At 45.6% G+C, this 46,748-nt stretch carries 44 protein-coding genes; 26 read left to right on the top strand and 18 right to left on the bottom strand.

Annotated features, from left to right (window positions below; genetic code table 11):
* Positions 1-73 precede the first annotated feature (73 nt).
* Positions 74-349, top strand: a complete 276-nt coding sequence (locus QUB35_RS25800; RefSeq protein WP_333144513.1) for a hypothetical protein — start codon at positions 74-76, stop codon at positions 347-349.
* A gap of 74 nt (positions 350-423) precedes the next feature.
* Here QUB35_RS25800 and nagA read toward each other — a convergent pair whose 3' ends face one another.
* On the bottom strand, positions 424-1,653 hold the full coding sequence (gene nagA, locus QUB35_RS25795; RefSeq protein WP_333144512.1) for an N-acetylglucosamine-6-phosphate deacetylase: 1,230 nt from the start codon (positions 1,651-1,653) through the stop codon (positions 424-426).
* Positions 1,654-1,887: 234 nt separating this feature from the next.
* Between nagA and purE the strand changes: the two genes are divergently transcribed.
* Positions 1,888-2,409: a 5-(carboxyamino)imidazole ribonucleotide mutase gene (gene purE, locus QUB35_RS25790; RefSeq protein ID WP_333144511.1), complete on the top strand. Its 522-nt coding sequence runs from the start codon at positions 1,888-1,890 to the stop codon at positions 2,407-2,409.
* Positions 2,410-2,492: 83 nt separating this feature from the next.
* Positions 2,493-4,094, top strand: a complete 1,602-nt coding sequence (locus QUB35_RS25785; protein WP_333144510.1) for an ammonium transporter — start codon at positions 2,493-2,495, stop codon at positions 4,092-4,094.
* A gap of 305 nt (positions 4,095-4,399) precedes the next feature.
* On the opposite strand, the gene QUB35_RS25780 is transcribed toward QUB35_RS25785, so the two are convergent.
* Entirely contained in the window at positions 4,400-5,002 is a 603-nt protein-coding gene (locus tag QUB35_RS25780) for an IS607 family transposase (RefSeq protein ID WP_333144509.1), read from the bottom strand.
* Positions 5,003-5,283: 281 nt separating this feature from the next.
* On the opposite strand from QUB35_RS25780, the gene QUB35_RS25775 reads away from it, so the two are divergent.
* Together QUB35_RS25775 and QUB35_RS25770 are read left to right on the top strand one after the other, a co-directional pair.
* Positions 5,284-6,201, top strand: coding sequence for an SGNH/GDSL hydrolase family protein (locus QUB35_RS25775; protein WP_333144508.1), 918 nt, complete (start codon positions 5,284-5,286; stop codon positions 6,199-6,201).
* A gap of 449 nt (positions 6,202-6,650) precedes the next feature.
* Positions 6,651-8,087: an ammonium transporter gene (locus tag QUB35_RS25770; RefSeq protein ID WP_333144507.1), complete on the top strand. Its 1,437-nt coding sequence runs from the start codon at positions 6,651-6,653 to the stop codon at positions 8,085-8,087.
* Between the two features lie 125 nt (positions 8,088-8,212).
* Here QUB35_RS25770 and QUB35_RS25765 read toward each other — a convergent pair whose 3' ends face one another.
* Complete coding sequence (locus QUB35_RS25765) at positions 8,213-8,647, bottom strand: GxxExxY protein (RefSeq protein WP_333144506.1); 435 nt, start codon at positions 8,645-8,647, stop codon at positions 8,213-8,215.
* A 131-nt stretch (positions 8,648-8,778) separates the two neighbouring features.
* Between QUB35_RS25765 and QUB35_RS25760 the strand changes: the two genes are divergently transcribed.
* The 7 genes from QUB35_RS25760 to QUB35_RS25730 all read left to right on the top strand — a co-directional run bounded on the left by QUB35_RS25760 (position 8,779) and on the right by QUB35_RS25730 (position 19,174).
* Positions 8,779-9,984, top strand: coding sequence for a 4-hydroxy-3-methylbut-2-enyl diphosphate reductase (locus tag QUB35_RS25760; protein ID WP_333144505.1), 1,206 nt, complete (start codon positions 8,779-8,781; stop codon positions 9,982-9,984).
* 821 nt (positions 9,985-10,805) lie between these two features.
* Positions 10,806-12,764, top strand: coding sequence for a CHASE3 domain-containing protein (locus tag QUB35_RS25755; RefSeq protein ID WP_333144504.1), 1,959 nt, complete (start codon positions 10,806-10,808; stop codon positions 12,762-12,764).
* The gene (locus QUB35_RS25750) at positions 12,727-13,188 is read left to right on the top strand and encodes a response regulator (protein ID WP_333144503.1); all 462 of its coding nucleotides are present in this window, start codon (positions 12,727-12,729) and stop codon (positions 13,186-13,188) included. The genes QUB35_RS25755 and QUB35_RS25750 overlap by 38 nt, the downstream gene beginning before the upstream one ends.
* Positions 13,189-13,364: 176 nt before the next feature.
* A complete protein-coding gene (locus QUB35_RS25745; protein ID WP_333144502.1) occupies positions 13,365-13,781 on the top strand; it encodes a response regulator in 417 nt (138 codons plus the stop codon).
* Entirely contained in the window at positions 13,700-15,013 is a 1,314-nt protein-coding gene (locus QUB35_RS25740; protein WP_333144501.1) for an ATP-binding protein, read from the top strand. The genes QUB35_RS25745 and QUB35_RS25740 overlap by 82 nt, the downstream gene beginning before the upstream one ends.
* 423 nt (positions 15,014-15,436) lie before the next feature.
* Positions 15,437-18,355 carry a PAS domain-containing protein gene (locus QUB35_RS25735; protein WP_333144500.1) on the top strand — a complete coding sequence of 973 codons (2,919 nt, stop codon included), beginning with the start codon at positions 15,437-15,439 and terminating at the stop codon, positions 18,353-18,355.
* A 321-nt stretch (positions 18,356-18,676) separates the two neighbouring features.
* Positions 18,677-19,174 (top strand): hypothetical protein, encoded by a 498-nt coding sequence (locus tag QUB35_RS25730; protein ID WP_333144499.1) that lies wholly within the window; start codon positions 18,677-18,679, stop codon positions 19,172-19,174.
* A gap of 66 nt (positions 19,175-19,240) precedes the next feature.
* Here QUB35_RS25730 and QUB35_RS25725 read toward each other — a convergent pair whose 3' ends face one another.
* Positions 19,241-19,606, bottom strand: coding sequence for a response regulator transcription factor (locus tag QUB35_RS25725; RefSeq protein ID WP_039886668.1), 366 nt, complete (start codon positions 19,604-19,606; stop codon positions 19,241-19,243).
* Positions 19,607-19,807: 201 nt separating this feature from the next.
* Between QUB35_RS25725 and QUB35_RS25720 the strand changes: the two genes are divergently transcribed.
* Positions 19,808-20,038, top strand: a complete 231-nt coding sequence (locus QUB35_RS25720; protein WP_333144498.1) for a hypothetical protein — start codon at positions 19,808-19,810, stop codon at positions 20,036-20,038.
* A 61-nt stretch (positions 20,039-20,099) separates the two neighbouring features.
* Here the strand turns inward: QUB35_RS25720 and QUB35_RS25715 are convergent, their stop codons facing one another.
* The 3 genes from QUB35_RS25715 to QUB35_RS25705 all read right to left on the bottom strand — a co-directional run bounded on the left by QUB35_RS25715 (position 20,100) and on the right by QUB35_RS25705 (position 24,047).
* Entirely contained in the window at positions 20,100-22,151 is a 2,052-nt protein-coding gene (locus QUB35_RS25715) for a polysaccharide biosynthesis tyrosine autokinase (protein ID WP_333144497.1), read from the bottom strand.
* Positions 22,152-22,238: 87 nt separating this feature from the next.
* Positions 22,239-22,439 (bottom strand): hypothetical protein, encoded by a 201-nt coding sequence (locus tag QUB35_RS25710; protein ID WP_333144496.1) that lies wholly within the window; start codon positions 22,437-22,439, stop codon positions 22,239-22,241.
* A gap of 135 nt (positions 22,440-22,574) precedes the next feature.
* Positions 22,575-24,047 (bottom strand): polysaccharide biosynthesis/export family protein, encoded by a 1,473-nt coding sequence (locus QUB35_RS25705; RefSeq protein ID WP_333144495.1) that lies wholly within the window; start codon positions 24,045-24,047, stop codon positions 22,575-22,577.
* 344 nt (positions 24,048-24,391) lie between these two features.
* Here QUB35_RS25705 and QUB35_RS25700 point away from each other — a divergent pair, with 344 nt between their 5' ends.
* The 12 genes from QUB35_RS25700 (at position 24,392) to QUB35_RS25645 (ending at position 37,512) form a co-directional block, all read left to right on the top strand.
* Entirely contained in the window at positions 24,392-24,784 is a 393-nt protein-coding gene (locus QUB35_RS25700; RefSeq protein WP_333144494.1) for a hypothetical protein, read from the top strand.
* Positions 24,785-24,817: 33 nt separating this feature from the next.
* Positions 24,818-25,675 carry an O-antigen ligase family protein gene (locus QUB35_RS25695; RefSeq protein ID WP_333144493.1) on the top strand — a complete coding sequence of 286 codons (858 nt, stop codon included), beginning with the start codon at positions 24,818-24,820 and terminating at the stop codon, positions 25,673-25,675.
* Between the two features lie 267 nt (positions 25,676-25,942).
* On the top strand, positions 25,943-27,280 hold the full coding sequence (locus QUB35_RS25690) for a flippase (RefSeq protein WP_333144492.1): 1,338 nt from the start codon (positions 25,943-25,945) through the stop codon (positions 27,278-27,280).
* Entirely contained in the window at positions 27,277-28,476 is a 1,200-nt protein-coding gene (locus QUB35_RS25685; RefSeq protein ID WP_333144491.1) for a hypothetical protein, read from the top strand. The genes QUB35_RS25690 and QUB35_RS25685 overlap by 4 nt, the downstream gene beginning before the upstream one ends.
* A 214-nt stretch (positions 28,477-28,690) precedes the next feature.
* On the top strand, positions 28,691-29,752 hold the full coding sequence (locus tag QUB35_RS25680; protein ID WP_333144490.1) for a hypothetical protein: 1,062 nt from the start codon (positions 28,691-28,693) through the stop codon (positions 29,750-29,752).
* A 111-nt stretch (positions 29,753-29,863) separates the two neighbouring features.
* Positions 29,864-30,796, top strand: coding sequence for a glycosyltransferase family 2 protein (locus tag QUB35_RS25675; protein ID WP_333144489.1), 933 nt, complete (start codon positions 29,864-29,866; stop codon positions 30,794-30,796).
* Positions 30,797-30,830: 34 nt separating this feature from the next.
* Entirely contained in the window at positions 30,831-32,084 is a 1,254-nt protein-coding gene (locus tag QUB35_RS25670; protein ID WP_333144488.1) for a glycosyltransferase family 4 protein, read from the top strand.
* 62 nt (positions 32,085-32,146) lie between these two features.
* Positions 32,147-33,055, top strand: coding sequence for a glycosyltransferase family 2 protein (locus tag QUB35_RS25665; RefSeq protein ID WP_333144487.1), 909 nt, complete (start codon positions 32,147-32,149; stop codon positions 33,053-33,055).
* Position 33,056: 1 nt separating this feature from the next.
* On the top strand, positions 33,057-34,217 hold the full coding sequence (locus QUB35_RS25660; RefSeq protein ID WP_333144486.1) for a glycosyltransferase family 4 protein: 1,161 nt from the start codon (positions 33,057-33,059) through the stop codon (positions 34,215-34,217).
* Positions 34,217-35,446: a glycosyltransferase gene (locus tag QUB35_RS25655; RefSeq protein WP_333144485.1), complete on the top strand. Its 1,230-nt coding sequence runs from the start codon at positions 34,217-34,219 to the stop codon at positions 35,444-35,446. The genes QUB35_RS25660 and QUB35_RS25655 overlap by 1 nt, the downstream gene beginning before the upstream one ends.
* Positions 35,447-35,505: 59 nt before the next feature.
* The gene (locus QUB35_RS25650) at positions 35,506-36,588 is read left to right on the top strand and encodes an NAD-dependent epimerase/dehydratase family protein (RefSeq protein ID WP_333144484.1); all 1,083 of its coding nucleotides are present in this window, start codon (positions 35,506-35,508) and stop codon (positions 36,586-36,588) included.
* A gap of 117 nt (positions 36,589-36,705) precedes the next feature.
* Positions 36,706-37,512 (top strand): WecB/TagA/CpsF family glycosyltransferase, encoded by an 807-nt coding sequence (locus QUB35_RS25645; RefSeq protein ID WP_333144483.1) that lies wholly within the window; start codon positions 36,706-36,708, stop codon positions 37,510-37,512.
* A 292-nt stretch (positions 37,513-37,804) separates the two neighbouring features.
* Here QUB35_RS25645 and QUB35_RS25640 read toward each other — a convergent pair whose 3' ends face one another.
* The 11 genes from QUB35_RS25640 to QUB35_RS25590 all read right to left on the bottom strand — a co-directional run bounded on the left by QUB35_RS25640 (position 37,805) and on the right by QUB35_RS25590 (position 46,288).
* Complete coding sequence (locus QUB35_RS25640) at positions 37,805-37,939, bottom strand: hypothetical protein (protein WP_333144482.1); 135 nt, start codon at positions 37,937-37,939, stop codon at positions 37,805-37,807.
* A 36-nt stretch (positions 37,940-37,975) separates the two neighbouring features.
* Positions 37,976-39,154: a transposase gene (locus QUB35_RS25635; protein ID WP_333144481.1), complete on the bottom strand. Its 1,179-nt coding sequence runs from the start codon at positions 39,152-39,154 to the stop codon at positions 37,976-37,978.
* A 342-nt stretch (positions 39,155-39,496) separates the two neighbouring features.
* Positions 39,497-40,492, bottom strand: a complete 996-nt coding sequence (locus QUB35_RS25630; protein ID WP_333144480.1) for a class I SAM-dependent methyltransferase — start codon at positions 40,490-40,492, stop codon at positions 39,497-39,499.
* A gap of 208 nt (positions 40,493-40,700) precedes the next feature.
* Positions 40,701-40,856 (bottom strand): hypothetical protein, encoded by a 156-nt coding sequence (locus QUB35_RS25625; RefSeq protein ID WP_333144479.1) that lies wholly within the window; start codon positions 40,854-40,856, stop codon positions 40,701-40,703.
* Between the two features lie 209 nt (positions 40,857-41,065).
* On the bottom strand, positions 41,066-42,025 hold the full coding sequence (locus QUB35_RS25620) for a DUF362 domain-containing protein (RefSeq protein WP_333144478.1): 960 nt from the start codon (positions 42,023-42,025) through the stop codon (positions 41,066-41,068).
* Between the two features lie 125 nt (positions 42,026-42,150).
* A complete protein-coding gene (locus tag QUB35_RS25615; RefSeq protein WP_333144477.1) occupies positions 42,151-42,477 on the bottom strand; it encodes a hypothetical protein in 327 nt (108 codons plus the stop codon).
* Between the two features lie 173 nt (positions 42,478-42,650).
* Positions 42,651-44,075 carry an aspartate ammonia-lyase gene (locus tag QUB35_RS25610; protein WP_333144476.1) on the bottom strand — a complete coding sequence of 475 codons (1,425 nt, stop codon included), beginning with the start codon at positions 44,073-44,075 and terminating at the stop codon, positions 42,651-42,653.
* A 605-nt stretch (positions 44,076-44,680) separates the two neighbouring features.
* Complete coding sequence (locus tag QUB35_RS25605; protein WP_333144475.1) at positions 44,681-45,325, bottom strand: peptidase M15; 645 nt, start codon at positions 45,323-45,325, stop codon at positions 44,681-44,683.
* A 190-nt stretch (positions 45,326-45,515) separates the two neighbouring features.
* Positions 45,516-45,722: a hypothetical protein gene (locus tag QUB35_RS25600; protein WP_006631417.1), complete on the bottom strand. Its 207-nt coding sequence runs from the start codon at positions 45,720-45,722 to the stop codon at positions 45,516-45,518.
* Between the two features lie 5 nt (positions 45,723-45,727).
* On the bottom strand, positions 45,728-46,147 hold the full coding sequence (locus tag QUB35_RS25595) for a GIY-YIG nuclease family protein (RefSeq protein ID WP_333144474.1): 420 nt from the start codon (positions 46,145-46,147) through the stop codon (positions 45,728-45,730).
* Between the two features lie 18 nt (positions 46,148-46,165).
* Positions 46,166-46,288 carry a hypothetical protein gene (locus QUB35_RS25590; protein WP_333144473.1) on the bottom strand — a complete coding sequence of 41 codons (123 nt, stop codon included), beginning with the start codon at positions 46,286-46,288 and terminating at the stop codon, positions 46,166-46,168.
* A gap of 122 nt (positions 46,289-46,410) precedes the next feature.
* Here QUB35_RS25590 and QUB35_RS25585 point away from each other — a divergent pair, with 122 nt between their 5' ends.
* Positions 46,411-46,674 (top strand): helix-turn-helix domain-containing protein, encoded by a 264-nt coding sequence (locus tag QUB35_RS25585; protein WP_333144472.1) that lies wholly within the window; start codon positions 46,411-46,413, stop codon positions 46,672-46,674.
* The last annotated feature ends 74 nt before the right edge of the window (positions 46,675-46,748 follow it).

Here is a 46,748-nt window from a genome sequence, read left to right as displayed (position 1 = left end):
AGGGTTGATTAGGAAACTGGAAAATCAATAAAAAGCCGTCGTAGAACGACGGGGCTTCAGACCCAGTTTTTTGGTGACGGGAAGGAAGGCAAATCTTCATAATGAATTGTTAGCCCGTCTGGCGGGAGGAAGCGCTTCGCCCTTCGACGCTGAACTCTATGCTACAGCTTATCGACCGATCGAGCGAGACGGCAACCAATGCCTCGATATTTGGCAGGAAAAACTGGCTGTGGGCTGCGAGCTCCCTGTTTTACCGCTGTGGCTGCGCGGCGAGATTTGCTTGGCTGTGGAATTAAATCATATTTACGATCGAACTTGCCGAGAACACCGAATTGCTAGCAGCGCTTAGCATCAGGGCTCTTCGTCCTCACTACGAACTCTACTGCGCGAGAAACTAATGGCATGGAAACTAAATGGAACTACTTAAAACAACCGATGCCAAGTCAATTCTTTTGTCGCAGCATTTAAATTCCAGCGCAACAATTGACTTGCCGATTTGCCAATAATTCCCGAAAGTCCGATCGCCTTTCTTGGAGATTCAGTTGCCAGGGCGATCGCACTTTCGGCATCGCAAATCCCCCACTCCACCAAATTCTGTACTCCCGCCAACAGCGGCAGAGTAGTACCTGCCAAAGTAGCACATTCCAGGGCCGAGTGATAATCTAATCTTACCCAAGCTGTACCTTTTCTGACTTCAATTTGTCGGGAATCCCAAGGATAAACACCGTCAGGCAAACCCAAAGGAGCCAAAGCATCGCTCACTAAAAAAACGCCTTTTTGATACCTACCAGCGCGTAGCAAAAAATCAATCATTGTCGGAGAAACGTGCTTCCCGTCAGCAATTAAACCGCATTTTACCCCCGGATAAACAATCGCCGCTCCCAACAAACCCGGTTCTCTGTGGTGCAAACTCGGCATCGCATTAAAAGCGTGAGTTACCATTGAAGCCCCCCGCTCAAATGCTTGCTGTGCTTGCTCTGCCGTCGCTTGGGAGTGTCCGAGACTGACGGAAATTCCCAAACTTTGCAAATAGGAAATGACTTCGCCAGTGCTGTCTAACTCCGGCGCTAAAGTAATTATTTTGACAATATCGGCACAATCTCCTAAAACTTGCTTGACATTTTCTATAGTTAGCGGTAACAAAAACTCAACTGGGTGAGCGCCTCGCTTCTGGGGGTTGAGAAAAGGGCCTTCGAGGTGAACTCCAATAATTTCCGCTGTTTTGGGTTCAATTGTTGCGCGATCGGCGGTTTGTACAGTGCGGATATAATCAGCTATAGTTGAGAGCGATCGCCTAAACTTATCCAGCGAAGTTGTCACCAAAGTCGGCAAAAAAGCATCTACTCCCTGATTCCACAAAAATTGACAAATTTTCGGCAAAATTTCAATATGCTTGCTTTCTAAATCGGGAAAAGCAAAACCCAGGGCGCCGTTAATCTGCAAGTCAACACCGCCCAGAGAAAGCCAATCGCCTGCTACATCAAGCACGTGCAAATGGGGAGGACAAATCCGTTTAAATACGGCGTCCATCGGCAAAACTTCTTGAATGATTCCCGTTTCGTCAACAGCAAGCATCTGCAAATCCTTGCAACCGGGGATGCGAACATTGAGAATATCTGTGGGGGCGGCAGTTGGGGTTGTGGCTTCAGTCATCCGATTTTAGATTTTAGATTTTAGATTTTAGATTTAATATTCGCTACGGATAAGTCCGGTGGCTGGCGATCGGGAGGGGGAGCTTTTTGCTTTTTGCTGGCTCTAGGGCTGCTCAGACGGGGGCTTGTGGCAAAATTGCTTTGAAGGGTCAGTTTTGGTACAAAATATCTAAATTTGAGTTAACGCAATCATTTAAAATTAGCATTTATCTGAAATCTCAAATCTGAAAATTTTATGAATCAAGCGACAGTTGGAATTATCATGGGTAGCGATTCGGATTTGCCAACCATGAAAGATGCGATCGCAGTTTGCGAAGAATTCAACGTTGCTTGCTCCGTAGCGATCGTCTCGGCGCACCGTACCCCCTCGCGCATGGTGGAATACGCCCAAACCGCTCACCAACGAGGCTTGAAAGTCATTATTGCAGGTGCCGGGGGAGCGGCGCACCTCCCAGGTATGGTAGCATCTTTAACCCCCTTGCCCGTAATTGGCGTGCCCGTACCGAGTCGCCACCTCCAAGGCCTAGATTCACTGTACTCGATCGTGCAAATGCCAGCCGGGATACCCGTAGCAACAGTGGGGATCGGCAACGCTAAGAATGCTGGCTTGCTGGCAGTTCAGATACTGGCAGCTCATCAGCCAGAATTGCTAGAGCGAGTTTTGCATTACCGCAAAACTTTGTCCGAATCTGTACTGAAAAAACAAAATCTTCTAGAAGAGCTAGGCTATCATAACTATCTCAATCTCAACAAATAATCCATAAACTTTTGTAGTAAGATTGGAAAGTTTTCCGAATATTGCTGAGCTTACTAGCCGTAAAGAGGGTAAAAGTGATTAAAATGACTGTCGGAAAGAAAAAGTCAAAACCCGTCAGGCGGGAGTCTTTCAATTTGTCAGCAGCTAAATTTTTTACGAAAGTCAACAGGTTGAAGAAGTTACCACGGGCGATCGCCCGCCTCACTCCAAGTTGGCAAGCCTGTATACCTTTAGCTGCAATCATCGTCTTGGTGTGGGGATATGCGGCGGTAGCCCAAACAGCTCCCGCACCAACCACCGAGGAACAATTAGCAAGCCTTAAGGTGGGCATGGATACCATGTGGGTCATGGTGGCGGCGATGCTAGTGTTCTTTATGAACGCGGGTTTCTGTATGTTGGAAACCGGTTTTTGCCGCCAAAAAAATGCCGTCAACGTGCTGTCCAAAAACTTGATTGTTTTTGCGCTTTCTACGATCGCATATTGGGCGATCGGCTTTGCCTTAATGTTCAGTGACGGCAACGGTTTTATCGGCACCAGCGGCGGATTTTTCCTGTGGAACGTAGCTGACAACAGCCCCGCCACAGGAGAGGCTTATCAAGGCATTTTCGACTCGCTTAACTGGACGGGAGTGCCTCTTAACGCTAAATTCTTTTTCCAATTAGTTTTTGCGGGAACTGCTGCGACGATCGTTTCTGGAGCCGTTGCAGAGCGAATTAAATTCCTTGAATTCTTAATTTTCAGCTTGCTGCTAGTAGGAATTGCTTACCCGATTACCGGACACTGGATTTGGGGCGGCGGCTGGCTGGCAAAAGCAGGGTTCTACGATTTTGCCGGTTCGACAGTGATTCACTCGGTAGGCGGTTGGGCTGCTTTGATGGGAGCGGCATTTTTGGGGCCGCGGATCGGCAAGTACCGCGACGGCGATACTGTGGCGATGCCGGGACACAATATGAGCATTGCCACCCTGGGCTGTTTGATTCTGTGGTTGGGTTGGTTCGGGTTCAATCCCGGTTCGACAATGGCAGTCGATCCAAATGCGATCGCCCACATTGCGCTCACCACCAACACCGCCGGTGCCTTCGGGGGAGCTGCTGCAACCATTACTGCTTGGCTGTACCTGGGCAAACCCGACCTTTCGATGATTATCAACGGCATCCTCGCCGGCTTAGTCGGCGTAACAGCGAGCTGCGCTTGGATCAACTTGCCCAACTCTGCCATAATCGGCACGATCGCCGGTATCCTGGTAGTTTTCGCAGTAACTTTCTTCGACAACTTGAAAATTGATGACCCTGTAGGAGCAACTTCAGTTCACTTAGTCTGCGGCATCTGGGGAACTTTGGCAGTTGGGCTGTTTGCGGACGGGCCTACAACTGGACTTTATACCGCAGGCCCCGCAGCCGGATTGCTTGTGGGCGGAGGTTTCGGTCAACTCTGGGCGCAGTTGGTCGGCATTATCTCTGTAGGCGGGATGACCGTGCTGCTGAGTACGATTTTTTGGCTGGCACTCAAAGCTTTGCTGGGTATCCGCGTTTCTGCTTTAGAGGAGGCTGAAGGTTTGGATATCGGCGAACACGGGATGGAAGCTTACACCGGGTTTGTGAAGGAAACGAGCTTGGATAACAGAAGTGAGAGCGGCTACGGCGTTTATGGTGGGGGTTCTGGTGGGAGGCCTAACAAAATGTAGAGCGTGCGAAGAGATCGATCAATTCAGCTTTCGTGTCCTAAATTAGCTATTTATCAGCTAATTCACCCCTTTATTCAGAAACACCCGAATCTGAAATACCCGCCAACTTATGGCTGTCTATCGTTGTGCTCGCGTTTCAATATTCGATACGAACGCGGGCATATTTTTATTGTTAGTTTACGTTTAATGGCGTACATATAGCAGTTTTCGATTGCCTGAGATGTGCGCCATTAATTGGTAATTGATAATGGGGAAATGGGAATTGAGAATCTGTAAATCACGAGCGTTGAAAACTGGTGTATTGGTTAGAGTTGATCGCCAATTGCCTTAAGTTCTTCAACGAGGCGCTTGTTCTTGACATTCCTCCTGCCATCAAGGCGGGCGGAGACAATAGCGATTATTTCTAGTATATCTTTAGCTAAATCCTCGTCACAGCTAGCATTTTCGGTTTGATTTATAATCACTACCTCTGTCCCAAAGTGTTCGCACAAATTAAAAATTAGTTCAGAACCAAGTCTCAGCAGTCTGTCTTTGTGAGTTAATACCAACCTTTCTACTTGATTGTCTGCGATCGCCCGAATTAGATGTTGTAAACCCCCCTTACTGTAATTAACCCCAGAACCTACATCCTCAATGATTTGGAATTGCCACCCCTGAGATGCACAAAACAATTCCAAAACTTGTTTTTGTCTGTCTAAATCATCTTTTTGGTTGTGGCTGCTAACCCGAGCGTAAGCTATGGTTAAAGCGCCGTTGGGTTTTAAGCCGAGAAGATGAGCTAGGTCATAGCGTCTGTGACCATTAGCGGTGCGTTCGGGTATTAGCTTGCCTTCGGCTTCCCACCTGCGTAAGGTGGAAGCGCTCACACCTTTAATTTTGGCTGCTTCAGTTATAGTTAATTTTTTCATTTTTGGATTTTAGCATCAGAAATGGGTAATTTCGGTAAGTTTTAGATATATTTATGTCCCCGTCTGCCGGTTGGACAAGTCCGATTTATGGCAAGAAAGTTTGGTAGGCAGATTTTTTATGGTAAAGTAGTGCGAAAAAGCAAAGTTCTGCATCGCCGCCCTTGCCCAACACAGCACAGTGCTTGATTATTACAAGAATTGAGGCTTTAATTGAGCGGTAAAATTTGATGCAGCAATCAGTGCAAATTATTCGGTGTGATGGCTGCAAATAGCTTGAGTTTATGGAGAAGTTTGGAGGAGGTAGCAGAAGTAGAACTCATAAATCCCTCTTAGGGATGGAAGTTAGCCGATCGAAAACTGTTCCGGTTTGGGCTTTGCTATCTTTGGTGACGAACGGGGTACTGATACTTACAGTAGCTCAACTACTGCTGCGGGGAAACAACTTGACAGAACGCTTCCAGGCGAATGATGCGGTGACGGCAGAAGTGGCCCAGGAACAAATAGACCAACCGGCAATCTCTGCAAAGGCAGTGCTAGACGTGCCCGTTCCCGGGCCGCGACATAAATGGACGTACCAGCAGTGGGTGACGCAGTTGGGTCGCGAAGCTGAGGCGGCGGCGGCGAATCGACCCTCAAGACTGAGTGTTTTGGCTGGGGATTCTCTGAGTATGTGGTTTCCGACCAAGCTGTTACCAGCCGATCGAATTTGGCTGAATCAAGGAATTTCGGGGGAGACTTCGGTGGGTTTGCTGAAGCGGTTGCAGTTGTTCGATCGAACTGCGCCGGATACAGTGTTTGTGATGATCGGGATTAACGATTTGTTGCGGGGGGCCAGCGACGAAGGGATTTTGGACAACCAGCGGCAGATTATTCGCGATTTGCGGTGGGCGCACCCCAAAGCACAAGTAGTTGTGCAGTCGATTTTGCCCCACAGCGGGGAACAAGCTACTTGGGAAAATCGCGATCGGCTGTTGGCGATTCCTAACAGTCGGATTAGGGCAATAAATCGACGGCTGAAAGAAATTGCTAGTTCGGAAAATGTTTTGTATCTGGATTTGTACCCGCTGTTTGCGGATGTTGACGGCAATTTGCCAACTGAACTCAGCACAGATGGCTTGCACCTTAACGATCAAGGTTATCTGGTTTGGCGATCGGCCCTGCAACTGTTCGATCAGATGCAGTTGAAAAATGATTCATGAGTTATTAGTCATTAGTTAGAAAGATCAAGGATAAAGTAACACTCTCCACAACTCTCCCCCTCTCCTCCTCCCACTCTCCCCAACTCAAAACTCCTGCCCTCTCCTCAACTCCCCCTCTCGGATTGCTCTGCTATCACTGGCTATGTCAAGTATCCACTGATAGATGAAGAAATATGATACTTAGCTATTTAGTATAGGGCGATACAGAATCACTGTTGGTACACATGGTGCAATCCAAAAGGCATAGACCATGAGATTGATAGTTGACGAATTTAGATGAGTCCGGCTATACGAAGTCGCGGGGTTGAGGATTGGGGAATTATCTATTGAAGATTTGTTCCGCTAAAACAGGGACTTAAAACCAAATAACTATTGCATCTAAAATCCTCACATCTAAAATCGGCTCGGTCTTCCCTGAAAATTGCTGAGTATGAAAAGGTACGACTAACGTGATCAAAAAAAGTTTAACGATCGGCATCATGGCGCTGTGGCTGTTAAGCGGGCCGCTGATGGACAATGCCTTAGCTCAAGATGCTGGTGCCGCGGCTGCGGTGGCGCCGAATCCTATCAACAGTGGCGATACGGCCTGGATGTTGGTCTCCTCAGCACTGGTATTGCTGATGACACCGGGGCTGGCGTTTTTCTACGGGGGACTGGTGCGATCGCGCAACGTCCTCAACACCATGATGATGAGCTTGGTGATGATGGGAACGATCGGCGTCACCTGGACGTTGTGGGGGTACAGTTTAGCCTTTGATGTCACCGCCAGCAACCTCAATGATAAAGGGTTTGGTCAAGGGATCGAAAGCTTCATCGGCGGTTTCGACTGGATGTTCTTGAACAACGTCACGGCGGACACCCCAGATCCGATCGGCTACGCACCGACAATACCCCACCAAGTCTTCATGGTTTACCAGATGATGTTCGCCATCATCACTCCAGCCTTGATTTCCGGGGCGATCGTCGAAAGGGTAACATTTAAAACCTATTTCTGGTTCGTGCTGCTGTGGTCTACCTTCATCTACTCTCCTTTAGCCCACTGGGTTTGGGGTAGAGGCTGGCTGGCGGCGATCGGATCTCTGGACTTTGCCGGCGGCACAGTCGTACACATTAGTTCCGGTGTTTCTGCGGTTGTCGCAGCTTGGATGATCGGACCCCGCAAAGACCACTTGAACAAGCCCCACACCCCTCACAACGTACCTTACGTCTTGCTGGGAATTGGGATGCTGTGGTTTGGCTGGTTTGGCTTCAACGGCGGTAGTGCTTTGAGTTCTGGTTCTTTAGCAACAGTGGCTTTTGTCACCACGATGATTTCTGCAGCAGCCGGCGGTTTAACTTGGACAATTGTGGAATGGGTGCTCAGAGGCAAACCGACAGCAGTGGGAATTGCTAGCGGTTTCCTCGCGGGATTGGTGGGCATCACACCTGCGGCTGGATTCGTGTTTCCAGTGGGAGCGCTTTTGATCGGATCGATTACTTCGGTTTGCTGCTTCTTTGCCGTTAGTTGGCGGGCTAAGCTGGGATTTGACGACTCTTTGGATACCTTCCCAGTTCACGGCGTAGGCGGAACTGTGGGCGCGATTCTGACTGGCTTATTTGCGACTAAAGCCGTTAACCCTCTCGGAAATGACGGGCTGTTTGCGGGGAATTCGGGGCTAATCGTGAGCCAGTTTGTAGGCGTTCTAGTTACTTACGTGTTTGCGGGTGTCGGCACTTTTGCGATCCTGAAAATTTTGGAACAGTTTATGGAACTGCGAGTGCCGTCATCTGCTGAAGACCAAGGTTTGGATATCGGCCAGCACGGGGAAGAAGCTTACGGTGAGGATTTTGCCGGCGGTTTCAGTTCGTTTGAATCGAGTTCTCCTTTTGCGCCGAAGAAGGTTTGAAGCTAATTTTCTGAATAAGTTCGATCGTGCAGAGACTCAGCAATCTTGGTCTCTGCAATTTTTTTAAGTTTTTTTTAACGAACCGCGAAGGCGCGAAGAGCGCGAAGAAGGAAGAGGAAGAAGGGTTAAGATGAGAGAATTATGCGTTTGATGCCTTCTTTGAGGATCGGAACGTTGAAGTTGATCAGAAGGCCTAGGGTGTTTTTGGTCATTTTAAGATAGGAGATAACTTGGGCTTCATGGATGGGAGCTAGCTTTTCGACAGCTTTTAATTCGACAATGAGGATATCGCCAACCAGAAAGTCTAATTGACCTTCGCCCACTGGATAACCTTTGTAAGTGATTGCTACTGGCTTTTTAGGGTGACAAGCTATCCCCCGCATCCGAAATTCAACTTCTAAGGATTCCTGATACACTGATTCTAAAAATCCTGGCCCCAAAAGCCGATGCACCTCAATAGCCGCCCCAATCACTCTATAAGCCAACTGTTCTAGCTGTTCGCCCAATTGTCTCATTCTTCTTTCTTCTTCCTTCGCGTCCTTCGCGTCTTCGCGGTTCATTCCTTCTTCCCTCTCATGTGTCGATCATATAAATAGCATATCCCCTCTTCGCTACTGAACCAATAAGCCCGATCGCACCCCAGGCATTCTAAAATCAAAGGTAATTAACCTAGATTTCTACTCGATACCGCATGGATACTAAAGCTTTTAAACGATCGCTCCAACAGTCGGAAAACTACCACCGCAAGGGTTTCGGACACGAAGCTGAGGTAGCTGGGGTAATGCAGACGGCTTATCAAAGCAGTCTGATCCAGCAAATTCGCGACAATAATTACAGGCTGGAACGCGGCGCAGTCACGATCCGACTCGCTCAGGCTTTTGGGTTTTGCTGGGGGGTGGAACGCGCTGTAGCTATTGCTTACGAGACTCGCCAGCATTTCCCCTCGGAACGGATTTGGATTACTAATGAGATTATTCATAATCCGTCTGTGAATCAGCATTTGCGCGATATGGAAGTTGGTTTTATTGCTGTTGAAAAGGGGCAGAAAGATTTTTCGGTTGTCGATAGTGGCGATGTGGTAATTTTACCTGCTTTTGGAGCGAGTGTTCAAGAAATGCAGTTGCTTAATGATAAGGGCTGCAAGATTGTTGATACTACTTGTCCTTGGGTTTCTAAGGTTTGGAATACTGTTGAAAAGCACAAAAAAAAGGATTACACTTCGATTATTCACGGTCAGTACAAGCATGAGGAAACTGTTGCTACGAGTTCTTTTGCTGATAAGTATTTGATTGTGCTCAATTGGCAAGAAGCTGAATATGTCAGCAATTATATCTTGCATGGGGGCGATCGCGAAGAGTTTCTTGCTAAATTTAGCAAGGCTTATTCTGCTGGTTTTGACCCGGATCGGGATTTGGAAAGCGTTGGGATTGCTAACCAAACTACTATGCTCAAAACTGAGACAGAGAATATTGGTAAGTTGTTTGAAAAAACGATGATGCGGAAGTTTGGGCCGGAGAATTTGAACGAGCATTTTCAGAGTTTTAATACTATCTGCGATGCGACTCAGGAACGGCAAGATGCTATGTTGAGTTTGGTTGAGGAAAAGTTGGATTTGATGCTGGTGATTGGGGGTTTTAATTCTTCTAATACTACCCATTTGCAGGAAATTGCGATCGACAAAACTGTTCCTTCTTATCACATTGATTGTGCGGAGCGCATTTTACCGGGAAATCGGATCGAACACAAGCCTTTGGGGGGAGATTTGGTCGTAACTGAAGGTTGGCTACCGGATGGTAAAATTGTAGTCGGCGTGACTTCGGGTGCTTCTACGCCTGATAAGGTTGTTGAAGATGCGATCGATCGCATTTTCGCAATGAAAGCGGCTGCGATTGTGTAATTATATTGTTGCGCCACTGCACTCGGAATCATAATTTTCTCAGTTAATTTTCTCAGTGCAGGGCGAGTGTCTCTTTGCCAGTGCGATCGAGACGCTCGCTCGTAAAAAGATATAATTCCGATGTTAAACTATAGCCTTTCTCAGAAAGATGAGGTACTCATGGGCATAGGGCATAGGGCATAGGGCATACCTCACTTTTTTGAGAACCGCTATAATTTCAACCCCATTCTCCCCAATTACCCGATCGCTCGCTTTTCTGATTTCTCATACTATTCACCCGCGTCATCGCTTCTGTGAATTTCTCCCTCGCTCCAAAAGATTATTTTTTAAATAAAATATTAAAAATTCGCCTTTTTTTTTGGGGTAAAAAGCTTGACTTTGCTAGATTGACAATGTATTATTTAATAATGGGAATAGTGACAAAATTTAAATTTATGTCACCACTCCCATTATCTAAAATATACCCCAAAAATCAACAGGAGTCAATAGGTAAAAACTCTTTTCTTTACGCCGCAATTTGAAACTGCCAAAGCAACACGAACGATACAACAATCGATGCAAAAAAAGGCGAATTAAGCTTTTCAGGCTATCCTAGATTGTGTAGCGTTTGCCTGAATCACGAGACGCAAGAGAGCGATTTATGCCATCTCAGACTTAAGGGGGATGCGAGGAGGAGCGAGGCTAAATTAGAAACAAGATCGATCGCAAATTTGAACCTTAAATTTATAGGCTTTATTCGCCGTCTGTGACAGCGCCAAAAATTCGAGTAGTCCGTATCCAGCTAAAATAAAAAAAAGCAGGACTCGCGTGCCGAGTATTCCATGAAACAATCCCTGACTCGCCAAATCACCGCAGGTATCGGAATGGCCGTGGCGCTGCTGATTTTCAATGCGGCTACATCCTACCGCAACACTCTCAAGTTAATCGAAAACGAACGCTGGGTGAGCCACACTCACCGAGTTTTAACCGAACTCGAAGCCACGCTTTCTACCTTAAAAGATGCTGAAACCGGACAGCGCGGTTATTTGCTGACGGGAGAAGAACGGTATTTAGAACCCTATCACAGCGCGATCGCCCGCATCAACCAACAAGTAGTCGGATTGCAGCAGCTAACGGCTGACAATAATCGGCAGCAACAGCGCATTCGCAACTTGAAAATTGCGATCGACTCTAAATTAGCCGAACTTGAAGGAACCATCAATCTGCGACGCCAACAAAAGTTAGAAGCAGCCCTGCGGGAAGTAAAATCCGGTAGGGGAAAGCAAATCATGGGCGGCATTCGGCAGCAGATAGCCACCATGACAGCCGAAGAAACTCAGCTATTGCAGCAGCGTGCCCGAGAATCTCAAACGAGCGCTACTTTGACAATCCTGACTTTTACCGTTGCCACTTTAGTAAATTTCCTGTTGATGCTGTTGGTTTACTATTTGGTGAAGCGCGATCGAACTTTGCGCGACAATGCCGAAATCAAGCAAAATCAACTGTTAGAACAGCTAGAACACGATCGCCACTCCCTACAATTAACCGAAGAACGTTTCCGCCTCGCCATTCTCAACGCACCGCTGCCAATTATGCTGCACGCTGAAAACGGACAAGTTTTGCAAATTAACAGCGCTTGGACAGAATTTTCAGGCTACCAACACTCAGAAATTCCCACAATTGAAGATTGGACAGAAAAAGCTTACCACAACCGCAAATCGCTAGTGCAAGCAGATATCGATCGGCTGCACCAATTAAACAGCCGCATTTCTGAAGGCGAATATATGATTGCCACAGCCAGCGGCGAAACTCGCATTTGGGACTTTTATTCCGCACCTTTAGGCCAGCTTTCCGACGGCAGAAGTTTAGTAATTAGTACCGCCATTGACATAACGGCACGCAAGCAAGCAGAAGCAGAAATTCGGATGCTCAACGCTACCTTAGAACGGCGAGTGGAACTCCGCACCAATCAACTTCAAGCAGCTAACGAAGAATTAGAAGCTTTCACCTATACCGTCGCCCACGATTTGCGGGCTCCCCTGCGGGGAATGCAGGGATTAGCTGAAGCTTTATTAGAAGATTACCGTGACATCCTCGACGAACTTGGTCAAGAATACGCCCAGCAAATTGTTAATTCTGGGCAACAACTAGAAGAATTAATCGAAGATTTGCTAGCTTACAGCCGCCTCAGCCGCACTGATTTATCGCTGCAAGTTTTAGACTTAGAATCTGCTGTGGTCGAGGCAATTGCTATGGTAAAAGCCGACGCTAAATCCAGCCACGCTCAAATCATTGTTCAATCACCCTTGCCTGCGGTAATTGCCCACCGCGTTACTTTAATTCAAGTAATCGCCAATCTGCTCACCAATGCTATAAAATTTGTGGAAGGCGTATCACCCCAAGTACAGATATGGGCAGAGGAACTTGAGCTGCCTCAAGAGGGACAGACAGACAGGGATACAGGGGGAGAATTGGAAAGGGGAACTGTGGGACAGTGGGAGCATTCTCAGTTACTTATGACCAGCCCTCTATTGCCAGTCGGCTTCATCCGTCTTTGGGTAGAAGACAACGGCATCGGTATTGCTCCAGAACATCAAAAACGCATTTTTGGGGTTTTTGAACGGCTGCACGGTATTGAGTCTTACCCCGGAACTGGTATAGGATTAGCTATTGTAAAAAAAGGAGTCGATCGCATGGGCGGTCAAGTTGGAGTGGAATCTCAATTAGGACAAGGCAGTCGATTTTGGATACAACTGAGAAAGCATGACGCAAACGCAGACGATTTTGCTGGTGGAAGATAACCCCGTTGATATTCTATTGATGCAGCGGGCATTTCGCAATGAGACTTTTGCTAATACTTCGCTGCAAATTGTGCGAGATGGAGATGCAGCGGTTTTTTATTTAAATGGGGACGGAGAATACAGCGATCGCGATCGCTATCCTTTACCTGCGATAATTTTACTAGACTTGAAATTGCCCAGGCGATCCGGTCACGAAGTTCTAGTTTGGCTGAGGCAGCAGCCGGAACTAAAACGCTTGCCGGTGGTTATGCTTACTTCTTCTAGGCAAACACTTGATGTCAAGCGCGCTTACGATTTAGGGGTAAATTCTTATTTGGTTAAACCGGTCGGGTTTGCTTCTTTATTGGAAATGATGCAGAGTTTTAGCGAGTATTGGCTCAACTATAGCGAACTGCCGGAACCTAGAGAATTTTCTGGTTTGTAGTAGCCGTTTCCCGGTTTTTATTGCTTGTTTACTCGTTACCAGGCTCTTTCGGGTAACGAGTAAATTAAGTTTCTAGTGAGTAAGCCCGTCCTGTCTCATCTTAAAGGGGCGATTTCTAACATTTTTATGATAATATATCGCCACTCTAGCTAATAGCAAAATTATTAATTGTTACAGTGCTACACATTCTGGTAATTGACGACAACCCAACAGATAGGCTGCTGGTCAAACGCGAATTAGATCGGCAATTCTCGCAATTGCAAATAACGGAAGTTTTTGACGATAGATTATTCGGGGAAGCACTGAAACGAGGCGGATTCCATCTGGTAATTACTGATTACCAACTACGCTGGACGAACGGTTTAGATGTGCTGAAAACTATTAAAGCTAGTTATCCAGAATGCCCGATTGTAATGTTTACGAATACTGGCAACGAAGAAATTGCTGTAGAGGCAATGAAATCCGGCTTGGACGACTACATTATCAAGTCGCCGAAGCACTATGTCCGCCTTTGCGTTACGGTTCGCGCAGTGCTCGATCGAGTTGCCGCCTGGAAGTCGCCCGACTGGAAAATCAACTTCATTCTCTGCTAGAACACTTAAATGTCGGAGTTTTTCGAGCGACTTCCGAGGGGCAGCTTTTGGAAAGCAATCAAGCTTTTTTGCGCTTGTTTGATGCCAGAAATTTAGCAGATGTCCAAGGGATTTATCTTCAGAAATTGTTTGTGCAACCCCTAGATTCAGGCAGGGCTGTTTCGGGGCAACCACGGGGGGATTGCCCCTACGGAAAACCAGGGTTTTGTAGGGGCGGTGCCCCCGTGCCCGCCCAGCCCATAGACGAGGGGGTCGGGGTTTCAGATATCGCGGCTCTTCACGAGGGATTGCCCGTACAAGACAATGAAACAGCCCTGCTAGATTCAGGGGAGTCTCGGTCTCAAAATATCGAAATTACCTTTCCTTTGCCAGACGGTCGAGTAAAATGGATTCGGTTTACTCAATATCTCTACAGCGCAGAAGGTGAAAGTACCATTGAGGGATTGGTTGAAGATATTACTGATCTCAAGCAGGCTGAACTTGCTTTGCGAGAATTTAATGAAACTTTGGAAGAGCGGGTGAGAGAGCGTACTGCTGAGTTAGAAGAAGTTAATGCACAGCTCGAATCGTTTACCTATTCAGTTTCTCACGACTTGCGCGCTCCTCTGCGGGGAATTTCGTTTTTTGCTGAAATGTTGCTCCAAGATAAAGCCAGCGAGTTGGATGCTACTGCACAGGATTACTTGTATCGGATTAATGACGCCGCAAGTCTGATGAATACTTTAATCGAAAATTTGCTAGAGTACAGCCGCCTCAGCAAAGCTAACTTGCCACTAAAAGCAGTCTCTCTTCATTTAATTGTGGCTCGATCGATCGCGCAACTAGAGGCGGAAATTGCCGAAAAACAAGCTCGGATAACGGTTGTCGAACCGCTACCTACGGTGTTGGCCCATCCTGCTACGCTGCTGCAAGTCTTGACTAACTTGCTTTCCAACGCTATTAAGTTCGTGCAGCCGGGGATAGAGCCGCAGGTGCGAGTTTATGCAGAAGCTGAGGAAGAATATATCTATCTTTGGGTAGAAGACAACGGCATTGGTATTGCAGAAAGATTTCAAGAGAGGATTTTTGGGTTGTTCGATCGCCTGCACGGTCAAGAAGTTTATCCAGGGACGGGAATAGGGCTGGCGATCGCGAGCAAAGGAGTCGATCGGATGGGGGGTGCGATCGGGCTGAAATCGACTCTGGGAATCGGTACCAGCTTCTGGGTAAAATTACGCAAGTGCGAGAGTTGAGGAAGCAAGTTCGGCAACGCGCAGTGAATCGGGATTTAAAAGATGAGGTTCTAGGGAAGAAGGTTTTAACCGCAATATTCTGCTGTAGCTCAAAGAATCAATCAACCCGCTTGTTCACACCCGAAGACAGCATAAACAATTAGTATAGTAACAGTTAAGTAATCTCTTGCACCTTTCCCGCTTGAGCAGGCTTTCTGATCTGTTTGACAACAACTTACTTAATTCATTTGCGTGTGGACACGCCCCTAAAAGCCTGGCTGAGGATATTACAAGCTTTAAAATATAATAAAATACAAGCAAATACAATAAAATTATTGGCAAGTCTAATTAACCCACCAAGTACATATTTAAATTGTCGAGATTGCTCAATAACATATTGTTAGATTTAAGAATGTTTGCGCCCATACAAAAACTAAAAGGCTAATGGTGTCTATTCTATTAATCGACGACAACCCGAACGATCGCCTGATGATCGAGCGAGAACTGAGGAAAACTTTTCCCGATTTAGAAATTAAGTCGGTTATTGATATCCAAACTCTCGAACAAATCCTGGTCGCCGGGGGTTTTGACCTAGTAATTACCGACTACCAACTGCACTGGAGCGACGGATTAACTATTCTCCGCAAAGTTCACAGCCGCTACCCAAATTGTCCGGTAATTATGTGTACTGACAGTGGCAGCGAACAAGTGGCAGTCGAAGCTATGAAAGCGGGTTTGAGCGATTACGTGTTCAAAGGGCGACACTTAAAGCGGCTGGCGGCGGCAGTGGGCGAAAGCTTGAAAAATCAGCAGTTGCGCGAGAAATACGCGAAAACGTCGGCGCAGTTGGCAATTTCGGAGGAAAGGCTGAGGTTGGCGATCGAAGCCTCGAAAATGGGAACTTGGGATTGGAATTTATTAAATGGCGAGGTGGTTTGGTCGGAGGGACACGAACTGTTATTCGGCCTGGAAAAAGGCAGTTTTGCGGGAACTTACGAAGCTTTTTTTAGCTGCATTCACCCGGATGACCAGGCCTCGCTCGCCCAGGCTGTTGCCTTTGCTTTAGAAAACAAAATAGAATACCAATACGAATTTAGAGTCATTTGGCCCGACGGCAGCTTGCACTGGATCGCGAGTAGGGGCAAGTTTTTTGAGGATGATACGGGTAAACCGGTGCGAGCAATCGGCGTGGTTTGGGATATTACCGATCGTAAATTATCGGAAGCCAGGGTGCAAGAAAGCGAGGAAAACTTGCGCTTTGCCCTAGAAGCAGCTAATACGATCGCTTTTAGCTGGGATGTGGCATCCGGGGAAGTCCGCCGTTCGCCCAATGCCGAAACACAGATGGGTTTGGGCCCAGACAGCACCTTTGGTACTTTTGAGCAAAAAAAGAATACGGTGCATCCAGAAGACCGCGAAAGCTTTTTGGCAGATTTGGATGCCGCACTCAGCGGGACGGGAGTCTACGAGTCGGAATACCGCCACGTGCGCCCCGACGGCTCAGTCATTTGGCTCCACGACAAAGGGCGGGTGGTTTTTGACGCATCGGGCACACCCCTTCGGCTGTTCGGGGTGGCGATCGACATTACGGATCGCAAACAGTTAGAATACGAGCGCTCGCGCGCGTTGGCGCGCCAGCAGTCGTATTTGCGCCGCCTGCAAAAGTTAACCTCCGCGTCAGTTGCTATCAACTCCACACTGTCGGTGGCAGAAATACTTCAGTTAGCTGCCGATAGCGCCCGCCAAATTCTGGAAGTCCACCAGGTAGCGGTCAACCTCAACCCCACCGCCAACTGGGATTCGGGAATTAGCAAGTTTTCCATGTCAGAAAAATACGCCGCGTGGCAAGATTACTGCGAAGAACCAGACGGTACGGGCATTTACCAACAAGTTTGCCAGCAGCAACAGCCGATGCGAATGACTCAAAGCGAGTTAGAGGCTCACCCGGCCTGGCGGGAGTTCGGCAAGGCTGCGGGGAAGCACCCGCCGATGCGGGGCTGGCTGGCTGTACCGCTGACGGGTCGGGACGGCAGAAATCTGGGATTGATTCAGTTGTCGGACAAGTATGAGGGGGAGTTTGCCGAAGATGATGAAACTATTTTAATGCAGTTGGCTCAGGCGGTGTCGGGGGCGATCGACAATGCCCGCCTTTACGAGGAATCTCAGCAGGCAAATCGCATGAAAGATGAGTTTTTGGCAACTCTTTCTCATGAGCTCCGATCGCCCTTAAACGCGATTTTGGGCTGGGCGCAACTGCTGCGGCACCGCAGTTTTAGTCCGGCTGCTACTGGGCGGGCTTTAGAAACGATCGAGCGAAATGCTAAATTGCAAACTCAATTGATTGATGATTTGCTGGATATTTCTAGAATTATTCGCGGCAAGTTGACTTTGAATCCTTGTGCGGTAAATTTGATTTCGATGGTGGAAGCAGCGGTGAATACGGTGCGGTTGGCCGCCGATGCTAAGTCGATCGATTTACGGTTTGCAATTGTAGATTTGGGCTTGGAGACTGCAGAGTTTTCCGAAGCCGGGGAGATTTCTGGCAATCCTGAATCTCAGTTAAATCCGAAATTTTGGGTATCAGGAGACCCCGGCCGCTTGCAGCAAGTGATTTGGAATTTGCTGACGAATGCGATTAAGTTTACGCCGCGCGGGGGGCGAGTTGAAATCCGGCTTTCGAGAGTTGATTCGGAGGTTGAGTTGGCTGTTACCGACACGGGAATTGGGGTTGCACCGAATTTTTTGCCTTACGTGTTTGAGTCTTTCCGCCAAGCGGATGCTACGATTACTCGCAATTATAGCGGTTTGGGGCTGGGTCTGGCGATCGTCCGGCAGTTGGTGGAACTCCACGGCGGCACGGTTTGGGCGAGCAGTCCGGGACTGGATATGGGATCGACTTTTACTTTCCGTCTCCCTGCGATGCAGGTAAATTCCATCGCCGGTGAGGAAGCGCAGGTTTTGGCTGGCGCTGGTAATTTACTGGGAGTTAAGGTTTTGCTGGTTGATGACGAGGTTGATTCGCGGGAATTTATGAGGTTTGTCTTGGGGGATTCCGGGGCCACTGTCATGGCTGCATCGTCTGCTGCTGAGGCGTTTGAGGTGGCTTCGCAGTTTGATCCGGATGTTGTGGTCAGCGATATCGGAATGCCGGAGGAAGACGGCTATTCGCTGCTACGAAGGCTGCGTTCTTTGAACACGCAGACAGGGAAATTTTGGGCGATCGCTCTGACGGCTTATGCTAGGGATGAAGACCGCGATCGTGCTTTTGCTGCAGGTTTCGATCGGCATCTGTCTAAACCTGTGCAACCCGATGTGTTGGTAGAGACTATAGTCAAGTTGAGGCCGCAAGGGCTAACAACTTAAAAAATTCTATTAATAAATGGTAAATGGTAAATGGTAAATGTGTTTGTAGTGGCGACTTTAATCCTCGTAAAACTCGCTCGTACTTGCCTTCCTCACTACCAATCTATAATGCTGATTTTACCGGACACCACCTGATTAACCCGACTGGATATCGACGGAATCGCTCAACTGAGAAATATAAAAATTTGTATTTTTCAAACTCTTCAACTTCTGCTTGTGGGGCTTTGCTTCTAGCCCGCCTAAAATATGCAATTTATATGCCGATTAGGTGATTGGTTTGTGTTAATATGCTAAAATATCCAACAACCACGCGGTAATTAGGTGGACAAACTTCAGACAGATATAGAGGCAATTTACTCTCAAATTGAGGAATTGCGCCTGGAACGCCAGCAGCTTAGTATTGCCGATGTTGTCCCAGCCGGTGATTCGCCCCAAGCGATCGCCGATGCTTATCGTCGTCACGCGAGGGAAAAAGCACAAGTATCGGCAGAAGTCAAGGGGATAGATGACGCGATCGCGGCTCTGTCTGCTCAACTAAGTCAGAAACAGCAGCAGTCAGTAAAGTTGCAAAGAATAACTCCGATGGAGGAGCAAGTTGAAGAAGGAAGATTACTAGCCAAGGGACACGCGGAACGGATTAATGAACTGGCGGCGGAACTGGCGGCGGAAGTGAAGGGACTCAAAGCCATCGCCGACCAAATTAGTCCCAGCTACTGGCAGGTTTATTACAAGCCTTTTATTACGGGTTTTAAGAGTATTTCTGTTCCCTACGTGCGATCGGACGGGGATGTTTGGACTATTGTCAATCGAGTAGTTTAGAGAGGCTGCGGGAGCAGAAATAATCAGCGCTCAAGACAATTTTTTTCCTGTCCCTATTCCTCTACCTCAACCTCGCAGCAATTGCTTAATAGTGCCGACCAATTCTTGAGGGTGAAATGGCTTGGCGATGTAAGCGTCGGCTCCTTGTTTCATTCCCCAATAGCGATCGAACTCTTCGCTTTTGCTCGAACACATTACCACCGGCAAATTTTGGGTTTTAGGGTCGCTTTTGAGCCGGCGACAAACTTCGTAGCCGTTCATCCGGGGCATCACGATATCCAGAACCACTAAATCTGGGCGGTTAGCCTTGATTTGCTCTAGAGCTTCTACGCCATCACTCGCTACGGTGACGTTGAGTCCTCTACCTTTGAGCAAGTCGGCGATCATCTCCCGCAGAGTGACGCTATCATCAACAACCATAACTGTACTCATAGAATAATCCCTACCAAGTTTCTGGGTTGAAACGTTCTCATTAACGTTTACACTAACGTTCACCTTCAAAGGTGTCTTTTCCTGATTGAGATTGCGCTCTGCTAAATGTAGTTTACCCACTTTTGCTGATTTCTCAATCATTTTCTGAGTAATTTCGGCCAAATTTAAAGTTCCGCGCAATCTCGGTTGACACAGGAGGCTATGTCCGTTAGTCTATCATTTTCTTTCTCAAATGGTACTATTATCAAAAAATCAGGGTATAGCTTGGTTGTGCGTTTCCGGTTGAGGACGGCGGCGCTCGGCCGCCTGCATCAACGGGAGCATCTCAATGAAAGCAGCCCTCCGCTAGAAATTGGAGTTTTGAGGCAGAAGGCAGGAGGCAGAAGGCAGGAGGAAAGAGGAAGAAGGAAAGAGGAAGAAGGAAGGAGCTAGAAGGAAGGAGCTAGAAGAAGTTTTTTTACAAATATGAGATGCTCCCTGCATCAACATTTGTCTAATTAGGATTTTTCGTACCTAAAGCCGATAGTTTTTGGTCGTAGAGCGTGTCTAAAACGACCGGACGCTGGCGGTAGCTGTGACCGGTGTTTTTGCAGCCGTTAGCAACGATTCCCAAGACGCAAGCTCCAGAAATTTTTAATTCTTCTAAAACTTTGCGAACTTGCGATCGGTCTGTTTGCCCAATTTGGACGACCATAATCGTAGCGTCTGTGCGAGCTGCGATCAAGTGGGTGTCTGCCAAGCCTGCTACTGGCGGGGTGTCATAAATTACTAAGTCAAAAAATGCTTGAAATTGCTCCATTAGATACTGCATTTTTTTGGAAGAAAGAAGCTTGATCGGATCGGGGGGAATTTGGCCTGCGGTGAGTACGAACAAATTTTCTTGGTTCGGGACTCGTTGAATCGCGTCGTTGAGGCTGAGATCGGTAGAGATGGCATCGCCCAGGCCACGCACGTTTGGCAGTCCTAACTTAGCGTGCAGTTGCGGGCAGCGCAAATCTGCATCTACTAGCAATACTCGCTGTCCGACTGCTGCTGCTGCTGTGGCTGCCAGGTGCAAAGCTACTGTAGATTTGCCGTCTCCGGCTACGGCTGAGCCGACTAAGAGCGATCGAATTGCCGTGCCTGCACTCAGCAAGTGAATGTTCGTGTATAGCGATCGAAATGCTTCTAAAAATTGATAGTCCAAGTCGCTCAAAATACTTGGTCCCCCGCTCGTCGAACCAGTATGTCTAGCTTCGGCCGGTTCGACTACTTCCACTTTCAAGTTCGATCGAGCTGATGTTAGTTTCCTCTGTCTGGCTGGCGGTCGGCGCTTAACTTTTTTGGTAAACGGAATCACCCCGAGTATTGGCAATCTTGTGGCCATTCTCAGTGATTCTGGAGTGTGGAACACAGTATTTAGTACCTCTACCACCAAGCCGACTGCTATGCCCAGCAGACTGCTTAAAATTACTGCCAGCGCTAACTGTTTTTTGGTTTGTTTGACGGTAGCTGTTATAGGCCTGCCGAATTTGTCTAGCGGAATTTCCGGAGGAGTGATCGGCACCCAGGGTATTTGCTGCTGAGCAGCATCAATCCGCAAGGCTTCTCGTTTTGCCAAGAAGTCCGACAAACTCTTAGTAACTACTTGCAGTTCCCGCTGTAAATTGTCGTATTGTCGGGTTGTAACTGAAAAGTTTCTAATTTTTTGGTTGAGAGCATTTTGCAAAGCTGTCATTTCGCGATCGCGCGCTTCAATTTCTTTGATTTGGGTCTCTAAATTTCCCATCACCACTTCTTTTGCTTGTTTAGTGGCGGTTAAAATCAGTTCTTCCCGACTTTTTCGCAGCGCTAAAACTGGCAAACTGTCTTCTCTGTACTGAGCTGCTTTTAAGGACAATTCCGAGTCTATTCTCTGAATTTGACCTAAGAGTCCGCTGTAAGCTTGTCCTTGGGTCATCAGCAGCCCCTGGGGATTATTTTCGTTGAGTAATTTTTCATAGCTTTGGTAGAGGTTTCGCATCCCTTTTAGCTGAACTCTAATTTCTACTTGCTTACCCCGAATGCTTTGAACTTGTTCAGAGAGAGATTTTCCCTCCATCTGAGGTTCAAACAAGTTGCTCTGCTGCCGCAGTCTTTGGACTTGCAGTTGCAGAACTTCCACTCTTTCTCGGAGCTTGGGCATCTCCGTATCTATAAATTTAATACCTTGATTAATGCCGATCAGCCGTTGCTGCAAGCTGTAGTCTAGATAAGCTTTAGAAATTTTATCCAATACGGTGGAAATTTTTTCTCGGTTTGAATCTTTGTAACGAACTTGTAAAATTTTTGTGCCTTGCTGTTTGCCATCTTTCGCGTAGCTGACGCGGTTGATGGACATTTTTGAGATCAGTGCCGTATAGTTCATTTTGGGATACCAGGCTCGCAATTCCTCAATCACGGGCTGCATCAATTTGGGGCTACGCAAAATCCTAATTTGGGTTTCGTAGTCTACTAAGCTAATTCCTTCTATATTAATTCTTGCTAAATCTGCCGCTTGGGTGTTGTTTAATTGTTTGGATAGCAAACCTTCAGCCGTGGCTGGTTCTACTAACAGGGAAAAGGAGCCTTCATACTCGATCGTAATCTGTTTAGACGTGAGGACGATCGCTGTTCATGCCAGGGCGCTCAAAGCAATGGTGGCTGCTGCCATGACCAGGAAGCGACGGCGCACGACGCCTAAGAGCCAGGACAAGTCTAGCTTTTCTTCTTCTCTCTCCTCTACGAAGTGATCTCTGTAGTTGTGAGCAGATAACTCCGGCAGTTTGCCATTCGATTTGGGTGTGAAGGGTTGGTAATCTTGTCTGCTATCCATATTCAGCCTGGGTATTTTTGAGGTTGGTATTTTTGAGGTTGATATTTTTGAAGCGGCCAGGTCGCGGCTGGGTAATCTTATTGTTTAGTTTATTCTAGCCTTTGCCAGGAATTATCCACCTCACCCGCCACCTTCTTACCTGAATAAAAATCGGAGAACGTTTATAAAATTTAACACTCCGGTAGCTGGCCCGACAGGTCCGATTACAGCGTTCATGCGATCGACAAAATCGACGAGACCCCTGCGAGATACGATAATCATGTCGTTGTTGCGAAGTTGAGGATTGGTTTCTTCGTTAATTCCTTGAGTTAAATTGACTTCGATCGTCCGTTTAGTAGCTGTACCGTCGTTATTGAGGCGGACTAGCTCAACTTTATCCCTTCTAGCTCTGGTATTCTCGTAGCCAAAAAATCCTCTGGAAACTAAAGCTTGATTCAGTGTGGCATTAGCTGGGAGCCTCAAGGGATCGAGGGATGTTCTGAGTTCTCCTACTACAAAAACGTTAATGCCAGTGGGAGCAAAGTTAGTGCTCGCGAGTACGCCAGCTTCTGCAGGGTTGACGATCGTAGCTTTGGGCACGATGATCGTGTCTCCCTCCTGGAGGATGGTATCTTGGGCGCCGTCGCCGGACTCTAGGAACTGCCACAGATTGACTGGGATAATTTGTTCGCCTCTTCTGGTGACGCGCCGCACTTGGATTTGCCGGATGTCGGCATCGGAGGTGATGCCGCCGGCTAGCTGAATGGCCCGGATGACGGTGGGAAAACCTTCGCGGCTGAGGTCGTTTGTGGTGTTACCGCCGATCACGACGTATGCCCCGGGGCGGGTGACTTGACCAACGATGGAGATCGATCGAGGTTTTTCTGGGGGTGGCGAAAAGTTGGCTGTCGCAAATTGACGAGCTTCTGCTTGGTTGAAGTTGGCGACTGTGGGAATCACGATTGTGTCTCTGTCTTGCAAAATGATGTCTTGAGAGATGTCTCCTTCTTGCAAGAATTTCCACAGGTTGACGTTGAGCACTTGATCCGGGCCGTCTCGTTGGGGACGGCGGACGCGGATGTTGCGGATGTCGGCGACACCCGTGACGCCTTCTGCGAGTCTGATCGCTTGGGTGACGGTGGGGTACTGGACACTCGGCGTGGCTCCCGGGCCAGGAGTTAGGGTAATGGTGAAGTTTCCGGGCCTGGTGACTTCTCCGATGACGCCGACGTTGAGGGGGCGGGCGGCGACGAGGCTGACTGTGACGATGGGGTCTTTGAGGACGCGACGGTAGGCGTTGCGGATGATGTTGGTGGCTTCTACTAAGGTGCGGCCACGGACGGAGACCAAGCCGATGAGGGGCAGGTTGACTGAACCGTCGGAAAGGACTTCGTAGCCGCGGCTGAGTTCGGGTACTTCGAGTATTTCTACTTGGATACGATCGCCTCCGCCGAGTTTATAGCTTTCCGGCGCTCTCCTAACGGGCGCAACGGTCTGGGCTTGGTCTGCGCCTAGGGGGATGGGAAGTTGTGCCGGGGTGCTTCTGGCATCAGCGATGAAAGTGGAAGCAAACAAGACAACACCCACAACCGACGGGGCTATCTGTCTGGGAAAATGGGTGTTAACCATACACCACCTAATTTTATTGACTATGATTTATATAAGTGTAGCCTTTTTAGTGCTGGGCAAAAAGCTCATTATTTTAAGCGATCGCCGAAAAAACGATGCTGTATTTTTGCTTTATGCCTAATTTCTGTGTTAGCGTGGTTGCGGGTTGACGGCTATATTTTATATCTAGATAATTTGCTCTTATTTCGGATAAAGGAAAGCAATTATGACTGAACCACTGTCTCTACCAAATATGCTGAAAGATCTGATCTTAGGGAGTTCTTCATTGACATGGATGCTACTTGCTATATTCGCGATGGTCACTCTACTATTATTTCACTTCGCCAGCTATAAAAAAAATAAGTTTGGCTTTAGAAAAAAGCTTTGCTGGTCTTTATATTTTCATCTCTCCCTTTCTAACACAACCTCCTTTTAATTACTTGCATTCTATTAACTTGAAAGAACCAGACGGTGGCACATTAAAACTCATACCTTATTTTTTTTACCCCTGGGTAGTATTGATTTTGATTTCAAGAATTAAAATTTTTAGTAGCAATTTTATAGAAGTTTTTGCCAAAATATTGACAATGAATCCTTTCTTTTTACTTTATACATTACTTCCATTACTGTCTACATTCTGGTCTCTCTTTCCTGAAGAAACGCTAAGAGCAGGCCTAGCTTTTTCAGGATTTACTGCTTTTGGTTTTTATATTGCAGCGCAATATAAATGGGAGGATTTATCTGGTTTTTGGCGGTGAGGATACACGGCCATCGGTTTGGCAAGTTTTGTAATGAAACCCCCTGGCTCAGGAGATTTTGTCGGCTTAACCCAATCTAAAAATTCTTTGGGTGGAGTCTTAGCTCTCTGTACGGCATTTTGGTATTTGCATTATTCTCAAGGCGCTAAAACTCCGAAAGAGCGCTGGATTGCTTTGGGAATGATGTTCTTTTCATTTTACCTAGTAAGGGCTAATAAATCGGGGTCGGCTCTAGTGATTACTATCATATTAATAATTGCTGTGTCGTCTCTAGATTTTCTAAAAAAATTAAGTTTTCAGTGGGCATTTACTGCTATTATATGTTTCCTGGTGGTCAGTATAATTATGACAGTTTTTGTAGTAGACAACCTAGAGGATATTATTGTAGGTGGGTTAGGCAAGGACTTGACTCTAACTGGGCGGACAGAATTCTGGCCGCAGTTAATCGCTGCGGTCAATCAGCGCCCCTGGCTGGGCTACGGATTCGATGGATTTTTTCAACAAGATAAGTTTGGCTCGGCTACTCCTGCTTATTTTATTTATACTCCTAATGGATTTCAACCTAAAAATCCTCACAATGGGGGGATTGGGATCTTGTTAGCCTTCGGTTGGCCGGGATTAATTTTAATGATGACTTCCTTGCTGCTGAATTTAGCTTACGCAGTTCGGTATTTGAGTGGTAGCACCATGGAAGAAGCGGGAATACCTATTTGTTTTCTAGTGTCTATTATTATAAGCAACATCACAGAAGGTTATATTATAAGTATAGCAAATCCTTGGCTGAGTTACGCAATGTTGACGGTTCGACTGGCGATAGATAATGCTAACAATAGTTCTAACAGTAGCACCAGTAGCCCTCAAAGGCGTTCTTTAGCTGGCACTGTCCATTGAAGTAAGCATTGGGCGGACCGTGGGTCAATTTGGGGAGCATCTCATATTTGTAAAAACACTTCTTCTGGCTCCTTCCTTCTTCCTCTTTCCTCCTGCCTCCTCCCTCGTGCCTCCTGCCTCCAAACTCCAATTTCTAGGTCGGCTGCTTTCATTGAGATGTTCTCTCAAGTTGTGATATGTTGTTATAGGATCAACCAGTCTAATTTTGCGAGATTGGCGACCATGCCAGAACTGCGTTTGTGTTTTGTAAAGATTTAAAATATTCTGATGCTAGATAAGTTAACTGCGGTCAGTCAAAGGCTCGGCCCTAATCTGCGCCAGGTACTCAGCAACATAGCTTGGCTGTTGACTGACCAAATCTTGCAGATGGGTTTGGGTTTAGTCGTAGGCCTTTGGGTGGCTCGCTATCTTGGTCCGACACAATTTGGATTGCTCAACTACGCGATCGCCTTTGTGTCGCTGTTTAGTTCGGTGGCCACGATGGGGTTGGGTACTCTGGTAGTGAGGAATATCGCTCGCGACCCAGAATGCAAAAATGAGACCCTGGGAACTGCCTTCGGACTGCAATTTACTGGTGGTATAATCACTCTGGTGTTAACTGTCACCGTGATTGCGCTACTCAAGCCCAACGACACTCTGACTCGGTGGCTGGTAGGTATCATCGCAGCGGGAACTATCTTTAATGCTTTTGAGGCTATCAATTTTTGGTTTCAGTCCCAAATCCAGTCAAAATATACAGTTTTCGCTAAAAATTCGGTATGTTTTTTAGTTGCTGCTTTCAGAATTGGCTTAGTGACAATTAAAGCCCCCCTGCTTGCCTTCGCCTGGGTGCGATTGGCAGAGGTGGCATTGGTAGGAATCGCTTATGTATATTTTTATAAGCTTACGGGGAATAAAATTAAGGATTGGCAATTCAGTTGGGAACGGGGCAAGGAACTGCTATCGGAGAGTTGGCCGATAATTTTGTCGGGATTGGCAGTTTATGTATACTCAAAAACCGACCAGATCATGCTGGGTGCGATGAATAAAAATGCAGAACTGGGCTATTATGCTGCCGCTGTGAAAATTTCAGAAATCTGCGATTTCTTGCCGATGATCATATCCAGCTCTATTTTTCCCAAATTAGCGAATTTTAGAAAGACAAATTATGAAGAATATCTAAATAAATTTCAAATTTACTCGGATATTATGATATTTTTATGGTTGGGAGTGGCCATACCAATATCATTACTTTCTCCCTGGATAGTGCATCTGCTTTACGGTGAAAAATATTCGAAGTCAGCAGCGGTACTGGCAATCTATGTTTGGGCGCAATTTGGCAGTAACTTTGGAGTAGCACGGAGCACATATTTGAACATAGAAGGTCAGTTACGCTACGGTCTTTACTTGACTGTAGTCGGATCTATTTTTAACGTAGGGTTAAACTTTTTGCTGATTCCTAAGTATGGAGCTTTTGGAGCAACGGTGGCTACTCTGATAACTTATTTTTACGTGATTATATTAGTCAATTTTTTGATTAAGGAATTGCGTCCTTTCGGAAATTTTATCTGGCGATCCCTTAACTTATACAAGGCCGCTTGTAGAATCAGAGGATTATTAAAGTGATTCAAATTAAACCTAAAATCGAACAGCGCTCGAATTGCCCCTATTGCGGGACAGATCTCAATCCCAAAACTATTTTGTGGCAGGGAATTCACATTGTTATAGATTCTAAGTGCGGCGGATGCGGCCGCGAAATCATCGATGAGCTGAAAGTAGGTCATGGAGTCACAAACTCCCTGCAAGTTGATTTAAGGAAAGCTGCAGTGTTTGCGGAGAATGCTTTCGCAAAGGATTGGTTGGGGAAAGCGTTACTCAACTCACTCCAAAATCCTCGACCCGAAAAACTTGAGATTGCAAAAGAATTTTTTAAGCCGTGCAAGCGAGCAATCATCTTAAACTGTATCGATCATCTTTATGGTCACTCCCTGTTAAAGTTGCTAAATGCACAAAGGCACTTAGACGGCAATCCGGAGTGTGGATTAGTGGTGATAGTTCCTAAGTTTTTAAGGTGGATGGTTCCCGATGGAGTTGCTGAAGTCTGGACAGTGCCTATTTCTTTACAAAATGGTCAAAATTACTATCCCAGCTTCGCTGAGTTTGTTGAGGAAGAAACTAAACGTTTTGAAGAAATTTATGTCAGTGAAGCTTATTCTCATCCAAGTCGGTTTGACATCACGCGGTTTAGTCGAGTACCCAAACACAACTTTGAGTACCAAGAAATAAAAATTACTTTTATTTGGCGGGAAGATCGCCTGTTAGTTAACCGTTTGCTCTTGCGAGGTCTTAGAAAGCTGAATCAAGGAGAAATCGCACTGGCATTGCAAAATTTGAAAATTCAGCAGTTATTTGAGAAAATTAGGTTGCAACTACCTGAAGCAAAATTTGCAGTGGCTGGTCTGGGGACAAAAACTAAGTTTCCAGAATGGATTGAAGATTACAGGGTGGATACTTTTAATGAAAAAATTGAAAAGGAAATATGCCGTGTTTATTCAGAAAGCCGCTTAGTAATTGGTCTTCATGGCTCTAATATGCTGCTGCCTTCTAGCCATGCTGGCATGACAATTGATTTGATAGATGAGCGGTGGGGGAACTTTGCACAAGATATTTTATACCAAGAAAGCGACCCTAGAATGGCTACTTTTCGCTATAGATTTTTGCCGTATCAGATTAGCAATGATACACTGGCATTCATAGCGGCTGTGATGGTTCTGAAGTGGTCTAAGTTTAAATCCCAGATGACGGCTGATGTTGTTGATTGAGATTGTGAAGAAAAACTGACCTATAACCATCAAATAAATTGTGGCATGGGTCAGGTTTAAGTGACAAGTCTGATTCAGTCACTCAACAATATCCCCATAACTCTTGAATCCCGACAGTCGGGCGTATCGTTAAATATTGTAAATTTAACCTCCCAATACCACGCGGAACTCAAGTTTGAAAGTTAGGATTATATAAAAATCATGGAGAAATTAAATGAAAAACAGAGGTTCTGTGTATATAGTCACTGGAATGTGCTGCGATCGAGAAGGTGAAGAAAGTATTTATCCTCAAGGATTAAATATCAAATCTTCATCAGGCCAGTTCCAATCTATTTACTGGCAGTGCGTTGTAGTATTTTTTGCTACGAGTGTGAGAAATAATCCTAGTGCCAATCATATCTTGTGTACCAATGCAGAAAAATTACCCAATCTAGGCAACTTCAACATGGAAGAATTTTTTGCCAACATCGGTGTGAAGGTGGCTCAGCTACCTTTCACCTATAAGCATCCGCTAGAATACTTCCACGCTTTCAGGAGTACATATTTCAAATTCGATATTGTTAAATACCTCAAAAACAACTCCGAATCGAACGATATATGTATGTCGCTAGATTCTGATTGCGTGTGGGTTAATTCGGTAGATAGAATGATAGAAGCAATCGAAAAAAATGGGATAGCTACTTATGAGCGCTTTTACCCAGAAGATCAAGCGATTAATGGTTTGACTAGAGGAGAAATGCAAAAAATTTACTCTGAACTAGGGTACAATATTGAGCAGGCTCCTCCTTATTTTGGAGCTGAATTAATTGGGGGAACCGGAGAGAATATTAAAAAATTATCTGAAGAAATTGACTTGATTTGGAATATTTCTTTAGAAAGGTTTGCACAAGGCAAATCCAAATTTAATACAGAGGAGCAGATGTTAACCTATATTTATAACAAGCAAGGGTATGCACCGGGAACTGCAAACCCTTATCTTGAACGGATATGGACATCAGCGCAATTTTACACGGCAAGTAAATCAAATTTTCAGCTTGATGTTTGGCATCTGCCAGCAGAAAAAAGTAGGGGAATTAAGAGACTTTTCCTACAAGTATCCAATCCCAAATCCTTGTTTTGGACTCTGCCAGTGGGAGAGGAGTTTATGAAATATGTTGGCGGATATGTAGGGATACCTAAACGTAATATTTCTAAAATAATAGTTGAGACTTTAGAAGACAGAAAATCCGGCATAAAAAGGAGACTATCTCATGTTAAAAATCTCATAAAGGGATGATCTGCCCAAAAATGTGGTGGTTGCAAATATATCGTTCAAATATCAAGTTTTCCCAACTTGATGATAAAGAAGACCTAAGTAATCATTAAAGATATAAGAGGAGAAAAATAAATGTATGACTGGCAACTAACAACCCCAATTGTCTTGATTATCTTTAAACGCCCTCAAGAAACACAAAGGGTGTTTGAGGCAATTCGTCAGGCAAAACCCCCCAAATTGCTAGTAATTGCTGACGGCCCGCGTCCAGATAGGCCTGGAGAAGATCGAGAATGTGCTGCCGCTAGAGCTATTATTGACCAAGTAGATTGGGACTGCGAAGTTTTGAAAAATTACGCCGACGTAAATCTCGGTTGTCGGCTGCGAGTTTCTAGCGGTATGAATTGGGTGTTTGATACGGTTGAAGAGGCAATTATTCTGGAGGATGACTGTCTCCCTCATCCTACATTTTTCCGCTTCGCTGAAGAATTGCTCGATCGTTACCGAGACGACCACCGGATTCTGTCAATCTCTGGTCAAAATGTTCAGTTTGGCAGGAAAAGAACTGATTATAGTTACTACTTTTCTCGCTACAATCACTGCTGGACTTGGGCGAGTTGGAGGCGAGCTTGGCAGCACTATGATTTAGATATGAAGCTGTGGCCAGAAATTCGTGATGGTAATTTTTTGATGGATGTACTGGGAGACTCCAATGCTGTAAAAGTTTGGACAAATATTTTTCAGCTTTGTTATGAAAAAAAATTACAGAGTTGGGCTTGTCAGTGGACATTTGCTAGCTTTATTCAAAATGGTATTAATATTCTTGCGAATGTTAATTTAGTTTCTAATATCGGACATGGTGTAGGGGGAACTAATACGGAGGATGTCAACAGTCCTTACAGTAATATGCCTGTAGAAGCTATAACATTTCCGATGAAACACCCGCCTTTTGCAATTAGGGATACGCAAGCAGATAATTTTACCCAAAAAACTTTATTTGATTACGATCCGCCGTTGTTAAGAAAGGTGCAAAAAAAAGTAGATAAACTTTTGAAACAATTCCGATAAAATCAGCTAGAAATCTAGAGGATAGGCAGGGAAAATGAAAGTTGTAATTGTTAATAGTTCTGATACGGAAGGGGGGGCAGCCCGCGCCGCTTATCGACTGCAAAAAGGTTTGCAGGGGATTGGTGTTTCTTCGCAAATGCTCGTAAAAAATAAGGGTAGTGGCGATTCAAGTGTAATTTCGTCACAGAATAGTATTACAAATAAGTTGGACAAGATTATTTCAACTTTATATAACTCGCCATTGCGACTTTACCCTGAGAGAAGGTCTGTTATTTTTTCTACAGAATGGTTTCCAGATTCTCTAGATGTCCAAATTTCCCAAATCAAGCCTGATATTATTAATTTACACTGGGTGTGTGGGGGTTATTTACAAGTAGAGAGTATTCCGAGGTTTAATCAACCCTTAGTCTGGACGCTGCACGATATGTGGCCTTTTACAGGTGGATGTCACTACAGTGAAGATTGCGATCGCTACACTCAATCTTGTGGTAGTTGTCCGCAACTTCACAGTAAGAAAGAGTCGGATCTGTCACGGTGGGTGTGGCAGCGGAAAGCTAAAGCTTGGAAAAATCTTAACCTAACTCTGGTTAGCCCTAGTATTTGGTTAGCTAAATGCGCTAATTCTAGTTCTTTATTCAAAGATTTTAGAGTTGAAGTAATTCCTAATGGCATCAATACTCAAAAGTATAAACCCATAAATCGTCAATGGGCGCGAGAAATTCTGAATTTACCTCAAGATAAACAAATTGTACTGTTTGGAAGTGCAGGTGGAACGGGCGATCGCTGGAAAGGATTTAACTTGCTCGTACCCGCTTTACAAAGCCTCAGTAAATCAGGCTGGAAAGATCGGATAGAGTTGGTGGTTTTTGGATCTTCTGAACCCGAAAATCCCATTGAACTTGGTTTTAAAACTAACTATGTCGGGAGACTCGCAGATGATATTTCCCTAGCCACTGTTTATGCAGCAGCAGATATTTTTGTCGCCCCTTCCGTGATAGATAACTTGCCAAATACAGTCATGGAAGCCCTTGCTTGCGGCATCCCCAGCGCTGCATTTAATATTGGGGGACTGCCCGATCTGATCGAACACTGCTCCAATGGCTATTTAGCTCAACCCTATGAAACAGAAGACTTAGCGCGAGGAATTGCTTGGGTTTTAGAAGATCCCAATCGGCATCAAAAACTTTGTATTCGCGCCCGCCAGAAAGTGGAAAAAGAATTTACCTTAGACATACAAGCAAATCGCTATTTGTCTATTTTTAACGATGTTGTGTCAACTCCAAAGTAAAAATCTGATTTTACGTAGTAAATTTTACCTGGCTATCGCTAAAAGCTGCACAATTGGGAACAATGAACCGTACTAAAATCGCCGCCCTTTTAACTTGCTTCAATCGCAAACAAAAAACATTGGCTTGCCTAGAGGCCCTTTTTAAACAGGTACTTCCAGCCGATGTTGATATTTTAGCCTATTTAGTCGATGACGCCAGCACGGACGGCACCAGCGAGGCAGTTCGTCAAATCTATCCTCAAGTCAAGATTTTTTCCGGCGATGGGAACTTATTTTGGAACGGGGGAATGCGTGGGGCTTTCAGCGAAGCAATGAAAGATGATCCAGACTACTACCTCTGGTTAAATGATGACACTATTATTTACCCACAAACAGTAAGTGTCTTGCTAGAAACCTGTCACAAATTATTAGAAAAAGGAGAAACAAAAGCCATCGTTGGCGGTTCTACCTGCGACCCAGAAACTGGTCAAACAACATACGGCGGTATGGTGCGAAATAACCCTTTGCACCCCTTCCGATATGGTGTCTTAGAACCAACAAAAGAGCCTCAAATTTGCGATACTATGCACGGCAACTGCGTATTAGTTCCCCGCAGTGTTGTGCAAATTGTCGGCAACCTCGATCCGGCTTTTGTCCATTATATTGGGGATTGGGATTATGGTTTACGAGCGAGACAGAAAGGATGTACAGTGTGGATTGCTCCCGGTCATTTAGGAACTTGTTCCCTCAACCCCCAGGTGACCAAAACGGCTGCTGAGAATTTAAGCGAAGGATTGGAGAAAATGAGCAAACCGAAAGGTTTATCCTTCAAAGATACTACCCTGCAACCGGCTCAAGAGTGGAAAGTATTTACTCAGCGGCATGGTGGCTTGTTGTGGCCAATTTATTGGCTGCTACCTTATCGAAGGTTAGTTTGGCTTTCAGTGTTGAGTAAGCTGGGATTGACTAAAAACAAAACTCAAGGTGAATAGGATGGTTGATAGAAATGAACTCCGCATTGCTTGGCTCGTTCCTTCGGCAGAATTTGGGGCCTATTGGCCGCCGGTTTTGCATGAGCTCAAAAAACTGATTCCGAACACGATTTTTTATACAGGTCGCCTCTGGCCTCGCTACGATCCGGAAGCTCCTGGTACAGAAGTAGTCGAAGTTGTGGGAGATACTGAATTCATCACCACCCAAAAGATAGAAACTGGGTACAGTCGTGGTTATATTAAGGCTACTCCGGGGATTATTTTTCCTCTTTTGCAATTCAAGCCCCAGGTCATTTTTGCTAGTGGATTTTCGATCTGGACATTGGTAGCTATAATCTTTAAGCCTATAGGGAAATGGCAATTGGTTTTAGTTTATGAAAGTAGTTCCCCGAATGTAGACTTTCGAGATTCTAAGGTGCGATCGACGATTCGACGCTGGATGGGTAAATTTGCTGATACCTTTGTTTCTAATAGTCGCCGAGGTAAAGAATATTTGGTAGAAGTGATTGGGGCTGCCGAAAGTAATATCTTTGCTCAACCTTACATGGTTCCTGATGCTAAAGCTTTGGTACAAAAGTTAGAAAATAATAAGTCTATCTCCTTGTCATTCCCCCACCCAATTTTTCTGTGCGTGGGTCAAGTAATTTCCCGCAAAGGGATTAAGAATCTGTTAGAAGCTTGCAGAATTTTGCAAAGCAAGGGATACTCGAATTACACAGTCATTATCGTTGGAGACGGGGAACAGCGATCGGAACTAGAAGCACTTACAAAAGAATGGGGTTTAGAAAAACAAATTGTTTGGACAGGGTGGATAGAATACGGATACTTGGGCTCTTATTTTCTAGAAGCTGATGTGTTTGTTTTTCCTACGTTAGAAGATACTTGGGGAATGGTGGTGCTAGAAGCGATGGCATTTGGTAAGCCGGTTTTGTGTTCAAAATGGGCTGGGGCTTGCGAAATGATCGTTGAAGGTGAAAATGGTTATATTTTTGATCCCTATCAGTCGGAAGGTATTGCAAACGCGATGCGGGACTTGATTGATTGCCCAGAAAAGTTAGCGATCATGGGCAAAAAATCCCAGCAACTGATCGCTGAACATACACCCGAAAATGCTGCGAAATTAATAGCAGATGTGACTTCGCTAGTATTGGAGAAAAGTTGATGAAAATTCTTTTATCTGCCTTTGCCTGCGAACCCGGACAAGGATCTGAGGAAGGAGTGGGCTGGAATGCGGTGGTAGAAGCCGCCAAGCATCAAGAAGTTTGGGTACTAACTCGCACCTTTTACCGTACCGCTATTGAAGCCTTCCTGGCCACGTACCCGAACCCTAACCTGCACTTTGTCTACATTGAGCCTTTCGGCTGGAGCGAAAACTTTAAAGGTAGACAGGGAGGGCTGCAATTGCACTATTACCTGTGGCAAATTTTGGCTTATTTAGAGGCGCGCCAGCTCCACCGCCAAATTAATTTCGATATCGCCCGCCACGTCACCTACGTTAAATTTTGGTCGCCCAGCTTCATCTCGCTGCTGCCTATTCCTTTTATTTGGGGGCCTGTGGGCGGTGGCGAAGCAGCCCCGAAACCTTTTTGGGCTGATTTTAGCTTTAAGGCAAAACTTTACGAAACGGCGCGAGATTGGGGACAGCGGCTCGGCGAAAGCGATCCCTTTGCCAGGATGACGGCTAGGCGAAGTGTCTTAGCTTTTGCGACAACGGAGGACACGGCGAAGCGGGTGCGGGCGATGGGTGCTAAAAAGGTGCAGGTGCTTTCCGAGGCGTGTCTGTCGAAGGAAGAGATGGCGAGGCTGGGAGAGTGCCAGATGCCAGGGCTTTCCCCGATCAGGTTCATCAGTATGGGGCGGCTGCTGCACTGGAAGGGCTATCACCTTGCGTTGCGGGCATTTGCCCAAGCTAACTTGCCGAATGCCGAATATTGGCTGCTGGGGGATGGCCCGGAACGCGCTCGCCTTCAGTCTCTAGCGCAGGACTTGGGCATTGCCTCTCAAGTTAAGTTGTGGGGGAGGCTGCCACGCGAGGAAACTTTGAGTAAGCTAGGGGAGTCTCATGTACTTATTCACCCTAGCTTGCACGATTCAGGTGGCTGGACTTGCTTGGAGGGGATGGCGGCGGGGCGCCCCATCATCTGCTTGGATCTGGGAGGGCCTGCTACTCAAGTGACGGCGCAAACGGGGATAAAAGTACCTGGTTACAATCCAGAACAGGCAGTGCAGGGTCTAGCTGAGGCGATCGCTAATTTAGCCGGCGATGCAGAGTTGCGATCGCGCTTGGGTGAAGCAGGTCGCAATCACGTCCGGGAAGTATATGATTGGGATGTTAAAGGCGAATTCTTTGCTCAATTGTGCGAAGATATAGTCTATAGAAAATCAGGATAACTTCTGATGGGTTCGATCGGGCAAAACAAAGAAAACTATATTTTTTCAGGCGGTGAAACGTGGGCGTTGCAATCATTACTGGCTCGGCGGGTTTAATTGGCTCTGAGGCGTGTCAGTTCTTTGCCAAACAAGGCTTAGATATAGTTGGGATCGACAATAATATGCGCCAGTTCTTTTTTGGTGCTGATGGTTCTACAAACTGGAACCGGCAACTGCTCGAAAAGTCTTTGGGTACCAAGTATTATCACTTAGATGTGGACATTCGCGACTATGAAGCGATTACCAATATCTTTCAGCGGTACGGCGAGTCGATCGAATTAGTAATTCACACAGCAGCTCAGCCCAGCCATGATTGGGCTTCCCGTGCTCCGAAAATAGACTTTACCGTCAATGCCAACGGCACTCTCAATCTTCTAGAAGTAACTCGCTTGTACTGTCCTAAAGCGGTTTTCATTTTCACTTCTACCAATAAAGTATACGGCGATACGCCTAACAGTTTGCCTTTAATTGAATTAGAACACAGGTGGGAAATTGAACCCGGCCATACTTACGAAAGTGGCATTCGGGAAGATATGTCAATCGATCAGTGCCTGCACAGTTTGTTTGGTGCTTCTAAGGTAGCTGCTGACATTTTAGTCCAAGAATACGGTCGATATTTTGATATGAACACCGCTTGTTTTCGTGGCGGCTGTTTGACGGGGCCAAATCACTCAGGAGCTCAATTGCACGGCTTTCTCGCCTACTTGATGAAGTGTGCTGTCACGGGAACTCCTTACACCGTGTTTGGCTACAAAGGCAAGCAAGTTCGCGATAACATTCATAGCGCTGATTTAATTTCGGCATTTTATGAATTTTATAAAGCTCCCAAAAGCGCCCAAGTTTATAATACAGGAGGAGGCAGGTACAGCAATTGTTCGATGTTAGAAGCTATCCAGATGTGCGAGGCCATTGCAGAACGCAAGTTTAATTGGACTTATGCTGAAGGGAATCGCATTGGCGATCACATTTGGTGGATTAGCGACAATTCAAAATTTTCCAGTCACTATCCCAACTGGAAAATGAAATATAACGTTAAACAAATCTTACAGGAGATTTATGAATGTAACCGCGAGCGTTGGCTGAAAGAGGATGCCAATGAGTGAGCCGGGCAAAAAGAAGGTGCTGGGAATTTCGGTAAACGATTGAAGAATACAAGGTTAAACAAATCTTAGGGGAGATTTATGAGTGTAACCGCGAGCGTTGACTTAAAGAGGTGCTCCATGATTGATAAAGGGAAAAAGAATGTACTGGGCATATTAGTAAATGCCGTTAATTATGAAGCGGCTGTTAGCAAAATTATTGCGGCAGCCAGCGCCGGAAAACCAATGTCAGTTTCTGCTCTCGCGGTTCACGGGGTAATGACTGGGGTTCTCGACAGCACTCATCGTTATCGGATTAATCACATGGACTTAGTATTGCCAGACGGACAGCCTGTCAGGTGGGCGTTAAACTGGCTCTACCATACGGAATTGCCCGATCGAGTTTGCGGGCCGAATGCGATGTTACAAATTTGCGAACGTGCGGCAGAAGAAGGATTACCTATCTATTTGTACGGATCTCAAGCTTCTGTACTGGAAGCTTTATCTCGCAATCTCTGCCAGCGTTTTCCCAAGTTAATTATTGCTGGAACTCAGCCTTCTAAATTTAGGCACGTGTCGCCCCAAGAGAAACAAGAAATTGCACAGCAAATTCGCAACAGCGGTGCAGCAATTACTTTTGTCGGTTTGGGGTGTCCCCGGCAAGAAGTCTGGGCTTACGAATACCGGGACGACTTATCAATGCCATTGATTGCTGTAGGTGCTGCTTACGATTTTCATGCGGGTAATTTGGCTAAATCTCCTGACTTTTTATCTAAAATAGGTTTGGAATGGCTGTTTCGGATGATGAAGGAACCTCGGCGCCTTTGGCAGCGGTATGTTTTTTTGAATCCGCTTTATATCTGGCTGTTTTTGCTACAAGCTTTGAAAATCAAACAGTTCGACCCCACAGACGCCACGCCGCCTGTAGAAGAAGTATTATATGGTTGAAATTTAAAAGTTTTTGGTGAATTATGGGTGCTCACAAGAAAAAATTTAAAAAGCAAACACATCGTAACTAATCGTTTTGAGGTGCAACTACGATCGCATATTCAAGAAAACTGATATCAAATCCGGTGGCATCGGAATTATAGTGGGAGCTTAAGAGCTCGCGATTTGGGTAGCGAGCTCTTAAGCTCCCACTGACATGATCCGAATATATAATTCCGATGCCACCGGAAAGGATATTACGCCCGAAAACAATTTTTACCTTATCTATGTGGTAAGCTGCCGACTGCACACCCTACATACAAAGTTTGTGCGTCAGTCTCGATCGAGTCAGGTGGATTTCTGGGTCAATAGCCGCATTTTGTTTGAGCGAACTCCTGGCATTGGGGATTATTGCAGGGAGCGCAAAAGTATTGTGACTGTTTGACATACTCCCCAGCCTGAAGGCGTGGGGATTCTTTACGCTTCATTGACGGACGCTACGCCCGGTAGTCTTACTCTGTCTCGACGTACATTTAGAGTCGTGCCGATGCCCCAGGCCGACTTTTTCTATATTTACCGAAGCGTTTTCATCTCGGTAGTGTTCTGTACCGCAATTTAAGCAAAGTATAGAACGCACAGACCAATCAATTTTTCCCCATTTATATCCGCAATCAGAGCAAGTTTGGCTTGTAGGTTCCCATCGACTAATAATTACGAACTCACGCCCAAACTTTTCAGATTTAGCCTCGCACAATACCCGAAATTCTCTCCATCCCTGTAGACTAATTGCCCTAGCAATTTTGCGGTTTTTGACCATGCCAGACACGTTTAAATCTTCCAAGACAATGGTTTGGTTTTCACTGACAACCTTGGTAGATAGTTTGTGCAAAAAATCCTTGCGAGTATCAGCAATCTGATTGTGGAGCTTGGCAATCTGAATGCGGGTTTTGTTCCGGCGCTTTGAGTCTTTGGGCTGGCGGGCTAACTTGCGTTGCAGCTTGCGGATTTTTCGGTCTAACTTTTTGTAACTGGGACTTTGGGCTGATGTTCCATCACTCATTACCGCAAAAGTTTTAATTCCCAAATCGATGCCGATACTTTGGTTCTTGGCATCAACTCGATTGGGTTGAATTTCTACGACAAAGCTGAGTAAATAGCGGTTCGCACAGTCTTTGATTACCGTGACCGAACTGGGCTCGGAGGGTAGCTCCCTCGACCAGATTGGTTTAACAATACCGATCTTGGCTAGATAAACTCCATCTCCTTTGATTGAGAAACCTCCGCGAGTCAACCTTGCAGACTGGCTGTTTGTGCGCTTTTTGAACTTAGGATAGCCGACTTTGCGTCCTTTTCTTTTGCTCTTGCAAGACTCAAAAAAGTTTTTGAATGCTGCTTCTAAGTCGGCCACTGACTGTTGCAATGGAATTGCAGAGACTTCGCCTAACCAAGCTCTTTCCTCAGTCTTTTTTGCCTGAGTGATAACAATCTTTTGGAGTTCAGCCGATTTAGGCTTCTTTTGAGATTGTTTGCAGATTGCAAGAGCATCGTTATACACAACACGAACGCAACCGAACAACTGAGCTAAGCTCTGCTGCTGTTGGCTTGTTGGATAGAAACGGTACTGATAAGCTGTTGTGCATTTAAATAGAATGTCAAAAAACAATATAATTCTTGTGGGGTGGGCGTCTCGCCCGCCCTGAATATGCAATTTAAATGCGTGACAGCTTATCTTGCTTTCATGCTTACTCCGATAACATAATAGGGTGGCAATTGGGTAGCTAAATGACCAGAGAAAGATTAAGTATTCGCATTGCCGTGAGTCGGCTAGAGAAGCTGCGGAGAATTGCCAAACAGAAAGAAAAAACAATGACCCAACTTATAGAGGGCTGGATTGATAAACTTAAAGAGGAAAAGCCGTCAAACGAAGGACGGGGCTTTAGACCCAGTTTTTCGGTAACCAAACTGGATACAAAACCAAAAGTTTATTGCCCTTACCTCGCTCTTGCTATGGCTTTTGGGCTACAATCCGGATCGAATCGTACTTGTTTTCATCAGCCGCAAAAATTGTTTTCAGCAGTAGATTCCAAGCTTGGGCCTTACTGTTTTCTTTGGGCTTTACCATCCGAGGGGATTCCATTGAATCGAACACACTCAAAATTTTTCTTTCATCATCGATCCAACTGTTGGCAAATTGGCGATAGTAGCCATTAAACTCAGTAGAAATTATCTCAAATCCCGCTTTTTCACAGATAGCGCGGAAGCTCTGCGGTGTGAAGAAATACAAATGCCTTGGTACATCTAGATGCATCCATGCAATCCCTGATGACTTCAGCCCAATACAAGAGTTATTTGGTACTTCCATCACCAATTTGCCGCCATCCACGAGCAACTGCATGGCATTGCGGAGTGCAAGTAAAGGATCTCTGGTATGTTCGAGTACGTGGTTCATCACAATCATGTCGTACTGTCTAGACGTGACTTCCGGGGGCAAAGATTCAGCAGTACCATAAAATACATCAAGACCTCGCTGCTCGGCCAAAACCAAAGCTTGTCGATCGGGTTCTACGCCCCAGACTTTGTGACCATCTGCTTGCAGTTCTTGCAGCATTTGGCCGTTGGCGCAACCGATTTCTAATATCGAGCAGGAAGCAGTCGCGAACTGTTGCTTCCACCATTGACTTGTGACATCTACTCCGCGATCGAAACGCCAAGCTAGATGCGTGCGTAATTTATCCCAGAAGGAAATAGAAGAGGAAGACTCGGAACCTGTAGAGTCTATATGATGAGTATAGTAGTCGTCAATCTCGTAGAAACTGGCGATTTTGTTGAGTTCGGGTAAAGGATGAATGCATCCAAGTTGTGACTTTTCGCACCAGTACAATTGAAAGGATTCTTTGTTTGCAGGTCTGCGCCAATCACCGGGTATCAATAGCCACGGTTTCATATTCTGTCCCGATATCGGACAGACGACGGTAGGAATTAAGCAATTTTGACTTGGCATTTTAGTTTTCATTATTTAGGTACTTGATGTACTAATAACCACTGATGTTGGATTTCAAATCCGGAAATAAATTATGTGCCAGTGACCATTGCGGAATCTGAAATACAGCGGATGACGGCCCCAAAATTATTAGGTTTCGGAAACAGGATTGCTGCGGGGTGGTTTTCAGCTTACATCGCATTTAAGGTAACGCATTTAGCTTGCTTTGTCACGTGTAATAAAAAACTACACATTCCGCGATCGGGCTGTGAGTAAGTTTTCCTATATTTAGGAATTCAGCAATAATTAAAGTATAAATTAAGTTATAAAACTGGGTAGCGATGTCGGCTGCGATCGAGATAAATAAAAGCTTTATTGCCTTCATACCTAAGTAATATTATTTATTTTATTGCAAAAGCGAAGTATAAAATTTGCGATTTCATATATCGGTGGACGCAAATGTTGCGCCCGCTACGGTGCCTTGACATAAAAATTTAGCTCCCAGTTGAGTTGGGAAGCCAAACTTTTCTTTAATCTTCATCACAATAGCTGATTGACAAGCAGGGATTTTTATGTAGAGGTCGCCAAGGTCTCCTATCGATCGGCGTAAGCCCCCATCCGTTCTTTGATAAACCGGATATAAAAATGCCTGAAAGTAGACTTAATCACCCGCGGCATACCAAAGTCTATTGGCATCATACTTTCCGGCAACTTCCAATCCAAAACCTTGAGATTTTCCGGCTGCAAAAGCGGAAAATCAAGATCCTCCAAATTCGAGCAAAGCCCCAATCTCATCGCCGCAGCTACAGTGGGAACCGCCGCGGGATCAGCATTAATAATTTCAACTAAAGTTCTGTCCAAAGCAAACACATCATCAGAGGCAGCCAAAATTCCCAAAAACTTAGGTTCCCCGCCGCTTGGCCCGTTACCTTCGTGGCCGATAATGCCATCCAAAATCGTCAAATTAGGGTTAATTGCCCTGGCCGTTTCAACCAGCATTTCACCGAATCTGGCGCTATCTTTGCCAGCTTCCATGTGCCACCAAGCCTTCATTTTGCCTGGGACGCAGCCGAACAAATTTTTCACGCCCATTGTCACGGTTAATTGAACGTGAGATTTGAGTTTGGGCAAATTAATCACTACATCCGCTTCCATTGCTTCTTTGCAAATTCGCAGATGATTGAAATCTTCGCTGACAGTTTCGTAGCGTTTTCCTTGAAACTCAACTACTGGCAAATTCAGTTCTTCCAACAGTGGCAAATAACCGTTGGCTTTGGCTACACCCATTGCACTGCCAAAAGCTGGACTATCACCTAAAAATGGTTTTCCTCCCGCTTCAATGACCATTTTCGCCACGCAGTAAACCAATTCTGGGCGGGTGACACATTCTTTTGTAGGGCGAGAACCGGTGAGGAGATTGGGTTTGAGTAAAACCCGATCGCCCGATTTGACAAAAGCCGAGATTCCGCCCAAGGGTGCCAGCAAACTTTCTAAAGATTTTTGCAAGATTTGGCGATCGTAGGAATTGGCCTGAATTAAACTAACAGCAGACATAATTATGAATTAATTTGTAATTGGTTATCGATCGGGAATAATCTCAGTGTAACACAGGCACATAAAACCATAAGCAGGGTGATCTGCGCCTGCGTTACCAAGAATAATCTCAATACAAATGAACCCTAACTATTCGTTGGCAATCTACCAACTGCCGCCCGCTGCATCGTACTAACTCGCAGCGAGTTAGAGAATATTCCTTGACCTTGCAGTTCAGGGATAGCAGGTTTTACTTCTACTTTTACCACCCTGGCTGTGCAGATAAAAACCGTTTGATCGGCTAAATGGAAAGTCAACCAAGGTTGATTTAATAAATGCAGCACTTCCTCTTGGAATTCTTGTGCCGGTATCGGAATAGTGAAAGTTTCAGCCTGACCTTCCACATAATGAAATGTCACTTGAGTTGTGTTCTCTTTATCTTGAGTTAATTTGGCAAAAGAACCTGCGCGCATAAATCTTGCTCCCAACTTTAGACTATAAAAAAAATTCAGAATTAAATGTAAAAAAAATGAATTCTGAATTGTTTAACTTTCACCTGTGACAGCGATCGGGCAGAACTCAGAAGGCAGAAGGCAGAATTAAATCGAGTTCAGCCTTCTAGTTTCTAGCTGATTCCTGCGAGATCCTATACGTTAGCAGAAGATGTTGGCATAGCACTCATTTTCTCTAAATCTAGAACTTTTGCCAAGTCTTCTGCACTCATTAAACCCCTTTCTAGCACAATTTGCCGCAAAGATTTGCCGGTTTCTAGAGATTCTTTGGCGACAGCGGCGGCGTTGAGATAGCCGATGTGAGTGTTGAGGGCGGTAACGAGGGCGAGACTACCTTCTGCGTAGGCGAGACACCGATCGCCCTTAGCTTCTATTTTTTCGAGGCATTTGGTGCTCAGGGCGCTGATGGTATTGCCCAAAATTTCGATGCTGTGAATGAGATTGTAGGCGATCAGGGGCATCATCACGTTCAATTCTAATTGTCCCGCTTGGGCGGCAAGGGCGATCGCGCTATCGTAACCCATAACTTGAAAACAAACCATCGATGTCATTTCTGCCATCACAGGATTGTATTTTCCCGGCATAATCGACGAACCAGGTTGCACAGGAGGCAATTGAATTTCTTTCAAACCCGTTTTCGGCCCTGAGTCCATCAAACGCAAGTCGTGGGACATTTTAACGCAATCCTGAGCGAGATTTCGCAGTGCACCGGAGACATTTACAAACGGTGCCATACTCTGCATAGCAGCCATTAAATGCCTTGCTGGTTTCAGGGGGTGATCGATTAATTCTGAGAGAATTTCCGCAACTTTTTGACAGTATTCAGGGTGAGTGTTTAACCCTGTTCCTGCCGCACTTCCCCCCAATCCCAGGGATGTCAAATCATCGGATGCCCTGTCAATTCTCAAGGTATGTTCTCTGAGAATTTGCGCCCAAGCGCCGAAGGTATCGCCGAGTCGAACAGGTACGGCATCTTGCATATGAGTGCGGCCGGATTTAACGATATCTTTGAATTCTTCGGCTTTGTTTTCTAGGGCGACTACGGCATCCGACAAAGCCGGAAACAGAGTCTTTTCTAACGCCAACAATCCGCCGATACGAATCGCCGTCGGAATCACATCATTTGTTGATTGACCGTAGTTTACATGATCGTTAGGACTAATGCGCTTGTAGTTGCCTTTTTCGTCGCCCATAATTTCCAAAGCGCGATTTGAAAGAACTTCATTAACATTCATGTGGTGAGAAGTTCCGGCGCCGGCTTGGTAGACATCAACTACAAATTGATCGCGCAATTTGCCAGCTAGGATTTCATCTGCTGCTTGGACAATTGCTTGACTGATGTCTTGGGGAATGCAGCCGAGTTCGCCATTGGCGATCGCCGTTGCTTTTTTAATTAAAACACAAGCATCAACGTATGTTGATAAAGGCTTAATGCCACTAATCGGGAAATTTTCAATAGCCCTTAGAGTTTGGATGCCGTAGTAGACATTAGATGGGATTTGTTTGTCTCCCATCGAGTCGCTTTCGGTTCGGTAGGTTGCGGTTGGCTTTTGAGTCATATCGTCTGGTTTGTGATAATTAGGAATTGTGCAAACAGAACTTACGCACAGTTGGTCAGAAACCGGGTTTCTTGTCGGGGAATCTGTTTGAAAGCGTAGTTTTTTGTCAAGAAACCCGGTTTCTGAAGGTTTTTGTGCGTCCTGGACTGGCAATTTTTTTGGTAACACGGCTGACGGGCGATCTTACTTTTGGGCGCGCGCCGACAACTTTACAGTAATGCGTAAGTCCCGATCGTACAAAATTATCCCACATCTTAGGCTTCAATCTCAAATCTCAAATCTCAAATCGATTGACAGTTTGCAAAAGCTAAAATTAGTCAATCGGCAAGGGCGATCGCACCCAGACAAGGCGAGTCAGCTATAATCATACAAGTAGATCCATTTCACTCATAGTCTTAAACTCCCACGAACAAACCAGCAAAAACTTTCAAACACCCGCTAAATATTTTGATAATCGGCTTTAAGTGCCTCTGCGATTTTTCCGGCTTCAGTAAAGGCTATATCCAGCATTGTTCCCACCGCAGCCCTCCCGGAAAAACCGACGATTTTAATGGCTCACTGAACAGGGCTACAGTTATACTATTGAGGTTCAAGGCGATGGTTAGTCAGCGATCGATAAATTCTTGGTAAAACTGCCCATGCAAACCTAAGAAATTATCCATCCCCTTCTTTGTCAAATACCCGCTATTCTTACCAGTGTGCGGGTTTCTTACGTAGCTAGAAATGGTTTTTGAAACATTAGGATTCTCGCTCCACCTAATGTTGAATGCTGCATAGTTTGGGAAAAAGGTCATTTCTGCATAAGCATCTATGTGGTCATGTATCCACCATGCCAATGCTGTCCAATCTTGAGTGCGCTCATAGTAAGGGATGAATGATGTAACAATAATACATACTGTTGCTCCCATATACCCCTCTGAATCTTTTACATCCCAGATATGTTCTGCATAGTTGGCCTCATTACTGGCACAGTTGTACTGATTTTTATTCTCTGCTCCTTTGGCGTTCACCGCACAAGAACGATAGGCTGAGCGGATACTAATCCGACCAAGCGCATCTTGAATTGGTTCAAGCACCCTCTCACACAAATTCTTTCCTGCTGCGATCGCCAAGTCAGGATCGCTAGGAAGGTTAGGGATACCTTCAATTTGAGAGATTTCTGAATAAAGAAACTCACGCATGAAAAAACTCTTAGAGAGTTGAACCCGTCCTAGCTCTTCCAAAGCTTTAACAGTTTGTGGCTTTCTCATAGATTGAACTCCAGCAATTAGAGGTGAATAGCTTAATTTTAAACACTGGCAGATAATTTAGAAGCATTGTTTCAGCCAAAAGCAACGTTCCGGTTGAGTGGCTAGAAATAACTTTTGCATCACCACCAATATCTTTCGGTAGTCCGCTCCAACCGGGTTGTTAGGCCGCGGCGATCGCCACTTGACGCTGTTATTGTCCGCGTCCTGGTTTGCAATCTGCAAAACCTAATGCCTCTGTGTCAAGGAAACTAGCGATCGCCATCTCAATGACTGCTTCGATTGGGTATTCAATTTCAGCAGCACGAGCAATTAGGGCAGCACGAATTCGTTCAGGAAAACGTCCTAAAATAACTTCGGCATCAGCGAGGGAAAGTTGCTCTTGAAGTTTGGCTTGCATGGCATTTACATCTCAGTTGGAATTTGGACGTTGTAAGGGGGTTCAGTAGCTCTTAGAATGATGGCTTCTAGCTCCAATAGTAACGCAGGGTTCTGCCAGTGAGAAATTGTCTGTACTGCAATCCGTATGTCTTCATCGCTATATTTATCGAGCCATGCCCACAAAAAAGCTTTGTGCCCACCACTGAAGCGACCTCGTAAGCTCTTGGTTTTACCGATGTAGAGCAATCCATCAGTTCTGTGCCTGATTGCATAAATGCCAGGACGCGCAGGAATGCTCTCAAACCCACGGGTCAAGGGTTGACATTGCTCAAAAGGAATGAAAGCAATCGCGTCTAGAATTCTTCGCGCTTGGATTTGTATGTCAGAATCATTCGTTGTCATGAAGGCAAGAAGGCTGATTGCACAGAAATCATAATCCCACAAATTCTGTTACAACCATCATCAACTAGGGATGGTTTCCTGCGCGATCGCACAGAGAAGGCGATCGAGTCCGAGCTGATTTGAGCCTTGGCCGTGCCTGTGTTTTTCTAGGATATGGGAAAGGGGCGAGCGATCGGCTTTCACCTGTCGGTAAAAAATGTAAAGTTATTTCCGTAAAAAACCTGGTTTCTGCGTCCAGGAGTAAGCTGTTCAGCATCTAAAACGCATATTGCATAGTATAATATGATGATATTTATAAAAAGTCAATGCCTACTAAAAACTTCCTCAGTTCCGAGACAAGGGAAAATCTTCAACAAGTATTAAAGGAGCATGAGCATCCAGACATTCGGCAAAGAGCCTTAATTTTTTTATTGCTAAATAGCGGAAATACACAAGCTCAAACTGCTGAACTAATAGGATGCTCTCTGAGAAAGATTGCTTATTGGAGCATTCATGGTGATCCTGATAATTTAGACACTTTTAAAGATAATAGGATGAAGGGTAATTACCGAAAAGCCACAGAAGAATAAGCTGTTGCACATTTAAACTGTGATACAATCATTACCCTTATTTTTGATTTTGCGACCCCATTTAATTATTAATT

It is taken from the genome of Microcoleus sp. B13-B6 (genome assembly GCF_036705405.1).
Classification (GTDB): Bacteria; Cyanobacteriota; Cyanobacteriia; order Cyanobacteriales; family Microcoleaceae; genus Microcoleus.
This window is presented reverse-complemented; position numbering and strand designations above follow the sequence as displayed.

What these genes read in the sequence shown, in the direction of transcription:
- QUB35_RS25780 (WP_333144509.1), bottom strand. Translation starts at nt 5,002, where the DNA reads ATGAAAAAATTAACTATAACTGAAGCAGCCAAAATTAAAGGTGTGAGC.
- QUB35_RS25605 (WP_333144475.1), bottom strand. Translation starts at nt 45,325, where the DNA reads ATGAGAAAGCCACAAACTGTTAAAGCTTTGGAAGAGCTAGGACGGGTT.
- QUB35_RS25725 (WP_039886668.1), bottom strand. Translation starts at nt 19,606, where the DNA reads ATGAGTACAGTTATGGTTGTTGATGATAGCGTCACTCTGCGGGAGATG.
- QUB35_RS25705 (WP_333144495.1), bottom strand. Translation starts at nt 24,047, where the DNA reads ATGGTTAACACCCATTTTCCCAGACAGATAGCCCCGTCGGTTGTGGGT.
- QUB35_RS25680 (WP_333144490.1), top strand. Translation starts at nt 28,691, where the DNA reads ATGAAAAACAGAGGTTCTGTGTATATAGTCACTGGAATGTGCTGCGAT.
- QUB35_RS25710 (WP_333144496.1), bottom strand. Translation starts at nt 22,439, where the DNA reads ATGGATAGCAGACAAGATTACCAACCCTTCACACCCAAATCGAATGGC.
- QUB35_RS25600 (WP_006631417.1), bottom strand. Translation starts at nt 45,722, where the DNA reads ATGCAAGCCAAACTTCAAGAGCAACTTTCCCTCGCTGATGCCGAAGTT.
- QUB35_RS25665 (WP_333144487.1), top strand. Translation starts at nt 32,147, where the DNA reads ATGAACCGTACTAAAATCGCCGCCCTTTTAACTTGCTTCAATCGCAAA.
- QUB35_RS25615 (WP_333144477.1), bottom strand. Translation starts at nt 42,477, where the DNA reads ATGCGCGCAGGTTCTTTTGCCAAATTAACTCAAGATAAAGAGAACACA.
- purE (WP_333144511.1), top strand. Translation starts at nt 1,888, where the DNA reads ATGAATCAAGCGACAGTTGGAATTATCATGGGTAGCGATTCGGATTTG.
- QUB35_RS25695 (WP_333144493.1), top strand. Translation starts at nt 24,818, where the DNA reads ATGAAACCCCCTGGCTCAGGAGATTTTGTCGGCTTAACCCAATCTAAA.
- QUB35_RS25620 (WP_333144478.1), bottom strand. Translation starts at nt 42,025, where the DNA reads ATGTCTGCTGTTAGTTTAATTCAGGCCAATTCCTACGATCGCCAAATC.
- QUB35_RS25630 (WP_333144480.1), bottom strand. Translation starts at nt 40,492, where the DNA reads ATGCCAAGTCAAAATTGCTTAATTCCTACCGTCGTCTGTCCGATATCG.
- QUB35_RS25625 (WP_333144479.1), bottom strand. Translation starts at nt 40,856, where the DNA reads ATGAAGGCAATAAAGCTTTTATTTATCTCGATCGCAGCCGACATCGCT.
- QUB35_RS25755 (WP_333144504.1), top strand. Translation starts at nt 10,806, where the DNA reads ATGAAACAATCCCTGACTCGCCAAATCACCGCAGGTATCGGAATGGCC.
- QUB35_RS25585 (WP_333144472.1), top strand. Translation starts at nt 46,411, where the DNA reads ATGCCTACTAAAAACTTCCTCAGTTCCGAGACAAGGGAAAATCTTCAA.
- QUB35_RS25660 (WP_333144486.1), top strand. Translation starts at nt 33,057, where the DNA reads ATGGTTGATAGAAATGAACTCCGCATTGCTTGGCTCGTTCCTTCGGCA.
- QUB35_RS25785 (WP_333144510.1), top strand. Translation starts at nt 2,493, where the DNA reads ATGACTGTCGGAAAGAAAAAGTCAAAACCCGTCAGGCGGGAGTCTTTC.
- QUB35_RS25775 (WP_333144508.1), top strand. Translation starts at nt 5,284, where the DNA reads ATGGAGAAGTTTGGAGGAGGTAGCAGAAGTAGAACTCATAAATCCCTC.
- QUB35_RS25760 (WP_333144505.1), top strand. Translation starts at nt 8,779, where the DNA reads ATGGATACTAAAGCTTTTAAACGATCGCTCCAACAGTCGGAAAACTAC.
- QUB35_RS25765 (WP_333144506.1), bottom strand. Translation starts at nt 8,647, where the DNA reads ATGAACCGCGAAGACGCGAAGGACGCGAAGGAAGAAGAAAGAAGAATG.
- QUB35_RS25750 (WP_333144503.1), top strand. Translation starts at nt 12,727, where the DNA reads ATGACGCAAACGCAGACGATTTTGCTGGTGGAAGATAACCCCGTTGAT.
- QUB35_RS25670 (WP_333144488.1), top strand. Translation starts at nt 30,831, where the DNA reads ATGAAAGTTGTAATTGTTAATAGTTCTGATACGGAAGGGGGGGCAGCC.
- QUB35_RS25655 (WP_333144485.1), top strand. Translation starts at nt 34,217, where the DNA reads ATGAAAATTCTTTTATCTGCCTTTGCCTGCGAACCCGGACAAGGATCT.
- QUB35_RS25675 (WP_333144489.1), top strand. Translation starts at nt 29,864, where the DNA reads ATGTATGACTGGCAACTAACAACCCCAATTGTCTTGATTATCTTTAAA.
- QUB35_RS25640 (WP_333144482.1), bottom strand. Translation starts at nt 37,939, where the DNA reads ATGTCAAACAGTCACAATACTTTTGCGCTCCCTGCAATAATCCCCAAT.
- QUB35_RS25720 (WP_333144498.1), top strand. Translation starts at nt 19,808, where the DNA reads ATGTCCGTTAGTCTATCATTTTCTTTCTCAAATGGTACTATTATCAAA.
- QUB35_RS25735 (WP_333144500.1), top strand. Translation starts at nt 15,437, where the DNA reads ATGGTGTCTATTCTATTAATCGACGACAACCCGAACGATCGCCTGATG.
- nagA (WP_333144512.1), bottom strand. Translation starts at nt 1,653, where the DNA reads ATGACTGAAGCCACAACCCCAACTGCCGCCCCCACAGATATTCTCAAT.
- QUB35_RS25610 (WP_333144476.1), bottom strand. Translation starts at nt 44,075, where the DNA reads ATGACTCAAAAGCCAACCGCAACCTACCGAACCGAAAGCGACTCGATG.
- QUB35_RS25645 (WP_333144483.1), top strand. Translation starts at nt 36,706, where the DNA reads ATGATTGATAAAGGGAAAAAGAATGTACTGGGCATATTAGTAAATGCC.
- QUB35_RS25690 (WP_333144492.1), top strand. Translation starts at nt 25,943, where the DNA reads ATGCTAGATAAGTTAACTGCGGTCAGTCAAAGGCTCGGCCCTAATCTG.